This window comes from Cupriavidus sp. D39 (assembly GCF_026627925.1).
Taxonomy (GTDB): domain Bacteria; phylum Pseudomonadota; class Gammaproteobacteria; order Burkholderiales; family Burkholderiaceae; genus Cupriavidus; species Cupriavidus ulmosensis.
In genome coordinates this window covers 114903-172573 of the sequence record NZ_JAPNLE010000006.1, presented here as the reverse complement: position 1 = coordinate 172573, position 57671 = coordinate 114903, and the positions used below count along the sequence as shown (strand labels likewise).

At 58.9% G+C, this 57671-nt stretch carries 43 protein-coding genes and 11 pseudogenes (1 of these 54 only partly in view); 13 read left to right on the top strand and 41 right to left on the bottom strand.

The genetic code is table 11. The features are described 5' to 3' along the window. Positions 1–1725: 1725 nt before the first annotated feature. The 6 genes and pseudogenes from OMK73_RS04925 to OMK73_RS04900 all read right to left on the bottom strand — a co-directional run. A pseudogene (locus OMK73_RS04925) lies at positions 1726–3222 on the bottom strand (DUF4158 domain-containing protein); the annotation flags it as partial. A 596-nt stretch (positions 3223–3818) separates the two neighbouring features. After that, positions 3819–5106 (bottom strand): annotated as a pseudogene (locus tag OMK73_RS04920) (IS701 family transposase). 92 nt (positions 5107–5198) lie between these two features. Continuing rightward, entirely contained in the window at positions 5199–5555 is a 357-nt protein-coding gene (locus tag OMK73_RS04915; RefSeq protein ID WP_267601022.1) for an STAS/SEC14 domain-containing protein, read from the bottom strand. Between the two features lie 395 nt (positions 5556–5950). After that, a pseudogene (locus tag OMK73_RS04910) lies at positions 5951–6229 on the bottom strand (ISKra4 family transposase); the annotation flags it as partial. A 141-nt stretch (positions 6230–6370) separates the two neighbouring features. Next, the gene (locus tag OMK73_RS04905) at positions 6371–7750 is read right to left on the bottom strand and encodes a hypothetical protein (protein WP_267601021.1); all 1380 of its coding nucleotides are present in this window, start codon (positions 7748–7750) and stop codon (positions 6371–6373) included. A gap of 126 nt (positions 7751–7876) precedes the next feature. After that, on the bottom strand, positions 7877–8449 hold the full coding sequence (locus tag OMK73_RS04900; RefSeq protein ID WP_267601020.1) for a hypothetical protein: 573 nt from the start codon (positions 8447–8449) through the stop codon (positions 7877–7879). 500 nt (positions 8450–8949) lie between these two features. Here OMK73_RS04900 and OMK73_RS04895 point away from each other — a divergent pair. From OMK73_RS04895 to OMK73_RS04880, 4 genes and pseudogenes are all read left to right on the top strand, one after another. Then, positions 8950–9237, top strand: a pseudogene (locus tag OMK73_RS04895) (IS4 family transposase DNA-binding protein); the annotation flags it as partial. A gap of 443 nt (positions 9238–9680) precedes the next feature. Then, positions 9681–10394 (top strand): annotated as a pseudogene (locus OMK73_RS04890) (IS4 family transposase); the annotation flags it as partial. Positions 10395–11007: 613 nt separating this feature from the next. Further along, on the top strand, positions 11008–12201 hold the full coding sequence (gene ltrA / locus OMK73_RS04885; RefSeq protein ID WP_267601019.1) for a group II intron reverse transcriptase/maturase: 1194 nt from the start codon (positions 11008–11010) through the stop codon (positions 12199–12201). A 180-nt stretch (positions 12202–12381) separates the two neighbouring features. Further along, a pseudogene (locus OMK73_RS04880) lies at positions 12382–12759 on the top strand (IS4 family transposase); the annotation flags it as partial. An 84-nt stretch (positions 12760–12843) separates the two neighbouring features. On the opposite strand, the pseudogene OMK73_RS38795 reads toward OMK73_RS04880, so the two are convergent. Together OMK73_RS38795 and OMK73_RS04875 are read right to left on the bottom strand one after the other, a co-directional pair. After that, positions 12844–12924, bottom strand: a pseudogene (locus OMK73_RS38795) (H-NS family nucleoid-associated regulatory protein); the annotation flags it as partial. A gap of 538 nt (positions 12925–13462) precedes the next feature. Beyond that, positions 13463–14053, bottom strand: a complete 591-nt coding sequence (locus tag OMK73_RS04875) for a DUF2971 domain-containing protein (protein WP_267601018.1) — start codon at positions 14051–14053, stop codon at positions 13463–13465. A gap of 390 nt (positions 14054–14443) precedes the next feature. Here OMK73_RS04875 and OMK73_RS04870 point away from each other — a divergent pair, with 390 nt between their 5' ends. Further along, positions 14444–14770, top strand: coding sequence for a hypothetical protein (locus tag OMK73_RS04870; protein WP_267601017.1), 327 nt, complete (start codon positions 14444–14446; stop codon positions 14768–14770). Positions 14771–15365: 595 nt separating this feature from the next. Here OMK73_RS04870 and OMK73_RS04865 read toward each other — a convergent pair. The 5 genes from OMK73_RS04865 to OMK73_RS04845 form a co-directional block, all read right to left on the bottom strand. Then, positions 15366–15863: a hypothetical protein gene (locus OMK73_RS04865; protein ID WP_267601016.1), complete on the bottom strand. Its 498-nt coding sequence runs from the start codon at positions 15861–15863 to the stop codon at positions 15366–15368. After that, positions 15829–16587, bottom strand: coding sequence for a hypothetical protein (locus tag OMK73_RS04860; protein ID WP_267601015.1), 759 nt, complete (start codon positions 16585–16587; stop codon positions 15829–15831). Before OMK73_RS04860 ends, OMK73_RS04865 begins: the two co-directional genes overlap by 35 nt. After that, the gene (locus OMK73_RS04855) at positions 16580–17122 is read right to left on the bottom strand and encodes a hypothetical protein (RefSeq protein WP_267601014.1); all 543 of its coding nucleotides are present in this window, start codon (positions 17120–17122) and stop codon (positions 16580–16582) included. The genes OMK73_RS04860 and OMK73_RS04855 overlap by 8 nt, the downstream gene beginning before the upstream one ends. A 60-nt stretch (positions 17123–17182) precedes the next feature. Next, on the bottom strand, positions 17183–18469 hold the full coding sequence (locus OMK73_RS04850) for a transposase (RefSeq protein ID WP_267600424.1): 1287 nt from the start codon (positions 18467–18469) through the stop codon (positions 17183–17185). Between the two features lie 373 nt (positions 18470–18842). Beyond that, complete coding sequence (locus OMK73_RS04845; protein WP_267601013.1) at positions 18843–19148, bottom strand: hypothetical protein; 306 nt, start codon at positions 19146–19148, stop codon at positions 18843–18845. Between the two features lie 285 nt (positions 19149–19433). On the opposite strand from OMK73_RS04845, the gene OMK73_RS04840 reads away from it, so the two are divergent. Continuing rightward, complete coding sequence (locus tag OMK73_RS04840; protein ID WP_267601012.1) at positions 19434–19616, top strand: hypothetical protein; 183 nt, start codon at positions 19434–19436, stop codon at positions 19614–19616. A 342-nt stretch (positions 19617–19958) separates the two neighbouring features. Here the strand turns inward: OMK73_RS04840 and OMK73_RS04835 are convergent, their stop codons facing one another. The 7 genes and pseudogenes from OMK73_RS04835 to OMK73_RS04800 all read right to left on the bottom strand — a co-directional run bounded on the left by OMK73_RS04835 (position 19959) and on the right by OMK73_RS04800 (position 27275). Further along, on the bottom strand, positions 19959–20210 hold the full coding sequence (locus tag OMK73_RS04835) for a hypothetical protein (protein WP_267601011.1): 252 nt from the start codon (positions 20208–20210) through the stop codon (positions 19959–19961). Further along, positions 20207–20431 carry a helix-turn-helix domain-containing protein gene (locus OMK73_RS04830; protein WP_267601010.1) on the bottom strand — a complete coding sequence of 75 codons (225 nt, stop codon included), beginning with the start codon at positions 20429–20431 and terminating at the stop codon, positions 20207–20209. The genes OMK73_RS04835 and OMK73_RS04830 overlap by 4 nt, the downstream gene beginning before the upstream one ends. Positions 20432–20538: 107 nt before the next feature. Beyond that, positions 20539–22925, bottom strand: a pseudogene (hsdR, locus tag OMK73_RS38790) (EcoAI/FtnUII family type I restriction enzme subunit R). Continuing rightward, positions 22925–24631, bottom strand: coding sequence for an antiviral reverse transcriptase Drt4 (gene drt4 / locus OMK73_RS04815; RefSeq protein WP_267601007.1), 1707 nt, complete (start codon positions 24629–24631; stop codon positions 22925–22927). Before drt4 ends, hsdR begins: the two are co-directional and overlap by 1 nt. 9 nt (positions 24632–24640) lie before the next feature. Further along, positions 24641–25825 carry a restriction endonuclease subunit S gene (locus OMK73_RS04810; protein ID WP_267601006.1) on the bottom strand — a complete coding sequence of 395 codons (1185 nt, stop codon included), beginning with the start codon at positions 25823–25825 and terminating at the stop codon, positions 24641–24643. Beyond that, entirely contained in the window at positions 25822–25944 is a 123-nt protein-coding gene (locus OMK73_RS04805; protein WP_267601005.1) for a hypothetical protein, read from the bottom strand. The genes OMK73_RS04810 and OMK73_RS04805 overlap by 4 nt, the downstream gene beginning before the upstream one ends. Further along, positions 25941–27275: an N-6 DNA methylase gene (locus OMK73_RS04800; RefSeq protein WP_267601004.1), complete on the bottom strand. Its 1335-nt coding sequence runs from the start codon at positions 27273–27275 to the stop codon at positions 25941–25943. Before OMK73_RS04800 ends, OMK73_RS04805 begins: the two co-directional genes overlap by 4 nt. A gap of 1874 nt (positions 27276–29149) precedes the next feature. On the opposite strand from OMK73_RS04800, the gene OMK73_RS38095 reads away from it, so the two are divergent. The 5 genes from OMK73_RS38095 (at position 29150) to OMK73_RS04775 (ending at position 35518) form a co-directional block, all read left to right on the top strand. Then, entirely contained in the window at positions 29150–30247 is a 1098-nt protein-coding gene (locus OMK73_RS38095) for a replication protein RepA (RefSeq protein ID WP_324291657.1), read from the top strand. A 408-nt stretch (positions 30248–30655) separates the two neighbouring features. Next, on the top strand, positions 30656–30844 hold the full coding sequence (locus OMK73_RS04790) for a DUF7706 family protein (protein WP_267601003.1): 189 nt from the start codon (positions 30656–30658) through the stop codon (positions 30842–30844). Positions 30845–31479: 635 nt separating this feature from the next. Then, positions 31480–32601 (top strand): MobV family relaxase, encoded by a 1122-nt coding sequence (gene mobV, locus OMK73_RS04785; RefSeq protein ID WP_267601002.1) that lies wholly within the window; start codon positions 31480–31482, stop codon positions 32599–32601. Between the two features lie 145 nt (positions 32602–32746). Beyond that, positions 32747–33235 carry a hypothetical protein gene (locus OMK73_RS04780; RefSeq protein WP_267601001.1) on the top strand — a complete coding sequence of 163 codons (489 nt, stop codon included), beginning with the start codon at positions 32747–32749 and terminating at the stop codon, positions 33233–33235. Between the two features lie 6 nt (positions 33236–33241). After that, on the top strand, positions 33242–35518 hold the full coding sequence (locus OMK73_RS04775; protein ID WP_267601000.1) for a DotA/TraY family protein: 2277 nt from the start codon (positions 33242–33244) through the stop codon (positions 35516–35518). A 62-nt stretch (positions 35519–35580) separates the two neighbouring features. On the opposite strand, the gene OMK73_RS04770 is transcribed toward OMK73_RS04775, so the two are convergent. Further along, the gene (locus OMK73_RS04770; protein WP_267600999.1) at positions 35581–35856 is read right to left on the bottom strand and encodes a hypothetical protein; all 276 of its coding nucleotides are present in this window, start codon (positions 35854–35856) and stop codon (positions 35581–35583) included. 147 nt (positions 35857–36003) lie between these two features. On the opposite strand from OMK73_RS04770, the pseudogene OMK73_RS04765 reads away from it, so the two are divergent. Further along, positions 36004–36141, top strand: a pseudogene (locus OMK73_RS04765) (radical SAM protein); the annotation flags it as partial. 221 nt (positions 36142–36362) lie between these two features. On the opposite strand, the gene OMK73_RS04760 reads toward OMK73_RS04765, so the two are convergent. The 12 genes from OMK73_RS04760 to OMK73_RS04705 all read right to left on the bottom strand — a co-directional run bounded on the left by OMK73_RS04760 (position 36363) and on the right by OMK73_RS04705 (position 48811). Then, positions 36363–38024, bottom strand: a complete 1662-nt coding sequence (locus tag OMK73_RS04760; protein WP_420715474.1) for a UvrD-helicase domain-containing protein — start codon at positions 38022–38024, stop codon at positions 36363–36365. After that, positions 38024–39934, bottom strand: coding sequence for an ATP-dependent nuclease (locus OMK73_RS04755; protein ID WP_267600997.1), 1911 nt, complete (start codon positions 39932–39934; stop codon positions 38024–38026). The genes OMK73_RS04760 and OMK73_RS04755 overlap by 1 nt, the downstream gene beginning before the upstream one ends. Positions 39935–40039: 105 nt before the next feature. Next, positions 40040–40249 (bottom strand): hypothetical protein, encoded by a 210-nt coding sequence (locus tag OMK73_RS04750; RefSeq protein WP_267600996.1) that lies wholly within the window; start codon positions 40247–40249, stop codon positions 40040–40042. Positions 40250–40323: 74 nt separating this feature from the next. Further along, entirely contained in the window at positions 40324–40941 is a 618-nt protein-coding gene (locus tag OMK73_RS04745) for an ImmA/IrrE family metallo-endopeptidase (RefSeq protein WP_267600995.1), read from the bottom strand. Continuing rightward, positions 40914–41144 (bottom strand): helix-turn-helix transcriptional regulator, encoded by a 231-nt coding sequence (locus tag OMK73_RS04740; RefSeq protein WP_267600994.1) that lies wholly within the window; start codon positions 41142–41144, stop codon positions 40914–40916. Before OMK73_RS04740 ends, OMK73_RS04745 begins: the two co-directional genes overlap by 28 nt. Positions 41145–41154: 10 nt before the next feature. Continuing rightward, complete coding sequence (locus OMK73_RS04735) at positions 41155–41781, bottom strand: hypothetical protein (RefSeq protein WP_267600993.1); 627 nt, start codon at positions 41779–41781, stop codon at positions 41155–41157. Positions 41782–42348: 567 nt separating this feature from the next. Beyond that, positions 42349–43107: a hypothetical protein gene (locus OMK73_RS04730; protein ID WP_267600992.1), complete on the bottom strand. Its 759-nt coding sequence runs from the start codon at positions 43105–43107 to the stop codon at positions 42349–42351. Further along, positions 43104–44705 carry an RNA-directed DNA polymerase gene (locus OMK73_RS04725; protein ID WP_267600991.1) on the bottom strand — a complete coding sequence of 534 codons (1602 nt, stop codon included), beginning with the start codon at positions 44703–44705 and terminating at the stop codon, positions 43104–43106. Before OMK73_RS04725 ends, OMK73_RS04730 begins: the two co-directional genes overlap by 4 nt. Positions 44706–45419: 714 nt before the next feature. Beyond that, positions 45420–45752: a hypothetical protein gene (locus OMK73_RS04720; protein ID WP_267600990.1), complete on the bottom strand. Its 333-nt coding sequence runs from the start codon at positions 45750–45752 to the stop codon at positions 45420–45422. A gap of 340 nt (positions 45753–46092) precedes the next feature. Further along, positions 46093–47118, bottom strand: coding sequence for a site-specific integrase (locus tag OMK73_RS04715; protein ID WP_267600989.1), 1026 nt, complete (start codon positions 47116–47118; stop codon positions 46093–46095). A 243-nt stretch (positions 47119–47361) separates the two neighbouring features. Continuing rightward, positions 47362–47610: an H-NS family nucleoid-associated regulatory protein gene (locus tag OMK73_RS04710; protein WP_267600988.1), complete on the bottom strand. Its 249-nt coding sequence runs from the start codon at positions 47608–47610 to the stop codon at positions 47362–47364. Between the two features lie 247 nt (positions 47611–47857). Further along, positions 47858–48811: a DNA-binding protein gene (locus OMK73_RS04705; RefSeq protein ID WP_267600987.1), complete on the bottom strand. Its 954-nt coding sequence runs from the start codon at positions 48809–48811 to the stop codon at positions 47858–47860. A 94-nt stretch (positions 48812–48905) separates the two neighbouring features. Here OMK73_RS04705 and OMK73_RS04700 point away from each other — a divergent pair. Then, a pseudogene (locus OMK73_RS04700) lies at positions 48906–49495 on the top strand (DUF4158 domain-containing protein); the annotation flags it as partial. 72 nt (positions 49496–49567) lie between these two features. Here OMK73_RS04700 and OMK73_RS04695 read toward each other — a convergent pair. The 8 genes and pseudogenes from OMK73_RS04695 to OMK73_RS04660 form a co-directional block, all read right to left on the bottom strand. Next, complete coding sequence (locus OMK73_RS04695) at positions 49568–50962, bottom strand: OprD family outer membrane porin (protein WP_267600986.1); 1395 nt, start codon at positions 50960–50962, stop codon at positions 49568–49570. 96 nt (positions 50963–51058) lie between these two features. Beyond that, positions 51059–52423, bottom strand: coding sequence for an FAD-binding oxidoreductase (locus tag OMK73_RS04690; RefSeq protein WP_267600985.1), 1365 nt, complete (start codon positions 52421–52423; stop codon positions 51059–51061). Positions 52424–52469: 46 nt separating this feature from the next. Next, on the bottom strand, positions 52470–53300 hold the full coding sequence (locus OMK73_RS04685; RefSeq protein ID WP_267600984.1) for an ABC transporter permease: 831 nt from the start codon (positions 53298–53300) through the stop codon (positions 52470–52472). Then, positions 53297–54151 carry an ABC transporter ATP-binding protein gene (locus tag OMK73_RS04680; protein ID WP_267600983.1) on the bottom strand — a complete coding sequence of 285 codons (855 nt, stop codon included), beginning with the start codon at positions 54149–54151 and terminating at the stop codon, positions 53297–53299. Before OMK73_RS04680 ends, OMK73_RS04685 begins: the two co-directional genes overlap by 4 nt. After that, entirely contained in the window at positions 54148–55149 is a 1002-nt protein-coding gene (locus OMK73_RS04675; RefSeq protein ID WP_267600982.1) for an ABC transporter substrate-binding protein, read from the bottom strand. Before OMK73_RS04675 ends, OMK73_RS04680 begins: the two co-directional genes overlap by 4 nt. A gap of 57 nt (positions 55150–55206) precedes the next feature. Beyond that, positions 55207–56054, bottom strand: a pseudogene (locus OMK73_RS04670) (creatininase family protein). A 51-nt stretch (positions 56055–56105) separates the two neighbouring features. Then, complete coding sequence (locus OMK73_RS04665; protein WP_267601343.1) at positions 56106–56588, bottom strand: RidA family protein; 483 nt, start codon at positions 56586–56588, stop codon at positions 56106–56108. Continuing rightward, positions 56566–57671 carry the 3' portion of an amidohydrolase family protein gene (locus tag OMK73_RS04660; RefSeq protein WP_267600981.1) on the bottom strand. The gene runs 136 nt beyond the window's last position, so the window shows 1106 of its 1242 coding nt (coding positions 137–1242); the start codon falls outside the window, past its right edge; its stop codon occupies positions 56566–56568. Before OMK73_RS04660 ends, OMK73_RS04665 begins: the two co-directional genes overlap by 23 nt.

Genomic DNA, 57671 nt, shown 5'->3' with positions numbered 1-57671 from the left:
CAACCCACTTGCCCGGTGCGTTCGATTCGATGATGAGCAAATTGAACTCCACTGAGGGATCCGACTCGCTATGAGCCGTGACTAAGTCACCTTTCGCTGGTCCTTCGCCGCGTTGAACGGTCCGGCCGGCTGCCACCGCCAGGATGCCAGCCAATTCCAGGTATCCTCTCGCAAACTTATTCGCGCGCATGTCGCCCCCGTTTCACATCCTACGGTTCATCCATTCATAATGTAAGCAGAATAGAAGTGCAACGCAAAGATTATGGGCAACCCAGCGCTTTGGCTTGTGGAATCCAGTCCATATCGTCCGCGATCGCTCCTTGATACCGGTTGCGGCGGGCCGCCTAACCCCATGCCATAGTGCCCACCAAGCCATGGGTCACCTCGTCAATATTTCCCCAGGGCCGGCAGCATTCCCGTTCGGGCCGCAACTGCGCGCGCGGGCATGCGGCGTCAAAAAACTAGAGCCCTAAGAAAATTGCCCGCGAGTTGCGGGCAATGGGTCAGAATCGGGCACGCCGGTCACAGCGCAATGACAGTTTTCCCGACGCGCGCAACGGCGAGCATTTCCTTGATGACTGTCGGCCCGACGAGGGACAAGAAAAGCCCCGCCGGCACCAGGAAGAGCGGCGAGGCGAATGAAAGGTTGAGAAGAACCTCCTTACAGTGGGGCTTCTAGGATGCACGTGGCTCGGCGGTGCGAATGTCTGCTAACGCACCTAGCGAAGACCCGTTTCGGCAAGTTCCTCTTCTGGCTATACCGAAAGCACGGTCTCTCCCCCAAGGGGGCCGTCTATGATTGGTCCTGCTGGACCCATGCACCGCGAGTCGCTCCCGTCCACGGTGCTTTTTTGTGGGACGGCAACCCATCGAAGCCCTCGTGGCACCAGCCGCAATAATGCCAAATCCCCCTTATCGGTATTGCGCGCCGGGGCGTCCTCCATCGCGATTTCATACACTCCCCATCTGGAGGATCTCGCCCTCAGGGGGCTAGAGGGCAATGCCTTGCACGAGGGAGCCATGGCCAATCACCCATCGGCGATCCTGCGAACTCGCCAAATTTCCATTGCGGCTTTCTTCCGCGCCTGCTTGATGCCATTCGCGCACGAAAACGCTCCCCGTAAACTCGACCGCTACGAGCCGAAGCGTCCAGGCGTGCCGGATCGCCCCCACCCGCCCTAGTCCGGTCCATTGACGCTCTTTTACCTGCAAGGGATTCCCCAGGCGCGCAGTTTCTACACACGTGGATCCATCTGCACTGGCAATCACTACGAGCGAGCGAGCTCTAGATGGGGGATTTGGCCTGCTGTCGAATGCACCTGGCCTGGGTATTGCACGCCGTCGGTCATCGACTGAGTATGGCTGCGAGCAGGTTGCCCAGCTATCCGACGTTAAAGGAGGAATCATCATGTCCAATGACGATATCTCACCGGCCCGGCGGCGGCTGGGTCGGGGAGCGGGCTCCTCGCCGATGGTCTCGAGAGCATCTGCCGCGGGGCAAGGCGAGGCGCCGAGTGCCGCAGTGGGCGGGGGCCCTGCGAGCACGCTGCGGCTGCGCGATCCCAGGCACGAGTATACCGGCGCGCCCTTCTCCGAACAGACCCAGCAGTGGCCCGGACTTGCGGACAAAATGACGCCACGGCCCGACCATGGCGAAGTTAGCTATCGGGGTTCTGGCCGACTCGCGGGACGCCGGGGAGCAGACGTCGCCATCAGCTATCTGCCCGCCGGGGCTGGCAGCGACAGCCGCGTATAGTGGCGCCGAGCTTCAGCCTGCCAACGCTCGGCTGGCAGGAACAAGCGCTCGCGACCTCGGAAGCTCAATGAATGCTCGATCCAGACTGAGCCGTTGCGAACGGCGCGGCGCAAGGCAAACAGGGTGGCGACTTCAAGTGCCCGGAAGGCGCGCTCGCGATCGGCACCGCTGATCGCATCGAGCCAGGCTGGCCCTAGGCAAGGGGCGGTCACGTCATCGGGTAAGCTTCGAACGGCCTTCGCATACAGGTGGCGCAGCTTGCCCAGAGCGTCAATTACCGGGTGTTCGCCGGTGGCTTGCCAGGGCAGCTTGGCGACGGCGACCAGTAACGCGCGTACGGGCCTGATGGCGTCGATCAGCCGCAGCCTGATCGCAGACGACCGGCTCGGTGTGCGCTGAGTGCGCTTGTCGGCCACCAATTGGGCCAGATGCGGGCGCAGCTCGGCATCCGGAATACTCCCATCGCTACTCAAGCTGGCCAGCTCATCGAGCAGTTGCCGGTATTGTGCGGCCCAGTCGATGGGAGCCTTCACACCCTCCGCGCTCTGCCGCCATAGATCTGCCACCCGGCGCTGAAACATGAGGATCAGTTGGTCAGTGGCAGTGAGCAGGCAATATCGCAGGAAGCAGCCCAGCTCGACGGTGCGTGCCGGCTCCTTAATTCGTGCGCTGAGCGATGGGGACCGCGCCGCCAAGCGACGTGCAAAACGGCGCACCAAAACATCGTTGAGACCGAAACGATGGCGGTCGACGCCAATCTCGACTAGCCACTCGATACGTTCGAGCACTTCGGTGAACTGTCGCGTCGAGTGCTTCGCCGGGACCGCCCACAGCCAGTTCTGGACGTGCTGACCATCCGGTCGTGCTTGTTCCATTGCGGCTAGCCATCTTCGCCATGTCGCGGGAGGTACCGCCGAATGGATCGAGGCGCAGGCACCGGACTCAAGCTCGGTCAATGCCGCTGCGACAAGGCTTCGGATGGCGCGCTCATGCACGATGATCAGTCGATGCTGATACAGCCACTGGTGCGCATATGACAGCAGTCGGTCCCGATCGGCGCAATGCAGCACTTCATCACGCAGCGCCCGCACAAGGGCTCGACGTTGATGTACCGTTATCCAACGAAACCCGAGCGTCTGGCAGGCCAGCAGTTGATGGTCGGAGAGCGTTCGCCCACGCGCGTAGAGCGCCCGCAAGGACGCTAGATCCGGCGTATTGATGCCGAGTTCCGTGCCGAGGTGGCGAAGCAGGACTGGTGGCAGGATACTGAACGCATCCAATAGGCAGCCGCTCATGCGCAAAAAGCCAATGTGCAGCGCCAGGCCCAGCTTCATCGTTGGGCCGCGCCGTCGCCCGATCAGTTCGTGCTCGGCGTGGCTGTATGTGAAGAACGTCTGCAATTCGAAACTGCTGAGTTCACGCGGCACCTCGCGCGCGCCCAAAAAGGTGCTCTGCCAGCCTTGCATCTCGTGCGCCTCCCGTGCCTAGGGCCAAACAAGATACGCCAAGCAGAAGCGAACAGCAAACCTCAAAAAATCAATAACTTATGCTTGAGCCCCCGCGTCGCTGCTGGGCTTGCGAACCGTCGCATATTGCACCGAAATCAAAGCTACCCCATGATACCTGCGACCTGCGCCTACGGCCGCGCGATCCCCGGCCTGGCGACTCGCCCGGTCCAGCTCGTGAGACCTTCTTAGATAGCGGGGCCAGGCGCCGGCCGGTGATCCGCCGCGTCGGCGCCCTGGATCGCTGTCCCGTCTCAAACCTAATGGGAAGCCAGTCACTGACGAATCAAGGGGTGACGCAGCACTCTTCCAAACTAACTGGGCTGAATTGTCACAGTAAGTGGGTAAATGGTGCGGCCTGCCTCACAGTTAGTGGGCACACGGAGGCGGCACACTGCCAATGCGGGCTGGCCCTACTCGGCGACGGCCTAGTGCTACTGTGTTAGAAAATTATTCATTTTTGCCGACCGCAACCTGGGCAGTATTGGAGGCGAGCAATCAGCGCGGAAGCGAGTTCCAGGCGTAACGTCGGAATCAAATCAGAGACATGACGCTGCTTACGCAGGGGCGCCCCGGGGCCGGAACCCTTCGGGTAGGGCAGGGATTTCGCCGAGTATGGGGTGCGCAAGCGTTTTTTTGGAGTGGTCATGCGTTCGGCGAGAAGAGAAAGCCATAGGCAGCGATGCACAGCGTCGCGTGGTGGTGAAAGCCGCGCCAACTGCGGCCTTCAAAATGCCCAAGGCCAAATTCCTGCTTAAGTTCCTGATAATCGCGCTCGATGCGCCAACGCAGCTTGCCGATACGCACGATCTCCTTGATGGGGGTATCCGCAGATAAGGTGCTCAGGAAATATTTGGTCGGTTCTGGCTCCCCTTTGGGCCACTCGATGAGCAGCCACTGCTCCGGGGGCAGCGTACTCTGCCAGTAATCGCGCGAAGCGCAACGGACTCGGATTGCCGCAAAGCGAGAGGAGAGCGCGCGATTGGTGCCTTCGCGCCAGGTGACCGAGCGAAACCGCCGCGAAGGCGGTTGCAGGGCTAACTCCTTGGCCGACAATGGCTGATGCGCTTCATCCCGGCGCAGCAACTTGGGTGGCCTGCCACGCCCTGACTTTGGCTTAGGTGGCAGGGGTTCGATGCCCTTGGGCCATAGGCTGACCGCACCGGTCACACCCACTACGTAAGTGAAGCCCATGGTCGTCAGCGCCTCCCTGAACGCTGTGTCGATGCCATATCCCGCATCGGCTACGACCATCTTCGGCACGCTATCCAGCACGCGCATCGGCTCTAGCAGTTGCAGGGCGATGGCCGGCTTGGTGGCGAACTCGAGCGCTTCAGGAACCTTGCCATGACTGCGCCGCTCTGGATCGTCCGCCCAACTGTGCGGCAAATACAGTTGGTAGCGCACCGGCAGACTGAATCGCTCATTGGCCAGCGATAGGCTGACGGCGACCTGGCAGTTGTCTTGCTTGCCCAATTGCCCGCAATACTGCCTCGCCACGCCAACGGAGTGCTGGCCCTTCTTCGGAAATCCGGTGTCGTCGATGATCAGCACCTCAGGTGTACCCGCGCGCGGGCACACCTGCTCCAGCGCGTAGGCGCGCACCGCATCCAGCACAGCTTCGTCCGACCACGGCGCATCTGCGACAAAATGATGCAGGCGCTGATGTTCCGAACGAACCCGGCTCGGCGCCAGATGCGCCGCCATCGGCTCGACGCTCTTGCGCTTGACCGGCAACAGCAGCCCCGTGCAATAGCCTCGGAACGGCTCGACACGATCTGCGTGCCCAAGCGTCTCGGCAATCCGTGACACGTAGTTCTCAAACCGCTCTGTAGAAATTCCCATCGCGCTCTTCACAAATTAGTTGAAGACACGCTAATAATGCACTATTTTTTAACACAGTTTACTAGGACGATACGAGATTCGCCGGGCGGCGCTCAGGCGTTGATCCAGGCGCGCGCCTGATCCAGCTCGTTGACGTGGAACGCCTTGACTTCGGCCTTCGCAAAGAACCGCGCCAGATGCATCGAGGCGTGGATCCATCCGGCGTCGGCCACCACGGCGGCGCGCGTGATTTTGCGGGCCAAGGAAACGCCGAGCGTCAGGTCGGTCCACAGTGCCTTTGGCTCGATGCCGGTGAAATGCTCGATGCGTTCGAGCACGCGGGTCTTGCCGTTCAGTTCGAGATCCCCTCGCATGCGCTCGATGGCTTCGCGCAGCCCGCGGTCAGTGATTTTGCCTTCGACGGAAATCTCGACGACCGGGGAATCGGGGTCAGTGTGATACAGGATCATGGCAGGACCACTTGGCTGGGGAGACGTTACACGCTCAGGCACGGACAAACCTAGCGTTCGATGCGTACGATCACCTCCTGATCGTACGCCTTTTCACACGGCTCGGATCGCACGGGTCTCTGGTTCGCCAGAACTGGACCCAGGAACTGTGAGACAAAACCCACTAACTGTGAGACGTGACAGCGACACTCAAAAAAGCGCCTCCTGCGTTACAAAAATCAATGGCAACATTTTATTGAACGTCATGCATCACTTTTCTCTGTTCTTGATAATGCAGAGGATTTTTAGCGTAGCAGAGGCGGCGCACTGGGTGGATCGCAGGCACGGGGCAACCGCCGCCGCCGGTTCGCTAAAAAGCGGTTGAGCTAAACCGCTCTATGGGCGGTGGCCCTCGGATACAGCCTGGGACTGTCAATCGACAGTCGCCCAAACGCGCTACGGAAGACCAAGTGATGGTGGCCCTTGCAAGCCAACTGCGCACCGCACGTGGGACAAACGCTGGTCCGGGCAACTGCCTCGGCAACCTGTGCCGCGACCATCGTGCGCTGCAGCCGACCCAGCAATAATTTCGCCTCCTCCAGATGCTGGCCAACGTGCCCACATCCAGGCCGTCTCTTGAACTGGGCAATTTCGGTGATGGTGGCTCGCACCCGATTTGGCGCGCTCTCCCACACCTGCCGGTACTCGCGGCGCTCGACCCCAGTGGCGAGGCGCACGTCAACACGCCCTCATGGACCGGTCGAACCGCTATCGGCAGAAACTGTTTCATCGTGACCCATTTCATCGGCGGGCCTCCATCGTGTTCACGGCGTGCGTCAAGCCGTGGGCAGATCGGCGAGCTCAAGCAGCTCCGTCCGATCCTGATTCTGAAGCCAGATCAGGAAGCCACGATCGACGACATTCATCCGCAAATTAGTCTGGTCGTAGTCCAACACGATCGGTTTGATCTCCTTCTTCACCTGCAGCGACGCCACAAAGCCAAGTGCCTGCGTCAGATTGCCGGGATTCAGATCATTGCCTTGCGGATGCTTCTGCTGAAGTTGCGCACGAATTTCGCGATACCGCAGCCCCTCTTCGAGATGCTTGGTGTCGCAAGTCAGGACCGGGTACAACAGCCATTTATACATGGCGAGCGTTGTGTCTTGGAACCCCGCCGCAAACTGCGTGATGAAGGAGTGATAACGTCCCGTTTGCTGGTTGACGACATCCTTGATCAGTTGCTCCACATCCACGCCGTCGCCGATCGAGAGCATGGTCTCCCTTGTCTCATGCACGCCCGCAAGACGGCAGGCCTGATAGCAAGCTTCCTGCACGATGTAGACGCTATCCAAGCAACCCTTGAGCAGCGCCTCTTTGAACGCCTCGGTAAAGCTGATGTTAAGCAAGGCCTCGCCGGCGGTGATCACCTCATGGAGCTCTGCTCTTGTCCACTTGTCGGCGTTGATACCAAAAATACGCCCCGTCAGGTCGCCGTTGTAGACCGTCAGACGCCCCTCTTCCAGCCATACCCCGACCACGATGAAACAAAGCTTCGACTGTTCGTGAAACGCCTTGAGTGCGACCGAAAAGTCCCGCTGGGCTTCGACTGGCAGATAGTGGAAGTCCTCCAGTACGATAAACCGATTAAAGCCATTGAGCGCCTTGATGATGTCGTTGACATCACTGGTGTCGAGCTCGATCGGCGCGGTTGTGATCGAGTTCGACGTCTCGGTAGTCTTCTCTGCGCCGGATTCGATGCCGGTGCCCCAGATCGCTGCCTTGAAGGTCGCCATGATCTTGCTCTTGCCCGTTTCCGTCTTCGTTGACGACTGGGTGAGTTCGAAGCCGGCGGCCTTCAGGATGGCCGCGTGCAGGTCATCCAGTGACCACCGGTTGGAGCAGTGCACGACGATGTAGTCACTGTCCTTCAGGCAGTGCTTTCGCACTGAGGTCTTGCCCTGCTTGGAGCTGCCGAAGATGACAAGGTGCTTATCGCGCGTCAGATTCTCGATCAAGGCGTCGTCGACGGACTTGCGCGTGACATAGTTCAAGGGCAGATCACGGCTGATGCCGTAGACGTCGGCCGCTTTGTGGATGGCTTCGAGGGGCATGGCTGTTCCCGGGTTCTTCTTCGATGGCGCATTATGCGCCATTTTTGCCCGGCCCCACGCGGCGCCCTTGGCGCCGGCATGGGACCGCAACGCCCGGTGCGCCACCTCGTCACTGGGGTCCTTTCCGGGGGCGGCCTGCCGAGGGTCCGACCGAGCGCCGAACGCCCCAGGACCGCGCTCGCGGCATCGCGCGCTGCCGGGTGGCAAGAGCTGCTGTCGCGGCCACCGCCCTTATAGGGTCAGCTTGAACGTAGTGAGCTGCTGCATGCCGTCGAGCACATCGGCCCAGCGCGCGCGCACGAGCGCGACCGATCGGTCGCGCGTTGCCTGCTGCTCGTCTGCCAGAGGAATGCAGTTACCGGCCCCGACAGGAGTATGGCGCGCCCAGTCTTGGTCGGCCCACCAAGCTTCCGGCTGTTTCACTTCCCGCGCAATGGCCTGCAGCGAGGCCACGATACGTCGCTGCACCGCCACCATCGTCGGAAACTGTGCGCTCAGCGGAGACAACGGGTTGAGAGAGGCGCATTCACTCGCGAGCCACTGAATCGCGGTGACCGCTGCGAACGGCACTTCGATCGACAGTCCATAGCCGACGACGATGTAAATCGCCTGTACCCGCGCTTGGAAGCTCTCGATCCCTTTGAACGCTGCCTTCGCGTCATAAGACGGCTGCGCGTCCAAGGATGTTTGATGCACTGCCTGCTTGTTGCGCGCGACAACGTCCTGCTGGAACTTAGCGACGGCCCCGGGGGAAAGTCGGGCAAGGCTTTGTCGACGAGCGTGGCGCAATTCACGCACAGCCACGCCCCGTTCGCAGCCGCGCGTCGCTGTTCCGGCGTCATATCGGCGTCGTAGCGCGGTCCACCCTTCGCAGCAGAGGCGTCATGCGCCCCATATTCGCAAATATGGGAGGCCTCGCATATTTGCGAATCCCGGCCACCCATCGACATGGCACTGTAGGTCGAGGTCGTTGGGAGAGGACATCTATTACGTACTGCTGAATGTAAATGGTTACGGTTACTTCGCCCCGCGTACCCGAGGATCTTTCAAGATGCTGATTTCAAACGGTTTTCAAGGCCGGACTGCCAGATTTCGCGTCAAAAGTACGATGACCCCTCGTTGGCCGACTGCCAGATCGTCTGGACCGCCTTGCCGCTTAGTCCGTCCCTGGTTTAACGCATCTCCTTATACAAAAGTCCAGCGTCCTGACCGGGCGCAGTGCGACCAGAATTTGATGGGACTTGGGCGGGAGGGGTTGTAAACTCGTGCGGATTCGCGTTTACTCCTGGCTTTTTTGAGCGCGAATGAACAACGAGTCGGGGGCATGGGTGGACGAAGAATTTGAGGCGCTGGATCTTGGCGATCCAAGGCGGGACCGACGGGCGAAGGGGCTGCTGAAGCGACTGGCTGCGAGGCCGACTGCGAGCATTCCTGGCGCATGCGAAGACTGGGCAGAGACCATCGCTGCCTATCGATTTCTCGGCAACGAGGAAGTCGAGTGGACAGACATGATGCAGCCGCATTGGGAGCGCACGGCAGGGCGGGCGCGGCAATTCCCGGTGGTGCTGTGCATTGCAGACACAACCGAGCTGTAACGCGGTGCACCGCGTTACAACTCTAACGCAGAGTGTATTTTAATGCGGAGTAGTTCACCGAAGACAATGTAACTGGACTTCTCTCAAAGCAGATCGAGTATCGCGTTTGTTCGGCATTGCTCCGCATAATATTGACGTCTTTCTGGCCCCGACTGGAGACTTCTGCTCAAGGAGGTCGACACACTTGTGCGTTGTCCGTCCTGCAAGTCACCAAGGATCTCAGAAAGGTTTCGCTTTGGCTCGGCAACGCACACATGCAGACGAGCGAGGTCTACTCACGTGCGGACCCATCGGTAAAATTGGAAGCGCTCGAGGCAATCGTCTCGCCAAATCTGCGTTCCCGACGCTTCAAGGCTACGGATGAACTCATCGCCCCTCTAGGATCGAGTTCCCTTATGCGGAGAAAAAGTAGTCAAATTCATTCGCCAACGGGGCCTCCACGAACGGGGCTCCGCATTAAAATACACTCTGCGTTAGAGTTGAATTTTAACGGCCAGGAGATCGATGGGCTCGGGCCCTTGAGCTACGAAGCGCAGAGGGGGATGTATCTGCATCCGACCTACGCTGTGACGCCGGATCGGGAACCACTCGGTGTGATCGACGCCTGGATGTGGGCCCGGGAGCCGCTGGATGCAAACGGGCAGCGGGTTGGTATTACAGAGAGCGTACGGTGGACTGAAAGCTACGAACGCGTTGCAGAACAGGCCGCGATGTTGCCTGAGACTCGCCTGGTCTACGTGGCGGATCGGGAAGGCGATATCGCTGCGATGATGGAGCGTGCTAATGAGCTCGGCAATCCTGCAGACTGGCTGATACGTTCCCAACACAACCGCAGCCTTGGTGAGGCAGGCAAGCTGTGGGACACGGTAGACGCCAGCGAAGCTCTGGGAGAGATCGGCTTCATCCTGCCGGGGCGCGCAGGCCAAAAGGCGCGCGAGGTCAAGCAGGAGTTACGTGCGCAACGCGTGAAGCTGCCGGGTAAGACGGGGCCAGCCGTCACCTGCATAGTGGCCCAGGAGATCGGCGCCCCGGCAGGCGTTACCCCTGTCGTGTGGCGACTGCTGACCAACCGGGAGGCTCAAGATACAGATGCCGTCGTCGAGCTGATAGATTGGTATCGAGCCCGGTGGGAGATTGAGATGTTCTTGTGCGTCCAGCAAAGGCTGGCGTATTCAGCGGGAGTCAGTCCCGCCGGGGTAAGAGTCAATGCCCCGTAGCTAGGATGGCAGCGTGCCTGGGAAACTGGGACGCTGAAGCCCATCGACAACGTCGTCCGTGGGGCGGCGGCGAGTCACCAGGCCGTAATGAAAATGAACGCGGATGTGGCCTCGAAACTCTGTCCCCGAAGGCCGAGCCTCCAAGAATAGGGCGAAGGCAGCAGAGCCTACCGCAGGCTGACTGAAGCGGTGGGATCCTTCGGCGGGGTGGAAGCGACGGCATGGTGGCAAGGATATGCTGAGCAACTGGAGAAGCCCTCCTTGCCCCGTCGAGAAATCGACGGAAGCTGGGTAGGTCGTATAACCGGCAACACCGGGAAGTCGGCCGAAGGCGAGAGGGTGGCGGACGGGTGTGTAGTAGTGACGAAGCGGGGTAATGCCCGTGGAGCGAAGGCACCCTACTGTGTGTAACTCTTCCAACATAAGGGAGGCAAGGGTGAGATGAGAAAGGACACCCGGCAGTTTGCAGGACCTGAGAAGGAAGATATACGTCAAGGCGAAGTCTGAACCGTCCTGGCGTTTCTGGGGTTTATACGTGCATGTCTGCAAGATGGAAACGCTGCAAGCGGCTTACCAGATGGCCAAGGAGAATCGCGGCGCCCCGGGCGGGGACGGCGAGACCTTCGAAGCCATCGAGGCGGCAGGGCGCCCAGGATTCCTCGAGCAGATTCAAGATGAACTGATACGACGTACCTACGCACCGAGGCCGGCGCGCAAGAAGGAGATTCCCAAGGATGGGGGGACGAAAGTCCGCGTCCTGTCGATTCCTTCGATCCGTGACCGCGTGGTGCAAGGGGCGCTGAAACTCATATTGGAGCCGATCTTTGAGGCGGACTTCCAACCGGGGTCATATGGCTACCGCCCCAAGCGGACAGCGCATGAAGCGATAGACCGGGTGGCTGGAGCGATCGTCAGTGGCAAGACGCGCGTGATTGACCTTGACCTGAAAGCCTACTTCGACAGTGTCCGGCATGATCGGCTACTGGGGAAGGTGGCAAGCAGAATCCAGGACGAGGATGTAATGCGCTTGCTCAAGATGATCCTGAAATCTTCCGGGAAGATGGGCGTCCCTCAGGGAGGCGTGATCTCGCCACTGCTCAGCAATCTCTACCTCAATGAGGTTGATCAGATGTTGGAGCGGGCGAAGACCCTGACTCGCCGGGGCAAGTACACCCAAATCGAATATGCGCGGTTTGCAGACGATCTGGTAGTGCTCGTGGACGCTCATGCGCGGCATGACTGGTTACATAAAGCGGTGGTCGTGCGATTGCGGGAGGAGTTCGCCAAACTCCAAGTAGAGATCAATGAGGACAAGAGCCGAATGGTTGACCTCACACGAGGCGAGAGCTTCGGATTTCTGGGGTTCGACTTCCGACGGACCCGTAGCAGTAAAGGGTTGTGGTGGGCGCAGTTCACGCCGAAGTTGAAGAAACGTACGGCGTTGATGCAAACGCTTAAGGAAGTGTTCCGACGGTATCGTTCTCAGCCTGTGGCACGGGTGATACAACGCATTAACCCGGTGCTGCGCGGTTGGGTGAATTACTTTGCTGTCGGTCACTCAAGTCGCTGCTTCCAAGTGGTCAAACGATGGGTTGCATTGAAGATCAGAAGTCATCTGATGCGCGCTCGGGGACGACGGGGCTTCGGCTGGGCGAGATGGAGTACGCGATGGCTCTACGACACTCTGGGGTTGTTCGACAACTACAGGGTGCGCTGGAGCATGCCGAAAGGATCCCCAGCATGATAGGTCTCATAAGCCGTGGTGCGAAGCGCACAGGAAAGCGGAGTGCGGGAAAACCGCACGCTCCGTTTGACGTGGCGGGGGCTGGAAACGTGACTATGGTAGCCGGACTGCGGTCCACTGCGAAAGCGGTGGAGTTACCACCGGAGCCTACAGGTGCGCGCGCCAGTCCTCGACCCTACCAATGTCCTGAAGAACGGGTGCAAGGTGGAAGCTTTACAGTTATCCCACATGGACCGCGTGGAACGGGCCCTGGTGTTTTACATGGTGGTGGCGTGGCGCATTGCCCGACTGATGCGTTTGGGCAGAACCTGCCCTGACCTGGACGCGTCGCTATTCTTTGATGCCGATGAGATACGAGGCGCGTATCTACTCGCGAAGAAGGCGCGCCCAAAGACGCCCGTCACGCTCAATCAAATGATCCGCTTGATCGCGTCACTGGGTGGTTTCCTGGGCCGCAAGTGTGATGGCGAGCCCGGCGCCAAAACGATCTGGATCGGCATGCAGCGAACCATGGATGCTGCGTTCATGATCCTGGCGCTACGGGCTGAGGACTCATGACTTCTGTATAAGGAGATGGGCTCAAGCGGCGCGGCTATCTGCCAATAACCGCGGCAAAACGACGGTCGTTGGGCCGCCCTGCCCTCACGCTTCCGGAATCAAGAACTTGTCGCGATTCTTACCGAGCCAAGCCGGTGCACGGCCACGGCCAGTCCAGTTGCACCCGTCTTGACTGGACTCATTGAGGCAATTCGGCAACTTCTAAATATCGCGCTACGAGCGCTTGGGCTTAGGGAGATCCCGCTGCTATTCGGTCCTGACTAGCGAGCTAATAGGCCGGCTCTTGTCGCCTGAGATAAGTCCGGGGGAACGCGCCGAGGCAGCGCAGGAAATGAAAGCTGAGATAGGGAGGCGCCTAGCGGCTTTCCGCGCGCAGTTTCCGGACGCCGCAACACGCACCGTCCACGGTTCACCTAGCGTGAAACATAAGTGAGGAACCGCCGATGGTGAAAGTCCGCACATTTCGTGTTTGACAGAGCAACAACGCCGAGACTTGAATCATGCGCCATACAGTTGCGATGTATGCTCGGACGACGTTTCGGTAGATCCCAGGGTAGGCGTAAGCATGAGGCAACGCCTGGTCCGACTCTGACGAGAATGTCTGGGGGACGGCAAGTTTCCGCCCGTCGTGCGCTCGTTTCAGACGGCAAAATCGGCCGGCGTACGCTTCGAGTACTTTATCTAATCGCGTATTTTCTCGCGACTACCGAATCAATATGCGATCTTGTTTGGCATCATAAAATTGCTCTTTAAATGTGACATGCGGAGCATAATCCTTAGTCTTTGATTCGATTTCGCCACGGGCAGTGCCATCAAATTTCGAACCAAATATTACTTCCGTGATTGCATCCGGTGGAACAGAGAACAAATGAATCGACGGATTCTCCTTCGGAATGCCCTCATCAGCCATCCCCAGATACTTTAGCATTCTCCACTCCTTCTCATATTCCCATTTCCTCGATTTTGTAAAAAATACTTCCTTGGGAATTTCCATTTTGCCGGGCTCAATATCGACCACCGGACGGGCATCACTGTAAATTACACTCATCAACTCACCACAAACCTTGGGATCGCCTTTTTTTGGTTTAAAGAACGAACTATTACTGTCAAAGCCAACGACGTACCCTGCATAGCTACCACCATAATGGGCCCACATCAACTCATTGCAGCAAGATTCCGTCAGCGATAGTACCCCAACGTTCTTGTTCGTAACCTTCAAGTAAACATTTAAATATTCTTCAATTTTTTTGTCTACATCAAACGAGCCTTCCAGAATATTTGCCGCAGAGGCCATACGAGCCCATGCCTCCTCAAGTGAAATATGAGGATTCTCCAGGACAAATCGAAGATAGGCGTCTCCGATATTTCTTTTGGTTATAGCTTGAACATATTCCCCCCGTTTTTCAATCTAAGTTCCGGCACAAGTTCGCGAGGATCATTCAGATCTTTTGGGGGCGTAAAACGCAACTTGAAGCCGTCAAAAAAACGATTATGGGACATGTATTTATAAATTATCATCATTATCCTTATAGATTTACTGGAGGCCTTCCATTTTTCCCGCTCACAACAATATTAGCCACACCCGCTGCAATTTAGGTTTGACAGGGCACCTCCCATTCTTGTATTTTAGACCGTAGACTCGATCCGAAACGCGTTCTCGCCCCATTATTTCTGCACCACTAATATGCAAAAACTCGGCCTCCAGAAAACGGAAGTGATTTGTACTCGTGGCAGCACGCGGCGCGAAATCCGACGCTCATCGCAATATATTCCGGCCAATCTTTCCCCGCTAGGCATTCCTCAGTATCGAAAAATAGAGAGCTTCATAATAAAGCAGCACCTTGAGTTCACGAGTTCAGTGGGCGAGTCGTTTCGGATCCGACTAAAAGGCCTCACCGTGGGAATAACCACTGGAGATCGATTTTTCCACAAGACTACTGAACAAGAAAGGCTCGGTGGTGTTTTGGACGCTTCGAAATACCCGAACGGGTCAGGTTATTTACTTGATTGACCACCTCAGGCACGAGGCTGCAAGGCGTTATCCCGTTGTGTGGTGCGTTCTGACGGGAAGCTTGGCTTGCTATATTGCAGCTAGCTTATTTTCTGGCCCAGCCTTCTGTGTGGCCGTTGGCTTGATTCTGTTGGGATCAATGCCCGTAATCTGTCGCCGAAAAACAGCGGCGTACACGCTGGAAACCCAGTGGAGAAGGCAAGTTCACACGGTTTGTGCGACCCGCAATAGTACACGCTAGCCAGCGATGCAGGTTCTGCGCTGAACTACCTACTACGTCGGCGCAACCGCCGGTGCATGCAGGCACATCCAGGATAACCGCTTTTGTAGGTGCCGATCGATCCATGCCGGATGACAGAAACACGGATCCACAACGCGACCGATGGCGTTGGAAAATCCGGTCTGACCAATGCTTAAGCCATAGACACCAGATTCTGCCCCCCAAGACCGGCTTCCGAGCAGGACCACCAACCCGATTACCTCGGTAATGTGATCCGGATAAGAGGAAGAAGATCATTCAAATAGTCTTCTGATACCTTCAGTGAACCTGAGCTCGATAAATGTACGGGGATTACTTTCCCTCCCACGTCAATCTTCACCTGCACCTTTTCAAGCGTAAATTTCTTCCCCGGGAGAAATCTTCCAGCGCCTTGCGCACATCCTCTTTTCCCTTTAGAAGAATTTTTGCATTAACTCCTTCTTCCAACGCAAGACCCGAGAGCTGGAGTGAATCCACTATTATTTTTCTGCTGATTTGATCCTGGAGTGCGTCCACCCAGTCCATTAGATTTATGGATAGCGGAGAAATGGACAAGGAGAAATTACATAGCTCCAGTAGTTTATTAACAAATTCTTTTGTACTCCGCTGACAATCTCGGAGCTCGATATTTGGGTAGTCTGAGAAAAGAGTAAAATCAAAGCTACGATACGTAATTCTCTCGAAAGACTCCTCTCTACCGAATGGATCCGTAGTTATTTCTTGGTAACTGAGCTTTTCGATAAATCGCCCCTCAAGTGAGTTATCCCTCACGCGCTCTATAACGAAACCATCGAAGCTCTCAGGGGTAAAGAGCTGAGCCCTTATTTTGATCATCCTCTAGGTCAAGCTCGTCCTCGTCCGATTCCTTTTTGATCGGTTCGACCTTCACACTGGTGACGTTGTCAAGCTTGAAGCCATTCAGCTTGCTAATCAACGACGTGAAGAACTCGGTCTTGGCCGCCGCAGTAGTGAATTCGCCAATCTCTATTAAGTCTGTGGGGATGTCAGTTTTCTTTTTCCCATCGAGCTTGTCCTTAAGCTTTCCAACAATCTCCTTTGCCTTGGCATTCGCAGGTAGCCTGACTATCGTTTTATTACCCTCGACATGGAACTCAATCCCCGCCTCTTTTGGGGTTCGTTGCACAAGCCGGGTTTTGGAATAATCAATCTCCGAGTATTTTACATTCACATTATACTGGTCAGTACCCTTGGCGTGCGACGACACCTTCTCATCAGTCGGCGATTCAGCAATATACTCCTTGGCGACCTCTTTAATATCATCGAGAGTCAACACTGCATTAAGGGTAATGGATGTTAGCTTTTCGGCGCGCCCAGCGTGCTCGCGCTGATCGAGTATTATATTCAGATCATGATAGTCATGAGTTAGCAATGAGAGGCTATTAATCAACTCCTCTCGGGCATCTTTATATGAATAGAATATCCCTCTATCTTTAGCCAATTCAAGGACGACAGCAGAGCTAATTCGTTGTTTTGACGACATAAGGACATCGTAGATCTCATTGTCCGTTGCGCAATATAGTAAGATGCTCTTAGACACGGTCCATCCCCAATTCCAATTCCGAGAATTTCGTGCGTACGTCGTTAATCTGGGAGAAATCGATTGAGTTCAGACGATCTCTGATATCTGGGCCGCCACTATACTCATCGACATATTGGTCCTTGGCTTTACCGAAAAGCGCGGCTGCATTTGGATGCGTATCAAGGATCTTAATACGCACATCCGTGTCATCAACCAGAATTTGGTAGTGCATAAGATAATCAATGAGATAGAGAAACTCTTCGACTGACTCGCCACGTCGACGATAGAATATGACAAAGCCCTTGCGATTTTGCTTCTTTGGATTGGTATAGGAGAGAATAACCCACGGTGCGGTGAGCATTTCAAGAGTTGCAGCTTTGGCATGCTCGAGCTGAACGTTCTTTCTACGCACCAAATGTGGATAGAAATACTTGCAATGCTCCCGATCTGGGAGTTCCCCAGCACCGCCCCGCATGTAAGCTATTTCATGATGAACATTCTCAACATTAGACATGCGAATGGCTGCCTCACCGGCTGCGAAGGTGGTCGTCAACGAGGCGATTTGGCAATGGAAACAGCGATGAGACGCCGTCAGAAGCGCGCGCGGGCAATCCTACGAGGTCGGTCGCGTGTCGTTGCGTGGCGTTGGCCACTGGAATTTCTGGGACTTGCGATTCAGGCCATCGCGAAACGCAAGTCCGGTAAATTCCATGCGCAGCCACTGCGTGACCAGACCGGCCGTGACGGGCTGATTCATGCGCCATGGTGCGACCGCGTTCATCGGGAAGGTCTCGACAAGCACCAGACTCAGCAGTTGGTTCAAAGTCCAGGCCATCGAGCGAATTTGCATCCACAACTCCAGCACGGTGCGCGATTGCTGCCAGAGATTGCTCACGCCGAACCAGCGCTTGAGATTGTGAAACAGCGGTTCTATGCCCCAGCGGCGCGCGTACAACTGCACGATCTCCTGGGCGCTCAAGTCCGTTTCGCTCGCGAGCAGCAGACGGGGCTTGGTCCAGGCCTGTTTCTTCGCATCGAAGAACTGGCACCAGACGGCACGCACCAACGCGCCCTTGAGGAAGCGCGCGCGAGCCTCGGCAGAGCGCAGGCGAACCTGCTGGTCTTTGCCATAGAGCGGCATGCGCAGTTCGATCGCGGGCAGTGCTTCGATGGCCTCGGCGTTCAGGCGCTCGCCATAGATGCGCTTGCGACCACGTCTGGGTGTGGTTGGCGGTGGCGGCACGAGAAACAGCGCGGTGTCGATGCGCGCCTGTCCAATCACGTGCATTTGTCTGCGCAGCAAAGGCAATACCAGGCGGGCGCGCATGAACCACGAATCGAACAGTACGCGCACCGGCTTGTTGGCCACGCCCGCCAGAGAGCGGACCAGCACCAGCGCGATTTTCAGCTTGTTGCGGTTGCCGGTGTTTGGCACCAGCCGCGAGAGAATTGGCAGCACCAGGTTGACCCCGCCGTTGCCCAGCGCGCTCACGCCCAGCGTAACCCAGCACTGGGCCCGTATGAATTGCGGCCGATTGATCTTGCGGCTGTGGTCGTGGCGATACGCGCAACCGGGCGCCTGCTCCGAGGAGCGCGGCACCAGCGTATCGTCGATGACCAGTGTCAGCACATCGCATGGCAGCACTGTGAGCACCAGCAAGAACAATTGGCGGGCCAAACGCACGGTGCGCAAGCTGCCGCGCCCGAGAAGCTTGTAGTAGGTCGTCCAGTGCCTGCGTCGCGCGATGGCGCTGATAGCGCGCGTCACCCAGCCTTCTGGCGAAACCATACAGCCGCACAGCAGCTCGACAAAGCTCCCGCGAGAGCGAATTGGCACGGCCAGAAGCAGAAGGTTGATCCATTCGGACAGACACAGTCGTACACGGTTGGACAAAGACATGGGCAATCGCAAGAGGACCGAAAACGATCCTCATTGGCCGCCGCGCTGCTTGCGCTAAAACCCGCGCAAGCAGCGCGGCGGCCACACGATCATTGCCCCATGTCAAGCATTTTTCGATTTCTTGAATCCATTTCCAACCCGCTCGTTGAGCGGGCCTGAATGTCTAAAGTTGAGGATGAACATTATTAAGCCAGAAAATGTCTTTGGGCCCAAGGACGAATATTTTCGACTTTCTTGGAATATCTAACTTATCGTTCTTAATCTGAACGAGCAGACCATTGAAATCTTTGTCATACTCACCGTCGTGATTGTAAACAAACAGTAGACCACAGATTTCTGGTGATACGTGACCGTGAATATACTTGCTGCTAAATTATTCACTTTTTTCTGCGCAACTCAGTGCTCGCGCAAGGCTTTCAATCGCGGAGCGAATACTGCTTGCAGTTATCGAACCCTTAGCGTAGCTTTTGAGGTCACAATTCACGTACGTCCGGGCCTGGGTGTACGGCTCCTCGTAATAAAAGACAACATCCGAGGGATGCGTAATAGCCTTATGACTGCTTTGATCTTCGCAAGGCCAGTTTATATTTGTCGGCCCCATCTTTTGCCAGAGAAATTCCGCAAAGAGCTCCTTTGAAAGCTTCTCTGCCATCTTGGCAATATTTGTTGTTTCTGCCATGTGCGTCCTTTTTTTAATTAGAAACGTGCACGTTTCCCTATTTTCCCGGCAAAATCAAACTGAGCATGTCATAAGAGAGACCTGCCCGGAGATTCATGTGAGCATTTGATCGCTTATTTTGCACGTTGGCAACCCCTCTTTCGGTGCCGACCGCGTGTGCCCAGCGAGCAGCCGCCTACGTCATAACGCTGTTTACCTTCGAGTCATTACAATCCCCTCCCTAATAGCCGTACGCCGCGTGCTTTTCTGCCACAAGGCGGGTAAGCTGATCAGGAAGGAGCATGCATGGCAACGAAACTCACCCGATACATCATGAGCGAGCAGTTCCAGGAGAACGCGCGCCGCTGCATTGCCAAGGCCGTGGCTCGGACACGTGCTGCGGGGCTGATTCCGGCCGGCGACCCACGCATCAAACCACCGTCCAGTAAGGCTTCCAGCCCTGCTACACCTGCTACACCTCTTTTCTAAAAAGTATTGGATAGTGGTAGTAGGGGGCTACCACATGCAGTGGTATGCGTAGTGGAGAAAAGTCTTGGAGATATGGTGTAACAGCTGTAGCGGTGTAGCACCGCCCGCAAAGCCGCGCCCAGCAAGGGATTGCGGATTTCCGCCTGGTGTAGCACCTCGCGCACGGCCTGTAGCAGCTTGGGCTCCGCCCTGCCCCCATTCTTTGTGCTCACCGCACCTGCCCCGCACGAGCCAGGCCCAGACAACGCCGTGGCGAAGTACAAACCATCGAGAACGGACAGACGCCCCCCCAAAAAATTGCAGGGTTCCGGCCCCTATATCCGCTCAAGCCGGCCCGCGTGCTCAGGCGTCCTGACCGGACATAGCCTTGCTGATGCCCAGGTCCCGCAGGCGCTCTGCAAGGTCGCGCACGGGCATACGCTGCTGCGCGGTCAGCGCGTCTTGCAGCACTTTTTGCTTGTCTAGGGCCATCCCCAGGATCGCCATGGCGTCCCGCGCGGAGACCGGTTTGCGCACCATCTCGCCTCGGGAGGTGACGACGCAATCGCCGTTCTCCAGCCGGTCCATAGTGGCGGCAAGCGCCAGATGGATCATCCTGGAGAGGGTGGCATCAAGCTCCCCTGCATTTCCATGCGGACTTGAGCGACCAGCGTCTCCCACCAGTCCGTCTTCTGCCAGTCGTAGATCGTGCGAACGGGGATTCCCGTGGCTTGAGCGACACGGCGAACGCTGCCAAGCAGAGCGTATTGAATGGCAACCCTGCGCCGGTCTTCGGAGGTGTAGAAACTACCCTGCCGCTCGATAATGTCCAGCATTGGAAGCTCTCTTGAACCAAGCCTCAAGCCATTGTAGCCCCTCCGATTACTGGATGAAATGGGGTACAGATAGGCTAGGTAGCCCGTCGCGGGAGCGGGGGGCACCTCTACCCTTGATACAAGTACTGCTGGAAGCCAACGAATGCCTTACGCACAAGGTCCGGCGAGCCAAGATCGGCGAACGCGTCGGCAATCGCGTTGTTGTACTTGAGCTTGAGCAGTGGGGCAAGCTTCTCTTCATCCAGTTCTTCTACGCCGACACTCACATAGTGTGAGAGCACGAAACTCAGGAACGCTTGCTGCTTGCTATTGAACTCCGTTCCGATGACAGCCTTGGCACGTTCGGCGCGCTCCTCGCGGGTGAGCGGCGCTTCAGCGTAAGCGACATGAGCCAGCACGTCGAAGAGGTCACTCTTCTCGGCTTCGATGATCTTCTGCATCTCGGCCAGTTGATCCTTGCCAAAGCCCTTTTCGGCTAAACCTTCGAGCAGTTTGCGGCGGGTATCCGGCGCGCTCCAGATGGCACGCAGTTCGTCCTCATCCTTGAAGAACTCTGGCAGTTTGCCGAATAGCGCTTCCATGAACTGCGCGGCAGACATGGGGGTACCATCCGGGTGCCAGAAGCTCGTCGCGCTCATGTACTGAATCTGGCGTCCCTTGCCGTCGGCCAGCTTGATTTTGACCTTCTTCTTACAGGTACAGGGGCAGTTGCCGCATTTCAGGCAGGGTTCCTTGGAGCAGGTGCAAGGCTGATTTCCGCAAACTGGGCATGGCTGCGGGGGCAGCTTGACGCAGGTACAAGGGTAATTGCCACACTTGGCACAAGCTTCCGGAACGACAGGCTCCCCGTCCCACTCAGGGTCGCTGAAATGGTGGTGCGCCTTCACGAAGTCGTAGATCGTGAAGTAGTCCTTGCCGTCGTAGAGTCGCGTGCCGCGTCCGATGATCTGCTTGAACTCGATCATTGAATTGACCGGCCGCATTAGCACGATGTTGCGCACATTGCGGGCGTCGACCCCGGTAGAGAGCTTCTGCGAGGTGGTCAGGATGGTTGGGATACTCTTCTCATTGTCCTGAAAGTCGCGCAGCCATTGCTCACCGAGCCCGCCATCCTCGGCGGTCACACGCTGGCAATAGTTCGGGGCGCTGCTCTTCTTGATCTGGTTAATCAGGTCGCGCACCGCCAACGCATGGACCTGGGTGGCGCAGAAGACGATGGTCTTGTCCTTCTGGTCGATGTCGGCCATGAAGATATCGACCCGCTTCTTCTCGCGCTCCTTGATCTCGATGATCTTGTTGAAGTCCGCTTCCTCGTAGCGCTTGCCAGCCTCGATCTCGCCTTCCACGAGCATGTCGTCTGGCGTGTAGACATATTCGTCCAGCGTGGTGGCTATCTGTTTAAGACGAAATGGCGTCAAAAAGCCATCATTGATGCCCTCCTTGAGCGAGTAGATGAACACCGGCTCACCGAAATAGTCATAGGTGTCGGCGTTGTCCTTCCGCTTGGGGGTGGCCGTCAAGCCAGTTGCACGGCCGGCGCAAAGTATTCGAGGATGCCGCGCCAGTTGCTCTCGTCGTTTGCGCCGCCCCGGTGGCACTCGTCGATGATGATGATGTCGAAGAAATCCGGCGGGTACTCGCCAAAGTAGGGCGAAGGGTGCCCATTCTTAGGCGGCCCGCTCATGAAGGTCTGGAAGATCGTGAAGAAGACGCTGCCGTTCTTCGGCACCTTGCCCTTCTTCTTAATGTCGTCCGGCGCGATGCGCACCAGCGCATCCTCGGGGAAGGCTGAAAAGGCGTTGTAGGCTTGATCTGCGAGGATGTTGCGGTCGGCTAGGAAGAGAACGCGCGGGCGGCGAGTTGGCTCGACTTCGCTCTTCCAGTCGGTCAAGTTCCAGCGACTCTGAAACAGTTTCCACGCCAACTGGAAGGCGATGAAGGTCTTGCCTGTGCCGGTGGCCAACGTCAGCAGAATGCGCTCGCGCCCCTCCGCTAGCGCCGCCAGCACCCGCTCAATGGCGATGTCCTGATAGTAACGGCCTTGGAAGTAACCACCTTTGTCTTCAAACGGCACGGCAGCAAAGCGGTCGCGCCAGGCGTTCTCGGAGGCGAAAGTGGCCTGCCACAAGGCTTCCGGAGTCGGAAAGGCAGGATGTTCGCCTTCCGCACCGGTATGCATGTCAATTCCGTAAATGCCTTGGCCGTTGCTGGCATAGGTGAAGCGAATTGAGAGCTTGCTCGCGTAATCTTTCGCTTGGCCTACGCCTTCCGTCAGTGGCTTGTCCCAAGCCTTGGCCTCCACCACCGCTAGCTTAGTGTTGCGGTACTCCAGCACATAGTCCGCCGTCAAGGCCTTGCCGCGCTTCCCCGCGCCTTCCAGCCGGCCGAGTGTGATTGGGTATTCCCGCCGGACGCGGCTACTTTCCACCACGCCCCAGCCAGCATTGGCTAGCGCGGGATCAATGTGCTCGGCTCGGGTTTCGGCTTCATTCATTATGAATTGACCGTATATTGAGGTTGCGAAGGAATCGCTGGAATACCAGCCTTGTCTTTCGTCGCTGGATCCTTCTCAGGTTCGTTCGCGACAAGAAATTTGAAACCTTTACTCTTCAAGTTAGCAAGAAATGCCTGGCCATTTCCTTTAAGATCTTTTTCCGACCACATCTCATAGATCAAGAGCCAATTCTTGTCCTTCTCTCGAAGATCTGCCGATTTGAGTTCATCAGATCGCTTCTTGATTGCTTTCTTAAATTTGCCATAATTGTGTTGCGTCGCATAATCCAAGAGCAATACATTTGTGACGCAGTCGTCCAACGCCACAACTTCTATCAAGTCCGCGTCATCCAAGGCGAGTTTTACGCCGTGCTTCCGCGCATAATGCAGCGCGTGGGCAATCGTATCCGGGTAGAGTTTCCGTAGTCCTAGCCGAACAAGCGAGGTCGAAAATTCAGCAATCCTTTGCTTTATTCCATCATGCCAATATCTGTCAAACACAAATTTATCGAGTAGAGGCACGAGATAAGGATACGCGATAGCAAGATTCACGGCCTCTTGCACATACGATCGTTTTGCTCTCGAATTCAGTTTACGCGGGCTCTCGCTGCCGGCCAGTGTCTTGATCGCGTAGTTTAGAGGGGTAGATTTGCCTGCTACTTGCGAGCATTCCAAGGCAAGATCAAGAAAGGATCGGACTGTCGGAAACCGTACCTCTTCGTCGTTTGGAAAGGCGAAGCGATTGAGCACCTGAATCCAGTTCTCCGTACTAGGCCTTGGCAGATCGAGGATGCGCGTCTTCTTGTCGTTGAGCGACATTTCGTAGGCGCGCAAGCACATACCCAAATCTCTGACGAATTTTTCGGCTTGTTCAAAGGTATCGGCGAAGAACGTATAGTCATCAACGTGCCGCGTAAGCTTTTTGTAGCCCTTCGCCTGCAACTCGGCATCGATACGGGTCAGAACGACTTCTGAAACGATGTTTGAGGCGTGCGGCCCGATTAGCAATCCGTTGGTCTGTCGATCACGCGTGTTCTGCGTGCATTTATCTAGCAGGTTGCCTGCCAGTGCAGTGAGGCTTCCCGATTTCTTGGCCTTGGTTTTCTCATGAAGTGCCCACGGAATGGAGTGCGTGTAAATGCTAGGAAAGCACGAGGCGATATCAGCCTTGACTACGAACTGAGCGCCCGCCCGCCACTGAATCTCTTCCTCTTCCAACTGATAGCGCTCGCTTCCCTTGTAGTTCATTTCAAAGATGCAGCCATCCCCGACATGCCGGACATAGATTTGGCTGATCTGGGGCTTTGGCTTGTTACTGTGGGTGGCAATCTCCTGCCAGTGTTTTGAGATCGCGAGCGCCTGAACTGCGTAGGCCTCTGGATGGGGAATGCCAAGGTGCCTTGGGATGTTGATGTCGCGCAGCGACTCGTAGCGGATGTAGTCGTGCGCGCATTTGTCTATGTTGCTCCTGAGCTTAGCCGGGTCGGGCTCTTCAGGAAGACCAGCCATTGATTCAGTCACGATGGCCGCCAACCCTACAGTCGCGAAGCAGGGAGGAACCTTTTCTGCGAAAAGTCCGTGATCCAGCAACCCCGTGAGCACGGCGGCTTCGCTCAGCCCTTCTTTTGTGAGATAGAACCACTCGAATTCCATATCCAGTAGATCCACCAACTGTGAATCTGCCGCCGAGATGGACATGTCGTTCATGTGGCGTTCCTAGAGCTGGCCGCTGAAGGCCTGATGTAGCATGGATTCTTTCAGCTCATCTGATGCTTCGATCTTGCGCTGATAGAGAGATTCAAGACTCTCCGTCGCAGCTGCCAGCTCATCCAACTTCTCAGCAAGCTGCTGTTGCTCATTCACGGATGACGGGAATGAAACCTCGATGGCCTTGAGAAGACTCGCCTTGATTCCCTTTACGGTAGCGCCAGTGCCTTTGTCGTGAATCTGCTTCTGAACAGGTGGCGAGAGCAAGAGATACTTCAAGAATGTACTATCAAGCGTTGACGCATCTGGCTGCATGATAATGATTCGCTGCGCAAATACAACCTTCTCGTCGGTATCAAGTTGTGCAACATTGGCCAAAGGAGCTTCCGTCGTGAAGAGCACATCACCACGATTAGGGATGCCCCGAGTCATCCAATCGTCGTAGGATTCCGGAGCAACGAACTCCATGGGCGCTTCTTGAAGGAAGCCCATCTTCACGTTTTTTGCGGTGATCAGCCGAACTCCACTCTCGGTTTTTTGGGGCGTCTTACCTCGATAGTCGATAAACCGAATGTGCTGGCCGATTGTTGCCTCTCTCCAACCCTCACCACGTTGACTGAAGACAGCATCCAGATGACCCTCGAAGAGCGCGCGGGCGTTTATGAGGTTCTGCGCGGCGTTGGCGCGGGCGATGGCGATGCCATCAAAGGTTTCGTCGAGAATAGCAACGATGCGTTGTTGTTCGTGAAGCGGCGGCAGTTGCAGCTCAAGATCTCGAATCTTCGCCAAGCTCAAATTTTTCTGACGAACCCCTCGCCTTTGATCGAGAATTTGATCGCGATTTGAATCTATTGCATATCGAATGAATGCCAAATCTGTTTTATCATTTGGCCTTACACCGGCAATCGCCTGATTGAACGCGCCCGCTCGATCCAAGATGGACATTTTCAAGGCTGCCGTGTCGTACATCCCGATCAAAAGCGATCCGGCTGGAAATAGCTTCGCGTTAGATCCTTCAAGTCCGGCGACAGAAAGACTCCTTTCCGAAGCTCTCGTGAATAAGTCATTCAACTCACCCGACGAATACCACGGAATCTCGCCATTCCAGAATGCCTTGTTTGAAACAAGCGGAGTGCCACCGCTTTGTATGTCAGCAATATCCCCGAGCCGAATGGTATGCCACGCCGCCTTCATAGCAGCACCCTAATGCTAGCCAGCACTTCTGCGCTTTCGGCATCCAGCGCGGCGATGTCATCCATAATGTCCAGCGGGCTACGGTGGGCCACTTTTTTGCCGCTATTGGGATTCTTCACCGAGAGATCGTAGCTGCTTGTATCAAGCAGTGCGGCATCCACCCCCAACTCTTCGGAGAATCAGCAAAGGTCTTCTGCAGTTCGACGAACTCGGCAAGATCGGCATCGTTGAGCGGGTTGGTCTTGCCCATGCTACGGCCAGGGTCGAGCTGGTAGTACCACGTCTTACGGGTGGGCGCGCCTTTCTCGAAGAACAGCACGACGGTCTTGACGCCTGCACCCTGAAAAGTTCCACTGGGGCAGTCGAGAATAGTGTGCAGATTGCAGCTTTCCAGTAACAGCTTGCGGAGGCTTACCGAGGCGTTGTCGGAGTTCGACAGGAAGGTGTTCTTGATGACAACGCCGGCACGGCCCCCAGCCTTGAGCATCTTGATGAAATGCTGGAGGAACAGAGAGGCAGTCTCACCGGTGCGGATGGGGAAGTTCTGCTGGACCTCGGCGCGCTCCTTGCCGCCGAAGGGCGGGTTGGCAAGGACCACGTCCATGCGGTCCTTGTCTTGAACGTCGGCGAGGTTCTCGGCCAGCGTGTTGGTGTGGATGATGTTGGGCGCCTCAATGCCGTGCAGGATCATGTTCATGATGGCAATCACATAGGCGAGGCTCTTCTTCTCCTTGCCGTAAAAGGTACGCTCCTGCAGAGTTTTGAGGTTGGCGGTACTGAGATTGGGCTTGGTAGTGAGGTAGTCGTGCGCTTCACAGAGGAAGCCGGCCGAACCACAGGCACCGTCGTAGATGCGCTCACCGATCTTGGGCTGCACCACTTGCACGATGGCGCGGATCAGCGGGCGCGGGGTGTAGTACTCGCCGCCATTGCGCCCGGCGTTGCCCATGCGCTTGATCTTCTCTTCATACAGCATCGACAACTCGTGCTTTTCGGTCTGCGAGCGGAAGCGCAGTTCGTCGATGTGGTCGATGATATCGCGCAGGGTGTAGCCGCTGCGGATCTTGTTCTTAATCTCGCTGAAGATCTCGCCGATCTTGTATTCGATGGTGTTGGGGCCGCTGGCTCGCTGCTTGAAGCCATGCAGGTAGGGGAAGAGCTTGCGGTCTACGAAGTAGACGAGATCGTCCCCGGTGAGCGCATTGTTGTGATCCAGCTTACCCTCTGCATCCTTAGGCGCGGCCCAGGCTTCCCAACGGTAGGGGGCGTCGAGGATATAGCTGTACGCCTTGCCTTCGAGCATCGCCTCGGCGGCCTTGTCCTGGTCCAGAGCGTCCAGATATTTGAGAAAGAGCAGCCAAGAGGTTTGCTCGGTGTAGTCGAGTTCGGTGGTACAGCCACTCTCCTTCCAGAGAGCGTCATCGATATTTCTGAAGGCTTGTTCAAACATTAGTGCTTCGCGATTCTGTTCGGATGGGCCAGAAAATCTGGCAAGTGCGTTACTTTACCTGGCACTGGTTCTGCATGAAGACGTCGAGCTAAGCGGAGATGGAAAAGCTGCCGGACCTGCGCATCGAGGTTGAAGCGTCCATCGATGGCGCGCAATAGGTCGCTCTGCGTCTGCTGTGGTGGTGGCTGCGAGCGCTTCGGCAAGCAGGCGCAGCTTGACTACGCAGCTGGACGGGTCGAAGGCGAAGATACGTTCGGCAGTTGCGCCTAGACCGGCAAGCAGTGGTGAGTGCTCGGCTAGAAAGCTGAAATTGCTCGGCTCGCGCATTGATTGCCCTGGATGGTTCTTATCGTTGGTTTCATCAAGGAGCCCCCGCGCAACGAGACCTCGGTCGGCAAGCTCGGAACGCTAGTATAGCGGCGAAGGTGACCCAGGATAAGGCGATGCGGCATTGATGGCGCCATACCCCACCCAGGTTGGGTAGCGGCCGGAGAGATCGGGCTGGGGTCAGCCAAAATCCATTTTGGAAAATGCGCGCCACCATCGGAAGCCCTCAAAGGCCTTCTCGGCGCGAAGGAATTTGCCCCCTCCCCCCTTGAATTAGGGAGGCAGCGTCCGTCTGGCTCGGACAAATCGAGCACCCCGAGGGACTGAGGTGGTCAGTCCAGGACGAGTTCGATTGAGCACACGGGAATGGCCGTTTGTGCTGCAACCTAACCCCCGCCTAACCCCGGAAAAGACGAAGGGCCACAGATTGCTCTGCAGCCCTTGTAAATGCTGGTGGGTCGTGCGTGACTCGAACACGCGACCAACGGATTAAAAGTCGGAAACCATCCAGGGCGGGTGCAGAAAGACTACACAAGATTACATGGCAAGACAAGCCTCTGACGTCGCAGGGTGCTACACCAAATTGCCCAGCATCTCATCTGAATTCCGGCAGAATTCCGGCAGCTTGCTGCACCTCTGCGGTGGATCGAACCTAGGAAGCAAGGGGTGCCATCCGCAATGATCTGTACGAAGCACCAGTCGGACTCACTCATCCTCCTCATCAATGCTCGTGAGGAAACCGCCTCGTCCGCCCGTGCCAGATGCCGAAGCTCAAAAAGTGGAGCACAAGCCTCATATTCGCGAGCAAAACATCCCCTCGCCCCGTCGAAATCGGAGCGATAAAAGCGGCTGTAGGCTGGATCGAACTCAGCAACCGCCAGGCGGCGTGGATGTCGGCCCACTAGCTCCGCAACCTTTGCTTCCATTCTCACGAGGCCTCTGAGGCTTGGTGCAGTCTCTCCCCTCAGATACTCGCTGAGCAGTTGGCCAAGCGGGTTGCCAACCAATCCCAGACGCTCTTCGATGGAAACGCGGTTCATACCCCGCTGCGCACCATACTCGATGGCCTCTTCCGCCAATGCTTGCGCCGCCAACCTGCGCTGAGTCGTCAAGTCCGTTTTCACTTCCCATCCCGTTGCGCAGAAATCTGCCTTAGACACTGCTGTCGTGAGCCGCAAAGATACCCCTGCCTTCAGAACCTTACAGGGTGTCACATGGACTTTCGAGTTTTATTTGCGAGGATGGACTCTGCAGCATGGATCGATACGCGCGAACTCGCGCTGCTGCTGTGCACCTCCGAAAAGAACATCGTCGTGATGAAGAGTCGCGGTCAGCTGCCACCTACGGTGTTCCCGAGCCGCCGAGTCAACCGTTGGCTGGTGGGCACCGTGCGGACCTGGCTTCGACAAGCGGGGGAACCGGCAGCCCAAGACGATCAAGAATTCGTTCGCCCGGCTGAGAGAGTGACGGGGGGACCCGCGCTGCCGGCCAATGTCCGACGTATCGGTCGACCAAGAAAACCTGTCGAAGCTGTTTGAGGCCGAGGCATGACTGAAACGGATGGCGGTTGGGCAGTCAACATGCACTTGCCAGACCCCCTTGATTCGCGAACCGACACCCATGCATTTGGCGGCGTCGGTATTCCAATGGTGACGGGGTTGGGGTCGTGCCCAGGTGGAAGGACCACTGAGAATCAATCAGATTCTGGTCCGAACGGTGCGCAAGCCCCCTTCGGCCGCCCACAAGTGCTTCCCCCTCGAGGCGTTGAACGCTTACGCGTAACCGCAGCTGACCGGCTGCTCGCCGCGGGCGAGAGTATCGCGAGCGAGCCGCCGTCGCCTGAGGAAATTCTGTTTACTCATACAGTCTTTTGCCAAGTGGCGCTCCCGCGCAGTGAAGTCTTCGACCAGAACGGAGTTTCCGCCACCGAGTTTATGCGTCGTTGGGGCGAGGCCTGGGTATCGATTTCCGCCGGCTATCTGGATGAAGGACGGGGGCCGGTGCGTCAAACAGTCCCATATGGGGTGTTGCCGCGCCTGGCCATCTCGTACATCAATAGCTACGCGATTCGCGAGAAGAAGCGAGAGGTCCCGATAGGAAATAGTGCTGCGGAATTTATGCAGAAGCTCGGCCACGGTAATCAAGGTGGTGCTCGGTATGCTGCTCTTCGAAGAGCCATGCACTCACTTGCTGCCTGTCGGCTGCAGTTGGGATATCTAGGAAAGACATTCAACGGACAACCCGTTGAGGAGTTCTACGCATGGCCAAAGGGATCAGTGGATCAGCGCACGCTGTGGCCCGGGGTAGTCCTTCTCTCGGAAAGCTATTTCGAGTCCCTAAGGGGCTTCTCTGTGCCTTTGGACCAACGCGCGCTACTAGCCCTAAGGGGGACAGCGCTAGGCTTGGACATATACACCTGGCTCGCGCATCGCCTTCGGAAGGTACATGTTGGTAGGCCGGACAGGATCTCCTGGTCGGCGCTCACCGGACAGTTTGGCCAAGAGTACGGAAACGCGGACAACTTCCGCAAGGAGATGAAACGCGTACTTCGCCAAGTACTTGCGGTCTATCCAAGCGCACGGGTAGAGGTACACAGATGGGGGCTTGAAATCTTCTCCTCGCCACCCCCGTCGCACCGAAGGTGACGAGGTCGGGATGGTCATCTTGACCCTAACCATTTGGGCACCCTTTGCCGCGCCAGTCTGCGCAGGCTGGAGACGCCCGAAGAACGGGTTCCTGCGGTGGAAAAGCCTGTGCACACCGCAAGTTATCCACGGAGGATCACCCATGGAAGTACGGCAAATCGCCCCGTTTCCGCACGGCAAATCACACCGATCCGATGGGCGTATGACGGCAAATCACCCCGCTCTATACAGATACGGTAGTTATTTCATATACCCCTCTGATAGTCACAGTCCGCCAACTGTGGATATTGGCCTGACTGTCATTGGGTCTCTCCCGGTGCGGAGCGCGGTACTTCCGTTGCCGTGGCTCTGGTGGAGCTCGCCGGCCGGCGACCTGGTGGCGATTCCGTTTGATTATCTGGAGAAGGCATGACTACCGTATCAGTTGAGCTCGAGCTGGAAGACGTGCACGCGATGGCGTTGGCACAGTTCGTCAAGCGCGTGACCTGGTCGGATTTCCGGGCCTGCGCTGTGGACGACGAGGAGGCGTATTTGATCCGCGCCGCGGTTGACCGGGTGGCAAAGGCGCTGGCGGAGGTGGGCTATGCACCAAGGTAGCCAGGCGGCGGTGTGGCGGTGGCCCGGGAGACGATCCTTGGCAACCGATTGGCAGGCGTCCGGCGATCTGGTCGCACTTCGGGGTGAATTGGTCGCGCATCCACTGCGGGGTTATCTGGTCGCGCTTCGGGGTGAATTGGTCGCGCATCCACTCCGGGGTTATCTGGTCGCACATCCCAAAAACCTGGCGACGGAGATGCGCAGATCCGGGTCGCCCCTTCGGGTCGGCGCTCTCCCTTGCGCCTCTCGGCGCGGGGACCCGTACGCCTCGACCCGGGCGCGCGGCGCGCGCGAGCCCTTGTCGACCCTCATGCGCCTGGCATGCAGGAAATTGGGGTTCGGCTACTCAGGCTCGGGCAAACGCCGCAGGCGTGCGTCAGGCCCGAAGGGCTACGCCGCGGGGAGCCGGTGGTCAATTGCGGAACCCGCCCTAGCGGGCTGTCCACGCCGCCAGGGGTGGACAGCGCAATTGTCCACGGGCGGGCGCGGGAGTTCCGCAAACTCCAGCGTACCGATGGCTTGCGGGGGTGCAGGGATCTCCCTGCCGAACGGAGGTGCTTGTAGACGCGCAGCGTCGTACAAGCACCGTAGTGAGTACGTCTCTTCTTGAAGAGACGGGACAGGAACCCTCCACGATGAGATACCAAATCCTACGGGCTAGGAAACTATCCAGCTACGGAAACCTCAATGCGAGCGGGCAACACACATGGCGGGAACGTGCTACGCCGAACGCCGATCCTTCTAGGACCCCTAAGAACCGAGACCTGCGACCGGTGTCCAGCGCATCCGCTCTCGTCGCTGCAGTCCGTAGCCGCCTGGCACTGGCCGACCAAAAAGCGCAGAAGCCCGTTATCTGCATTGAGTATCTGATCACTGCGAGCCCGGAAGCGTTTGCCAGGCACTCAAAGGGGAAGGGACTTGCCGACGATTCGGCCTACTTCGGCGATGCGCTGGCCTATCTCGAGCAAGTGCACGGGCCGCAAAACATCGTTGCAGCCAACTTGCAGCTCGATGAGCGAAGCCCTCATCTGGTTGTGTATGCGGTCCCCTTAGTTGAGACGCCTGCGCGAGTCCGAAAGCGATCAGTCATTGTCGGGACGGAGCCGAATGGGGAAAAGCGGAGAGAAATCCGTGAATATGCGGAGGCCGCTGCAGTGAGGCTATCGGCCGCACACTTCCTGGATGGGCGGCCGAAGCTCGCCAAGCTGCAAACAGACTTTCATCTGGCAGTGGCCAAGAAGCATGGCCTGGAACGCGGAGTAGTCGGTTCAAAGGCTAAGCATGCTCGAGTTAAGCGGTTCTATGCGGTGGTCGATGGAGAGACGCCGAGAATACCGAAGCAGTCTCTCCCACAGACCGGAATCTTGGAGGGAAAGTCAGCCTATGGCGCTCGGGTGCAGAAACAAACCGAAAAAGTGTTCGCATCAGTTATTGAGCCTCTCTTCGTCCGATCCCAGGCCCTTGATACCGCGAGGATGCGCGCTTCACTTTCTGAGCAGCGTCATAAGGAGGCGGAGCGTAAGAGGCGAGAAGCAGAGAGGCTTGCTGAACTGGCTCGCGTGGCTGAAATGGATTCGAGACGATTCGCGGAAGCGCTAGCGAAGGAAAAGGAAGGGCTTCTCATGGATCTCTCTCCGGACGAAGCTCAGAAGGTGCTGGATGCCTATCGAGAGTTCAAGAGAAGGCGCAACGCTGACCAGGCTGACGCGAAAGAAGGCAGTGGCGAACCTCGTCGCCCGTCGCCGAGATCGTTTTAGTCGACCCGAAGGCAATGCAGCTTCGCGTCGACTTCGCGTCGAATCCACTGCAGAAGCATCTGCATTCATGCCTACTGTGCATCTACGCGTCGTTTTGGCGTCGTTTACGCGTCGCAAACTATTAACCAACTGAAAGGAGCGGGAAGTGAAAAAGAAGACGGTCTTGCGCAGGGTGGGGAGCTTTATCAATCCCTTGGCTCCGCTGGCATCGATGAAGCGTGCTGTCGAGAGCGGCTGGAAGACGATTGCGGATATGGACGCAGAGCTTAGAGAGCGCCGGAGAAATCCGAAGATCCGCACTTTCAAGGAAGCGATGGCGGCTCGTTCGCGAGACGCTATGCCACTGGCCGAAATTCAGCTTGCGTGCCTGACGAACCGTCGGGTGGCGATTGTCGTCGCCCTTCTTTCCTTTGTGTACTCATCATCTAGCTTGGTATCGGGCAATCCGTTCGGGGCACTGGTCGGCTTTCCTTTTACGGCGTTGTCCCTATTGAGTGCACTGAAGTATGCACATCAATCTTGGCAAATAGATGTCGGGCAGGCCTCGCCTGATGATGCCTTGCCCAGCGTCCAGCAATTTCTCCACACACCGGGTGCGGCCAGGCGGATCCTCAATCCACAACTATTTGACTGAGGTTGTATGGACAGTAACATTCATACAGAAGCGTGCCGCCGCACGCATACGCTGACTTTGCGTCGCTCCCTGCACGGCGTTTTCGGCAGTGTGCTGCCGCTGTGTGCTGCCGCGGCATGGGCACAGAACACAAGCATCGGAGAAATCCAGAACGCGGCGAACCGCCCTGGCGACAAGTCCATGGCGATGCTGGAAATGGTTTTCGGCAACGTCATCCACAATCCGCTTGCAGCCTCCGGTGGGGCGGGTTCTGGCATGTTGTCAACTATCTTTATGGTCATCAGCTCTTGCATTCTCGCGATTGCGACGATTTGGGCGATCTACCATTTCGTTTCTTCTTTGATCTCTACTGGTCAAGAGGGCGAATTCCTTGGACAGAAGAAGTCCTCTCCCTGGTATGTCATCCGCACGAGCGTCGGCTTCTGCTCCCTGGTACCGGTGTTCGGTGGTTACTGCGGAGCGCAGGTTGTCATGCTGTGGGCCACAATGATGGGCGTCGGAGTCGCCAACCTGACACTCGACGCGACCATTGCGGTGATCAAGAGCGGCGGCTCCATGGTAAGTACGCCAGCATCACCGACCGCAAACACACTCGCGCGTACGCTATTTGAAGCGAACCTTTGCGGTGAAGCGGTCAACAGAGCGATCGACAACATGCCAGCCGAAGTCGGCGTTAGCGCTGACGCGGCGGAACGCTTCACTGCGTCAATGGTCGGCAAGCAAATCCTCGTCAGGAGTGGGCGGGGCCAGTCATGTGGCGGGGCATCCCTCGCCTTGCCTGATCCGCCCTCGATGGTGGCCGGCCCCGAAGCAGGCTTGGCAGCGTACTCGCTCGATACGTCTACACTTTACGATCCGATGCTCGCCGCCCATCAGAGTGGACTGAGCTCGACGCAGGTGACGGTCAGCGCATTGGCGAAGGAGTACGTGGCGGCCGTGAATGCCGGCACAACACCTCCGAATGTGTCAACCGCCCTGAACAGTGCTGCGCAGGCGTACGAGAACGGTATAAAGAACGCCGTGGCCGGATCCCGCGGATCAATTGAGGGTCTGTCCAGCAAGATCGAACAGAACCTCAAGCGCGATGGCTGGATCATGACAGGGGCGTGGTATCAGACCTTTGCTCAAACAAATGCTCAAGTGTCAGCGCTGACGAACGCTACCGCATCCGCAGTCGCCGGTACCGATCCGGAGAATCTCGCGTACCCGCAGCTTTATCGCAAGGTGCTTGCGGCTTATCAGCAACAAGTGCGCCTGGATGCTGCGACTCACAGCTCGGGAGGGAACGCGGTAGCAACATTGCAGACCGGATCATCGGACGCAAAGGGCTTGCTCTCGACGATTTTCAGTGGGCAGGAATGGGTAAAGGCGGCCGTCGATCTGAACTCCAACAACGGAAACGGCGGTTCGAAGAATCCCATGATCGGGATGAAGAATCTCGGTGACTCGATCCTGACGGGTGGATGGGCCGCGCTTGGCACATACACCACCATCAAAGCGGTTGAGGGTGCAAGCGAATCGAACGCCGGGAAGATTGCGAGCGCTGCAGCCGACGTGGCAACACTCGGTATCGCGGGTGCGATCAAGGCAACGCTGAAAGGCGTGCTGGATGGCTTGGCACCCTTCATCGTGATCGCGGTTCTCTCGTTGTTTTTCTTTGGCGCGATGCTGTCGATCTATATTCCGTTGGTGCCTTTCATTGTTTGGTTTGGCGGGGTAACGTCGTGGTTCGCTGTTGTGGGCGAAGCGTTGATCGCCTCGCCTCTCTGGGGCCTCACGCACTTAGACGGCGATGGGGAGGGCTTGGGCCAGAGATCCACGCACGGCTACATCTTTCTATTGAATGTTCTTCTGCGGCCCGCGCTGATGATGGTTGGCTTTGCCCTCGGCAGCGCAGGCGTCATGGTCCTCGGGACGTTGCTGAACACGATGTTTGGCGTCGCAATGGCGAACGCTCAGTTTGATTCGACAACCGGCCTGGTAAGCATCATCGGATTCATCGCGGTCTACCTGTCACTCTGCCTGAGTACTATCCACGGTTGCTTTAACCTGATTCACATCGTTCCGGACCAAGTGTTTTCCTGGATCGGCGGGCAGATGTCGAGCAGCCTAGGGCGTGATACAGATGATCGTACTAAGCAGGTCTTCTTGGGCGGCGTCGGGCACGGCCGTGATGCGGCGCGAGGCTCTGTTGGGCGCGAGCGCGCCCAGCGAGCCGCTAATCCTGAGCCACGGCCGTCAACGGGCTCAAAGGGGCACGAGCCGAAGGGCTACGTGGAGTAGGTTCCTCCCAGCAAAAAGGAGCCCGCAATTTGCGGGCTCCCTTTACTATGTGCCGTCGGTTTTCACGCGCGACGAGATGAGTGCATTTCTTCGTTGTAGGCAGCTTGGCCGATGCGTACCCGATTCTCTTTTACAAGCAGATAATTCTGAGGATCCAATTTGCCGAGCTCAGTCAAGGCGACATCCCGTACAGCACGGGCTCCAATCAGATTAGCTTTCGCTTCCAGAAGCAGGCCTTCGAGTTGGCGAGCGTACGCGGCCCACTCATTTGCTGCTAGAGCATTCTCGTTTGCAATGCGCGTGTTTTGCCGCGCTTGCCCCAAGAAAAGCATATCCATTGACATATCGTTCGCCTCGAGTCTGTTGCAGTATGAACGGATTCTGTATCGATTAATATACGGATGCATGGACGACTACGCAAACACAAATCGAGCCGGTGCTGTCTTGCCTTGGAGTGGTCGACCACTTGCTGCTGTGAGCAAGTGTCGTTTACCATCGCCACACTGGGTGCCGACATCGCACGCACACTGGAGCCACTCGCTGCTACGCCATCACGCAGATTGCGCACGATCCGGGAACTCACTAATGCAGGCATACCAGTGCGCGTCAGCGTGGCGCCCGTGTACGGAGCCACCGATAAGCGGCCGTTGGGGGGACGACCGCAGACGGCTATTCCTGTTAAGGATTGTTCGACGCCTGCCCACACGCGCCGCTCCCTCTCACAGTCCTGCAGACAAGGGCAGACATCAAACAATCCTTAACAATTGCGGCCGGCCGCCGCCACACGGTGACCACGCAATTGCAGCCCTAAAGCGGACAGTAAGCTAGAGATCCTTGCGGTCCCTCATGTGCTGACAAAGGGCATGACGTAGCCGAAGTACTCTGACTGCGGCTTCCGGGCAACGTCCCACCGCTTGGCGTAGCTGGCCGGTCGTTCCCGCTGGTCCGCATGGGTCAGAACAAGTCGCCGCTTGGCTCGTGACACTCCGACGAAGAACGCACACCGGTTGGCATCCTGATCTCCGAAGAAAATCTCCTCTTCGACGGCCAGCATGATGACCGAATCGAACTCCAACCCTTTGCTCTTGTGGATGGTAAGGATTCGAACTGCCTGATCGTCCGACAGGCGCTGTAGCGCTTTGGGCAGATCTGGCTCAACCTTCAAGAGTTCCTCGATGCGTTGCTTGGTGCTCAGGATCACCTCCCGCAGGCGTTCCGCTGATTCGTAGTCTGGTGACAGGGCTACCAGCATCTCCTTCCCCATGTGGTTCAAGAACTCTCGGACATATCCCCACCAATCCGCGTATGGGTCGCCAATGATGGAAGCAATGGCAGCCTTCTCTCGCTGCTGTTTCAGTACCTTCGGTACGTCTCGTCGGGCATCGGACTGGAACTCGTCATCGGCAAACGGCACGAGTTGATTGATTAACCGTGCCCATGCCTTGGGCTCACGCTCGCCGTAAAGGCATGCCAGATAGTCCACGACGAGTCGCGCCGCCGGCTCTGCGGTCAGGTCCTGAAGCTGATGCTCATTGCGGTAAGGAATTCCACGAGCTTCCAGCGCGGCCATGAGGCGGTCGGCATAGAGGTCCAACTGCTTGGAGACAAGGACGGCGACTTCCGGCAGCGGTACTGACTCTTTGCGCACCCACGTGGCGATCAGGTCGGCTAGATAGTCCGCCTCCTTCTGCGAGTCTTCAAAGCGCCAGCCAAAGACCTCGCCCTCATTGCCCGCCAGTTGCTCCTCGGGCATCACAGAGGACGCATCAAGCACGCGGATGATCTCGTTCTGCAGGCGCAGCAGCTTCGGCTTCGAGCGGAAGTTCCGATACATATTCAAGGGGACGGCCTTGAAGTCCGTCGCGAATGTGGCAAATATGCCATCCAGCGCTCCGGCCCAGCCCATGATCTTCTGCTTCGTGTCTCCCACCGCTGTGAGTCGAATGACAGTCCCTTGGAAGGCGATCTTGATCAACTCATACTGGTCGCCCGTGCAGTCCTGGAACTCATCCAAGAAGACATCGCTGTAGGTCTGGCGGATTGCGTGCCTGGCCATCGCGCAGGTGTTGAGGATCTTGACGGCGAGCGGTACCAGGTCGGCAAACTCGATCTGCTTGCGCTCGACCCGCTTGTCGCCGAGCTTGTAGCCGGGATCGAGGGCGTCCTTGCCGGTGAGTACGGGCCTGAACCGATCAATGATGCGTTTGGCGAAGGCGTGAAACGTGTAGCTGTCGAAACGGGATGCGAGATCCAGGCCACAGCGGCGCACTACCCGTTCCTTGAGGTTCTTACTGGCATCGACCTTGAAAGAGATGGCCAGAATCCGCTTCGGATACCGGCAAGAACCGGTGCGCAGCAAGAAGTCAGCTCGCTGAGCCAACATCTCCGTCTTTCCGGCGCCAGGGCCGGCCGTCAATGCGAGGCAGCGAACTTCCTCCTTGGCGGCCCGCAGTGCGTTCGGCTCCAGAGTCAAGCCGTCGGCCGGAGCCCATTCGTGGGCTGAAATCACTCTGGCAGCTCCGCAAGCTTGGCGATCACTGCATCCGCAAGTCGCCCCAGGGAGGCCGGCAGTGTTGCCAACAACTGTGCGTCGGTCAGCTTCGCCAGAGCATCGATATGCGCTGCTGGCTTGCTTCCCAGCTTGAACCTCTGGTGATACGTGCCGAACAGCTGAAGTTCACCCGCGTCGTACTGCGCCGAATTGTGATGAGACGGTCCAAGTACTGCGCTCAGGATAGCTGGGGCCGGGGGAGGGGCAGCGCCGGGCGCATCGTACTGGGCAGCGTACGCCGCCAGCATGGCGAAGTCCAGATCCATTGGCGCTGAGAAGAAGACGTCCCGCTGCTCCATGAGAGTTAGGTAGTGCGGATAGTTCCGTACCAAATGCTTGTCGTCGTTCCAGGATGGAACTCCCTGATCCGCTGGCAGGACTTTCGCGGGAGCGAAGATCTGCAATTGGTCGTTGACGTACTTGATGCGGCCCCAGCCACCTCCGTGTCTGGCGACGTCCAGGTCGAGCAGAGTGATGTACGGGATCTCCAACGCCGACAGCAAGCGCCAGAAGTGGTTGACATGTCTTCCGCCGAGCGGAGCGATCGTGACCGCAGACTCATCGACTGGCGCCTCCTTCGCTTTAAGAACTCGCGGCAGCACAACTTCCTCGCTGTCGCCTTCACCCAGCACGACCAGGCGGGAGAAGTAGATCTCCGGGAAGGCCTGTACGGCCTCACGGACAAACTTGTGTGCTTCGTCGGCTTTGGCTGGCATCTGGATGCATGTAACTCGGGACACCCGCTCCGCTGACAGACGAAGGTACCGGATCTGTTCGGGCTCGACGCGTCGGAGCATCGACGGCGCATGCGTGGCGATCAGCGCCTGAGCATCAGGATTGCGCGCCATCTTGGTCAGCGCATTCACAATCCGTCCCAGATAGTGGGCCGAAAGGCTGTTCTCGGGCTCCTCCACACTCACAATCGTGAACACCGGTGGCCGTAGCTTCACCGGATCAAAGGACTTCTCCTTGCCGGCGAGGACAGCCTGCCCGATGGCCTGAGAGCACAGGACCAGGGATAGATAGAGGATTGACTTCTGTCCGTCACTTAGGCGAGAGAAATCAACGAACTTCTCATCGTGGCCTGGCGAAAACGAGACGGAGAGATGCCGGCACAATGCCTCAATGTTCGACGCCACGAATGTGACTTTTGGATCGGAGAAGAAACTGCCCTTGTGAAGTCCGCCCCATACCTCGTGCAGGGACTGGCTGAACGAGTTCACCGAGGCGTTGGCGGCCAGGCTCTCACTGATCTGGTCGGTCAGGCCCTTGATCTCCTCGCGTTCCGCGTCCCAGTTCACGGCCTTCAAGAGACGACCGAGGAGCGCGTTTGCACCATAGGTGATGTGATCTGCTGGATCGCGCCGTGCAGGAAGATAGTGGACCTGGATATGGCTTCGCTCAGTCCGCGGGACCACCGCAGTGCTCAGGGGCGTTCCATCAGCGTCCACGTCAAGTACGTAGACCAGCGACTCCTCGATATCGCCATCGGCCCCCAAGGTGGCGCTGAGCCGGAACCGAACCCGCGGAATGCCGTCTGGTTCATCGAGGCGCATGTGGCCGAAATGGGGGGCGACGGTCGCGCCAGCGTCTGCCTCCAGAAGTTCTGGAAAACTAAAGTCAAGCTCGATCCACAGTTGCCGCTCGTCGGGCTCGTCCTCCTCATCAGCGGGAACGTGGAAGTCGGATCTCTGCACACGACGCAGGGCTGGGTCGACCGAGAAGACGCGACAAAGCGCGATCAGCGCGGCCGTCTTTCCGGATCCATTAGGACCAATTAGATAGGTGACATCGTTAAGGTCGATCTCTGTGGACGCATCTCCAAATGACTGGAAGTTGTGGAGGCGAATGGTCTGAAGCTTCATACAGGTTCTCGTTGGTCCAGACAAGAGAATTCCCAGGCAGGATCTCCTACCACTCCTACGCCGCTGGGGTTCACATTAAACTGAGATAGATCGCGGCCGACTCGCCTACACCAGACGCAATTTCGGCGGAACTCTTGGCGCAGAACCCACATCAGCAGCCCCTGAAACCACGGACAGGTTGGTCAGTTGGAAGGTCAGCGCATTGATCTCATCCACGCTGAGACTAAGGCTCTCTGCGATTTCACGGCGCCCCTGCTTTCGGCTATACAGAATGTCGAGCACCTTGGTAAGGAGCTGAGAGGTTTCTCTCTCCATCGGCTCAGGCTCGTTCGTACGATAGCCACTCTTGGCAATCTCTATGCACAGGCTTCGATAGTTCCACTCACTGACTAGCCCAAGGGAGTTGAATCGGTAGGCCAGCGCGGCCAGCGACACCCCCAATAGTGCTTCAGCCTCATCAGGTACTTAGTGGTGTAGGTGGGAGGCTGGTTGGCCGCCACGCTTTCCTTCGGCATGAGAAAAGCGGAGGCAAATGCATCGGCCTGGCGCTCCATCTCCGGTCCATGGGACTGACCATGCTGCATGGTGTAGATGTCCCGCACCAGATGTCCGAGCTCGTGAGCAGCATCGAAGCGGCTGCGCTCGGCAGACTTGATGGTGTTGAGAAAGACGAAGGGCTTGCCTTCGTACCAGGTGCAGAAGGCGTCCACCTCACGGGTTTCTTCGGTCAGAGAAAACACACGGATCCCTTTGGACTCAAGCAGATGGACCATGTTGGGAATGGGTGCATTGCCCAGCCCCCATGCCCTTCGCAGGGTAGCTGCAGCCTCCTCAGGGCTCAGGTCGCACAAGTCCGGCAGGTCCGCTTGCGGCAGGCTGAAGCGGTCTTCGATCCACTGGTTGACCTTGAAGGCAATCGCGCCCGCTGCGAACGCGCATGCCTTCATGCCGTCCGTCATTTTCGAGAGCTTGCGAAAACTCACCGCATGCTCTTTGATCTCCGGCATGTCTTCGTCAATGAAAAAAACTGCTGAGGGAATTTCAGCAGCTTTGCAATACGGGCCAGAAGTTCCAGGTCGGGAGCAGATGCCCCAGTCTCGTAGTTCTGCAGGCTACGGCTGGTGACACCCAACTCCTTGGCTAACTGCGCCTTGGTCAAGCGCCTTCTTACCCTGGCAAATGTGATCTGCTTGGGGTTAATTTCGGACATGGTTAACTACTCAAAACGTACCTGTCTTGGGCTCGACTTCCACCGTGGCAGGCGCGTTGGGCTCGTCCTTGCGAATAGTGAAGTCAGCCGGGTTGTTGGGGATGCTGCCCAGAATCAAGCGAACACCCCACTCAGTGATTTTCTTGTTGTTGAAAGCGGTCGGCAAAGACAGCTCGAAACGGACCTCGTTGAACACCTTGTCGTAGTGGTACAGCAGAGCCCAAACCTGGGTCTCCTTCTGCTTTTCTTTTGCGAGCATGAACGAGTCACGGTTGAAGATCTCCAACTGGCTGTTCTGCTGAACGAAGCTCTCCGCCACGGACCCCTTCTCGGCCTGGTTCGTGGGATCCTCGAAACCATTCTTCCCCGTTTCGCTGTTACCGGTCATCACCACAATGGAGATGGAACGATCGGGCGAACTGATGAAGGGGCAGTTCTGTTGCTCGTGGATATGCCACTGGAGCGCCGCGAGCAAGGTGCGCAGATCTTCAACGGTTTTCAGCCACTGCTGCACGCCTGCTGCCGTCGGAGCCGATGCGCGCGTGACCTCGTTGCGCCCTCCCAGACCGCCCCTGATGGCATCCTTGAGGAGAATAGCTTTCAAGTCCGGGTGCAGTGCCTGCAGCCGTGCTTCCACCAGCGCCGGATCATCGACGATCGTGGCACGGCGAAAAAGGGGTTGGGGGCTGTCAGCTCAAAATTGCGCACGGTGACTCCTTTCACGTTTCCGGAAATTTTACCTCAAAATGAGGTTGATAAAGCGGAAAATAATTTGACACGTGAGTACCGCGTCACCTGATGCATCGGAGTTGGCCCCTATAAGCTGCAGGCGCTAGCCGAGGGGCCACTGGAACATCCCAATTCCGGAGGATTTGCCCTTTGTCAAAGGACTGCTTTCGGCGGCGGCAGTCGTTTAGCCGTGAGTCCGCGAGTGACAGGTGCTGTTAAGGGTTGTCTGATGCCTGCCCTCGTCTGCAGGACTGTGAGAGGGAGCGGCGCGTGTGGGCAGGCGTCGAACAATCCTTAACAACAACCGCCATCCGAACCTTCGTGCCGCCTGGCAAGTCGTCTACCAAGACGGCCACTCCGGGTCTGGCCGGCGAGCAGCCGGTCTCGGATGGGGAGTTGACGTCCCGGTAACAGTCAGCCAGGAGCGGTAACTCGTCCTGACAATCCAGCCGCTAGACTCGGACCGCCCCGATGTTCAAAATGCTCGGTCGTTCACCAACTCTGTCGCCTGGACGAACTCCACTACCTCCCCGAGAACATCGACACGGGGCTTTCCGCCAGAAATCCGAAGTAGTAGCGCATCGACCTCGGCACGATGAAACGTACCGCGTCGGGGGTTGAAAACGGCAACGTGACTCCAACGTTGTCGTCCGGCTCCTGCGTCAAGTACGAGGTAGGTTATGAGCTGCCTCAAATCCTTTCCGGAAACCTTACGCGTCGTCGTCTTGATTTCCACCAATGTCCCGTCGATGCCGAGATCACCCTCAGCGGCGTTCAGGAAGCCGCAACCCTGAAACCGCGGGCTGAACTCGATGTGGTCTGCCGGCAGGCAGGCACGATAAAGGGACGCATAGTTTTTCGTAAGTGCTAAGCCTTGACGCAATTCGGAGGGCGACAGCGGCGCGATCACGTCGGGCTTTACGCCTTCGTACTTTTGCACTACCTCGAAGGCCATGCCGCTTGCCTCTTGCACTATTTCGGGCTGGTCAAGCAGGCTTTCCGCCTCTCGGCCGCTGTCGTGCAGCAATCTGGCGCCCCAGAAGGCAAACTCGGCAACGATGTCGGCCCGTGTGCCGGGCTCGATCGGAATGGCTTCGAGCAGGCTTCCAGATTTATCGACAAGATCCTTCCGATAAGCCTCGTTGAACAGGCCAACAAAACGCGGCGTCAACAAGGGGACTAGTTCCTGCCAGAACGAACTGAAAGACTTCGCGAAGACGCGCTCGGAGATCATAGCGGAACGCTCTTGTTGGTCTGGAATCGACTGGAAAACCAGTCGCGGATCAGCATCTCAGCTTCGGACCAACTGGCTTTGACGTGATCTCGCCAGTGCTTGCCCTCGTCCCCGAGGAAATAAGACGCGATGATGAAGGCGCGGCGCTCGAAAACCGACATCGCGCCATATTTTGTTTTCGCATCGGAGAGCCAATAGTGGCAGGACCACTTGGCCATCGCCAGGATGACCAAGCGTCGAATCATCGGGTTGGCGCTCTCCTCGAAGATCCTGATCAGAATCTCCTCTTTTTGTTGTGTTTGGTCGCCGGCCATGGCTCGGATGAAGTAGGAGAGGTTTACCTCCACCGACAACAACGGCGACCGGCTGTTCCACAGATTGCAGAGAGCTTCGTCGATGCGGACTCGCGCATCTGAGGCTGAGCTCGTGTAGATCTCGCGTACGACACGCATGACTGTCACGAACACGGGTGCGAGCGTCATAACGTTGTCGCCATCGAGCAACATGCCCACCGCCTGCAGCCGCTGCACTGGATCGAGAGCGAGGATAGCCTGAACAGCCTGCTTAGCCACAGAGGAGTCGATCGTGGTCTTGGCGATTTCACGGCCCAGGATTCCGATGATGTCGATTTCTTGGATGGCCCCCTTGAGCTCCTCGTAGTCCTCCTCGGCGGTGGGTGAATAGGGATCGAAACGCAGCGAGATGCTCAGTAGCTTTTGCTCCTCGGTGGCCAGCGCGTTTGCGGCCTCAGCTGGGTCCAGTAACTGCGCTGTCTCTCGGAACTCCTGCGCGGAGAGGATGCGTGTCTTCTTCTTCTGAAGCACCAACCCCTCGTTTGCGAGCTTTTCAGATAAGAAAACAAGTGTACGATAGGCCTCGGCCTTGTCGGCGCAGAAGATGGCATAGTCATCGGCGTAGCGGCAAAAGCGCACGCCGCGGCGGACCAAGAGCTTGTCGACTCCATCGAGCGAAAGTTCGGCCAGAATTCGTGAAGCTGGGCCACCTACGGGTAGACCGTAAGACACATTCTGCGAGAACTGCTTGAGCAGGTCCATGAGTCGCTTCGGCTGATCCCCCACGCCAGGCAGCCGCTGAAGTGCGTTCTCTATACGGTGATGGTAAATTCGGGAATAGAAGTCGGAAATGTCCGTCTGCACAACCACAGGGTAATCGTTACTGAGCAGCAGACACTGATTCCTAAAGTCGATCCATGTGCTGTCTTTGAAGATCTTGGCATCGGCATCCTGCCACTGAAAACGGTAAGAGAACACCGTTTTGTCGGCTTCTGGTACGCGAACGGACTCGATCTTGCCGGCAATCGACAGCACCAGTGACAAGTAATAGCAGTTCCAGAATGGATCGATTAGCGTAGCCCAACGAAACCCGGCGTAGCCGACCTGAGTCAAACTGCGCATCGTTTCGGGCGGATAGACCGAAAGCCAGTGGTCACGCTTGGCGTGCATGGCCTGTATCAATGCGACCGAGTCCGATGCCCTGTCACGAAACAACAGGTTTTCGAACGGGAACGAGAAAATGTCCGTGTCGCCGTGTTCGGCCACGTTGCGAAGTGCTGCGGCGATGGCCTGATCGATGTGCATTGCGCGTCTGCTAGAGAATGCGTTGATTATGTGATGTCACAGCCCGTGACGAAGCGGCCGTTGCCAGTCGCGCTGGCAGGGCGAGGTTGTAGCCACAAGACAAACTCAGCGTCAGTTGACTGGCAGGACGTTAGCGGCGCCTGATCGTCTGCTTTCACATCACCCGACAATCGCCTCGGAACGGCTTGTCGACGATGATACCGATACTCCAGCTCTGGGCAAAGCCACTCTGTCCCCGTTGTGCCGGGCGTAGCTTTCTTGAATGATCCGTTCGGAAATTGCATGCCCCGAGTCAACTGGGCATGTATGCTGGAGCAAACGGAAATGTGTATGGCGACCCCAAAGCACTCTAAGCTGACCCAGTATTTGATGAGCGATCGGTTCCAAGCAGACATGCGCCGCGGCATCGCGAAGGCGATCGCTGAGACACGCGCCGCAGGGCTGGAACCTGCGGGTGACCGGCGTATCAAGGGGCCGAGCGGGCCCCCAATAGTTACGGTTATCGCCGCGCCCATGCCTTCAGATAGATCCAAGCCCGCTGATGATGGCTCAAAGGGATGTGCCTGCGAGGCGGGGGTTCGGAAACGGGACTAGCGATGGAATTGGTCACCTCTGCCGCATAGCCATCTGGCAGAAGGACGCGCAGGCTCAATCGCGCGAGCATGCGCTCGTGCCCTTCGTAGGGGCAAGCCGAGGCTTGCCCCTCTGCGTGGCTCATTTGCAGAGCGTGGAAAGCGGGGTATTCAGCTGCAGGCTCATTTGCGGATGTGACTCAAAGAGCACCTGGGAGCGTTGGGCCTTGCCGCCGTTCTCTGCCCGGAGCATCCGCAACGACTTGTATCCCCAAACCGGGTTGCCCCCCACGCAACTGCATGTCCAGTACATCTTGTCTTCTTGAGCGCGTTCCGCAGCCTCCGCTGCGGAACGCTGGCTCGTCTTGTAAGCCTCTGACATGGCAATACCAGCATCGATAATTTCCGCGACGGTCTCGCTCGATACCGGTGCGGAGACCGCCATGGCAACGGCGACGGCTAGGAGTTTCTTCATTCGATGCCCCCTGCATAGACGGCGGCGCGGCGCATGTCATACAGCCCAAACAGATAGGCACGGATTTCGCCAGCCGGCTGGACCGCGATGATCTCTTCCAGTCGCGCCAAGGACATGCGGTAGGGGTCCTCCAAATCGAGGACACAGGACAGGTCGCTGTCCTGTGACAGACTGCGCAGAGGGTGAGACAGTAGAATTGGGTTAGCCATAACAGACCTCCACAGAAGGTGGGTTGTGGTTAGGCGAGTCTTGTGGTGGCTGCCACTAGGCTCGCCGCTTTGCGCCAGCGCCGAGCCACGCCGACGAAGTCGATTGCACAGACTGCAAATGCTTCCGGTATCTAGCCGAGACGGTCTAAGAGGTTTTCTGGCTTCAGATGCGTGTAGCGCTTGAGCATCTGCATGCTCCGATGACCGCTGATGCTCGCCACCTCCATGGGATGGAGACCTTTCTCAAAAAGACGCGAGACTGCCTCGTGGCGAAGGTCGTGCCATCGCAAATCATCGATCTGGAGCTTCGCCAAGGCACGAGACCAAACGAGCAATACGGCGTTTGGCGTGGTCTTGAGAACGTGGTCGCTATCGGTCCAAGTCTCTGCCCCCAGCCCACAGGACGCGCGCAGCGTCGTCAAAACGCTATGAGCACGCCTTGACAGAGGCAGGACTGGTGGGACTCCTTTGTTCGCTGCGCGTCGAGCCTCCGCCGGAAAGCGGATCATCCGCCTAGGAAGATCAATCCATTCCCAACGGAGGGAGAAGAGGCTACCTTTCCGCAACGCAGTTTCGATGGCCAGGTCGAACGCTGGTGCTGCGTATCGATTCGTGCTGAACTCGAGCTGGGCGCGAATCGCGTCGTACTCTCCGTCGCCGAGCCTGCGGTCGCGCGCAGCGCTCCCTCCTGGCTTTCGGATGTTCTTCAACGGGTTCGCCAAGCCCTCCATCCCCCACTCCTTCCGTGCAGTCTCAAACAGATGGCTCAGGAGTTGGAGTTCTAAACGGATCGTGTTCTCCGCCTTACCCTCGCCTCTGCGCGCGTCCCTGTAGCGAGCGAAATCAACGCCTCGCAGCGAAGTGATACCGCGATAGGCAAGCTCCGTCGCGAGCCATCGTTGAATTCGGCCGTTTTCTTGGGTCGGATGCCGCTTGGAGGGTACGATTTCTTGGCGGTAGCGTTCGAGCGCTTCCCTAAGCGTCGTGCGCTCAGCTTCTGAGCGGTCGATGTATATGCCGGCGTCCATTTCCGACTCGATCTTGCGAGCCCATTGTTGGGCCAGAAGCCGAGTGTCAAAGGTCCTGTAGGTCGGTTTGAACCCTCTCCGACGAACCTCTGCGCGCCAGTACGCGCCACGCTGGGCGATGTAAGCCATCCGGGTGCTCCAAACAAGCAATGTTGATACAGGCCTGGATGGTGCGATTCCGGCAGATTTCCGGCAAAGGCGAATTTTTGCTGGCTGCAGAACGCAAAAAAGGCGTAGCGGTTGCCCGCTACGCCTTCTGCAATGCTGGTGGGTCGTGCGTGACTCGAACACGCGACCAACGGATTAAAAGTCCGGAACTACTGCTCGGGTGGCGACCAGTGCACTTTATCGTTAATCCAGCAGGTCGACACGTCAGCCAACGCGGAAGTGTTCCACCGTCTGCCCGGCGTGGATCGCCCGCTGCAGCCAGTCCGGCATGGCGCCGCGGCCGTCCCAGCCCTGCCCGTGCGCATTGCGGTAGCGCACCGCTCCTGGCGTTGGGGTCGGCGGCGGCTCGGCAAAGCAGCCGGCGGCCTGCAAGTCAGCCAGGCTCAGCCCATGCTGGGCCATCTGGATGCGGATCCAGGTAATCGCTTGCGCGCGCTCGATTTCGATTGACATGGTGTAGGTGAAGAAATTTGGGGCAGCGCCGGATCCCGCGTTGTGCCTTCTGGTGGGAGCGTTGGATTTCAGGGTTGCTCCAGGTGATGGCTGCGGTGGGAATCATTGCCGGCGGGAGGATGTGGCCGCTATCTTTTGCTTAAATTTTAATCAAATCCGGAGAGGCCGTCGGCTGTCTGCCCCCGCGCGGCTTGTCCACAGGCTTATCCCGTGGCGCGGTGGACAAACCCTGCCCCCGCCCACGCCTTCAGGCTGGCCCGGGCTTGAACTTGGTGCGCGTCACAGGCACCCGGCGCTTGGCACCTACCAGGCGGCGCGTCGCGGTGGCTTGCGCATCGGCCCGCTCGGCGCGCCGTACCGCCGTTTCCAGTTGCGCCCGCAGCTCGTCTCGAGCCGCCTGCCCTCGCCCGAGCGCCTGCTCTGTCTCCGCCAGTCGCAGGCTGAGCGTATCGCGCTCAGCCTGCAACCGCGCCCGCGCCTCGGCGCCGGCGACGGCGGCGTCCTGCGCCCTCGCCTGCGCCGCCGCCAGCTCAGCGCGCAATTCCGCGAGCGCCTGCTCGGCCTTCTGGCGCAATGTGCGCTCCTGGTCGATCTCGCGCAGCGCGCGGCGCTCGGTGGCGCTGGCCCGCTCCTGCGCGACAGCCACCTGCTCGCGGGTGTGTTCCAGCTCCGTCGAGAACTGGGTACGCAGCTCCAGCAACTGCCGCTCGAGCGCCTCGACCTGGCGCTTGCCCTCGTCATGACGCGCCTGCGCGGCCGCGTGAGCCTGGCGCTCGGCCTCCAGCTCCCCCTGTAGCGCCGCGCGCGCGCACTGGACGGCGTCGCGCTCGGCCTGCACGGCGACGGTCTCCTGCTTGGCCACTACCACCGCGGCGCGCGCCTGGTCGCGCTGCGCCTCCGCCTCGCTCGCCTGCAACCGCGCTTCGGCCCGCAGCGCGGCCAGTTCGCCGCTAGCGGACTCGTTGGCGGCCTGCCAGATCGACTGCACGGCATTGGCGGCGATCGCCTTGAGCGCGTCCGGCAGTTCGGGGTGCGCGATGGTCACGTGCATCTTGTCGCGCAGGTCCTGCCAGAACTGCGCCAGCACCTCGGTCGGCGTGCCCATGCTGCCCTTGCGCACCAGGCCGTAGAGCTTGTTGGGGTGATCGTCCTTTTCCTGCAGATTGATACGGTTATTAGTCAGCCCCGAACTCCGTTGCAACTCACTCGCCTGACCCTATTGCAGCCATGCGAGGCTTGTCGTACAGTTTTGCCCCGAATGACACCAACGAAAAGTGTAGATTTCGGCATTTTAGTATCGCTACGTTGGCAGGGGAAGAGTTGCCTGCCCGCTTGACAGAATTTGACCTGTGGCAGTTTTTTCAGCTCACCAGAGCTAACATCGTGGCAAATACGGGAGCGGTTTCGGGCCGACAGATTCGCCGCGGTCGGCCTACAGCTCGTTTGCCTCCGGGACTTTGGTCGGCCGTTGGACCGGTTTGCTGCCGTTCCGCGCAATCTCCTTCGGTACCTGTGCGAAGCTTTCTTCGCGCTGCTGCTGTCGATTGCCAGCCTGAAGACGCTGTACCAGCGACGCCGGACGTTGTACGAGCATCAGCAATGGGTCAAGGAGCACCTTGGCATCAAGGCGCTCGATGTCACCAGCCAGGCCGCTTTGCTGGAGATGCTCCGCGTGCAAGCTGCCGCAGCGCCACACCTGGATGAACTTGTCGCCACCGCCCAGCGATGGCTCTACGATCGCTGCCTCCTCATTCCCGGCCAGCGCCAGATCACCGACTTGGCACGGCATGCATTTTCCGCCTACGAGGCGCAAATGCTTGTAGCGGTCATCCATGTAGCACGCCAGCGCCGACTTGCTCGCCAAAGCCGAGCAGTACCTTCAGCTTAAACAAAAAGGGCGGGCTGCGCAGAGAGGCGCATCCGCATCGCCGCCCTCCCTCCACACCGCCTTATCCCCTCAAGTGCCCCAGGCGTATTGCAGCGTCAATCGGTTCTGGATGAAGCGCGCGCTCCTGGCCGGCGACGATTGCAGAGCCAGGAAGTCAGCGATGCTCCAGCCCTTCAGCTTGCCCCCGAGGTTGTAGATCACATAGCCCAGATATTCCGACTGGTTCTGGCTCACCGACGTGGCGCTCGACTTCAAATCCATGAAGGAATAGCGCGCGCCCAGCACCAGCCCGGCAATCGGCGATCCGCTCACGTCGAAGGCGTATGCATTGCCGGCGCCAAGGTCCTGCGTGCTGCTCAGGAACGGCTGCGCGAAAAGCGGGCCGGATGACACGTTGTGCGCGTAGGGCGTGACCAGCGCGCCGTTCAGGTAGGAATCGTGGTTCGGCACGATGCGGTCGTAGCCCAGCGTGGCCGTCAGCGACTGGCGCTTGACGCCGAGCTGCAGCCCGTAGACTTGGCTGTTGACATGCCCCAGCAGCTCGCGGCCGTCGCCGGTCTCGTGGAACACCTGCACCGCGGCGAAGGGCTGGAGGCTGCCCGCGTTACCGCTGACCTTGCCTTCCACGTAGCCGAGCTTCGCGTAATCCTGGTACGTCATGTACCAACCCTGCAAATTGACCGAGAGCGGATCGAGCGACAGCATCTTGGCGCCGCCCACACCCCAGAATCCGTTGGTCTCCGTATTGCCGATCGACGAGAACGAGTCCACATTGACGTTGTACGTGGTGCCCTTGCGGAATGAGTTGTCAATATATGACTTGAAACGAATCATCTTGAACGCGGTCAGGAAGTTGTCGTTGTCGCCGTAACGCGCCGACACGCCCTGGAACAGCTGCGGCGCCATGCGCCAGTCGTAGGTAGAGGCGAACGGCACATCCAGTTGCTGGTTGCCGGCCACCACCTTGATCCCGTTGCGATCGTACTGCAGGTAGGCCTCGCCCATGCCCAGCAGGTTGGGGCCGAGATAGCCGTCGACCTGCGCCGGGTTGTCCGAATGGTTGATTCCACGCTGAATGAAGCCGCTGACACCGGCGGAGAATCCGTAGTAACTGGACGTGCGATAGGCCAGGTTGCCACCGTAGCTGATGGTGTCCTGGTTCTTGCCCGGGGTGAAGAAGGCGTTGTGGGATGAGAAGTAGATGGTGCGGAAGTTGCCCGAGAAGCGGCCTTTGGTGAAGACCTCTGAGAACGAGGTAGCCTCATTGCCAACGACGGTCGGCAGCGCCACGGGCGCCGTGGTCGGCGGACTGTCCGCGCCTTCCGAGCCGCCAGGGATTGCAGCGGTCATGGTCGATTGCGTTTCCGCATCCGCGGCCTGTGCCGCTGCGGCCTGCCCCAGGACTACCGCCATCGCGGCACAGGCGAGGGTGCTTCTGATCAAGGTGAATTGACTGCCGTGCATCTGATATCTCTCGTGGTGTTGGACAATAGGGGGCAGCGCCGCGGAGCGCGGCGCCAGGGCGACTGCGTACAACGGGGGAACTACTACGGATACGGATTAGGAAGGCAACTGCGGCATCACCGTGCGCACCTTGCCGGGATTTAGCAGGCCATCCGGATCAAACGCGCGCTTGGAGGCGACGATGGCGGGGTCCAGCGAGCCACCGTGTTTGCCGTCCTCCAGCGTGTAGACGTGGGGATCGTTGATCTTGATGCCGTGCGCGCGGTGCAGGGCGATCAGCTCGGCCAGCCGCGCCTCGGTGGTGAAGCGGATCAGCGGCAGGCCCACGCAGGTTACGCGGCCCTGTATGTCGCGGATGAATTCCAGGTGGTCCAGCACCTCGCTGCCGGCCTCGCGCGCGATGAGGTCCAGCTGCTCGCGCTCCTGGCCGTAGGCGTAGGCGGTCTGCAGATAGGTGATGGCGCTGCCGTCGCGCAGCGCGTGCAGGGTGGTGTGATTCCAGCAGTATTCGAGCAGCGTGTGCTGGCTTGCGCGGGCCGCCTCCGCGTCCTGCTGCCAGGCGATGCGCCCGCCGTGGGCGGCCAAGAAGCTGACCAGCGGTTCGCGCGCTTGCGGCGCCAGCGCGGCGATCACGGCGTGCTCGCCGGCATTGAGGCTGGGCGCCAGCTTGACAAAGTGGGGCACTACCTGGTCGGAGAACATCGCCACGTTCTTCTTGGAGATGCCCGGCGCTTGGGCCAGTGCCTGCGCACAGGCAAACGCGCTGACGTGGTCAGGGAAGGCAAGCAGGTATTCGTCCCAGCGCTGTGCCGGCGCCAGCGCAATTTCCAGCTCCAGCACGATGCCGTTGGTGCCGTAGGTGTGGGCGTGCAGCATGGCTTCGGGCGCGCGCAGCTCCAGGATGCGAGGCGTGGGCTCCACCGTCATGACCTTGATGCCGAGGATGGTGCCGGGCGCGCCCAGCGGGCCGTAGTTGATCGAGCCGATGCCGCCGAAGCCGCCACAGAACAGACCGCCCAGCGTGGCGATGCGGAAGGTGGAAGGAATGCATCGCAGCTCCCAGCCGTGCGGATTGAGCTGCTCATCCAGAGGCGCCAGCTTGATGCCGGCCTGCGCCCGGGCCACGCCGTCCTTGACCCACAGCAGCTGGTTGCAGGCGGTCATGTCGATCACCACGCCGCCTTCCAGCGGCACCGCCTGGCCATAGTTGCCGGTGCCTCCGCCGCGCATGGTCAACGGCACGCCGGCGCGGGCACAGGCGGCCACCACGGCCTTGAGTTCTTCTTCGTTGCGCGGGGACACGGAGGCGTCGGCGCGCTTGCTGTCCAGTTGTCGCTTGAGCACGGGGCTGAACCAGTGGAAGTCACGCGACTGCCGCTTGACCTGCAGCGGTGCGGTGCTCCAGGCGAGCGTAGGTAGGGCAGCCTGCAGGTCGTCGATTCGTTCGGAATATTGGGTCATGAGCGTTTGGAGTCGTTGGTTACGGGGAGCCGGCATCAGGTCGTCATCAGGCCGGACGGTCGCCCTCGCTCTCGTGCCAGCGGCCGATCGCTAGCCTGGAAGCAAGCGACATCAGCGCGAACAGCGCGATGCCCACGGCCGAGATCAGCGTCAGCGCTGCGAACAGGCGCGGGATGTTCAGCTGGTAGCCGGATTGCAGGATCTGGTAGGCCAGCCCGGTATTACTGCCGCCGGTGCCGGCCACGAACTCGGCCACCACCGCGCCGATCAGCGCCAGCCCGCAGGCAATGCGCAGCGCGCCGAAGAAGTATGGCAGCGCGGTGGGCACCCGCAGCCGCAGCAGCACCTGTAGCCGCGAGGTGCGTTGCAGCTTAAAGTAGGCCAGCAGCCCGGGCGACACGCTGCGCAGGCCGAGCGTGGTGTTAGAGATGATGGGAAACACCGCCACCAGCGTGGAGCACACCACCAGCGCTAGCGTGGTGTTCTGCACCCAGATGATGATCAACGGGGCGATGGCGACGATGGGCGTGACTTGCAGTAGCACCGCGTAGGGGATGAACACGGTCTCAATCAGTCGACTCTGCACGAACATGAAGGCCAGTAGCACGCCGATCACGATCGACATGCCGAACGAAAGCAACGTGATCTTCAGCGTGAACAGCGTGGCGTTGCTGAGCAGCGCCCAGTCGCGCACGAGCGTGGAGAAGATCAGCGCCGGCGACGGCACCAGGTACGACGGTATCTCGTAGACCACCACGGCGGCCTGCCAGGCGAGCACCAGCACGACGGCCGCCAGCAGCGGCACGAGGATACGGCGGGCACGCGGCGAGTCCATCAGAGGTAGCGCGCGCCGTGGCTGAGTGTTAGTGGTACTCATGCGTCCTCCTCCTGATCCGCGCTGGCCTCTGCCAGCTTCTCGTGCAGACGCATCGCGTGCTGACTGAAGCGTGCCGACAGGCGGAATTCCGTGGTGCGCGGAAACGGTTCGTCGATCACGATGTCGTCCACGATGCGGCCGGGCCGCGCTGCCATCACCACGACGCGTTGCGACAAGAAGACCGCCTCGTGGATCGAATGGGTGACGAACATCACGGTCAGGTTGTGCCGCTGCCACAACGCCAGGAGGTCGCTGTCCAGCTTGTAGCGGGTGATTTCGTCCAGAGCGCCGAACGGCTCGTCCATCAGCAGCAGGTCCGGTTTGACCACCAGCCCGCGCGCGATCGATACGCGCATCTGCATGCCACCCGACAACTCGCGTGGCAGCGCATCTTCGAAGCGTGCCAGGCCCACCAGCGAAAGCACCTCACGCACGCGGCGGTCCGCCTCCGTGCGCGGCACGCCGGCCAGTTCCAGCGGCAGCCGCACGTTGCGGAACACGGTATGCCAGGGCATCAATGTGGCCTCCTGGAATACGAAGGACAGGGTGCGGCCGGACTCGGGCAACTGGTCGATCCGCTTGCGCCAGATCAGCAGACGGCCGTTACTGGGCGGGATCAGGCCGGCCACCATCTTCAGCAGCGTGCTCTTGCCGCAGCCGGACGGCCCCAACAGCGTCACGAATTCGCCGGGCGCCAGGCGTAGATCCACCGGGCGCAGCGCCTGCGTGCCGTTGGCGTAAATTTTTTCCACCGAGAGCGCTTCCACCGCGTAGGGAGCGTGCGCGCCCTGCGGCGCGGCATTGGCCGGATTGTGCAAAGCCGCCGGCGGGCTCACGAACACCACGTTCATGGCAGCACCTGGATATGGTCGATGATGCTGGTGTTGTAGAGATTGTCCACCGACAGCAACTTGCCGTCGATCAGGCCATTGGCCACGGCCATGGTCCAGCTGGCCTTGACGCGCTCGGCGGTGATCACGCCGATCCCCCGCGTCTTAGCATCACCGCCGGTGACCAGCCCGCTGGACTTGAGCTTGCCCACCGCATAGTCGAGCTGGGCCGTGCTCATGTTGGGGTTTTCCTTCTGGATCGCCGCGTTGCCCGGGGCAGGATTGGCGAGGTAGCTCTTCCAGCCCTGCATGGTGGCCTTCAGGAAGGCGGCCACCACGTCCTTGTGCTGCGCGACGAAATCGCTGCGGCAGGCGATTGCGTTGCCATACGGGGGATAGCCCGCATCACTCAGGGGGAACACTTTGAACTTGGCACCGGCCTGCTCCAGAGCGAACGGCTCGGAGGTCAGGTAGCCCTGCTGCACCACCTTGCGGTCCGCCATGAAGGGCTGGATGTTGAAGGTGTAGGGCCGCACCTGCTCGTCGCTGAATCCGAACTTGGCCTTGGCCCATGGCAGCCAACTGGCGTTGGCATTGCTGGAGGCCAGCAGCGTACGTGTCTTCATGGCAGCGAAGTCTGCCACGTCGTCGTGCGCTATCAGCACCGTGGGATCGCGCTGGAACGAGGTGGCCACCAGCTCGACTGGCACGCCCTTGGCGCGCGCATTCATGGTGGCGATGTCGTCGCTGATGATGCATTGCGCGCGATTGGCGGCCAGGAGCTGCACGGCGTTGACCTGCGGCCCGCCCATGCGTAGCGAGACGTCGAGGCCGGCCTTCTGGTACAGGCCGTCGGCCTGCGCCTGGTAGAAGCCACCGTGTTCGGCCTGCGCATACCAGTTGGTGACGAAGACGAAAGGCGTGGCGGCCTGCGCGGCGCCGGTGGCGAGGATAGTGCAGCTGGTGGCAAGGGCTGTGCGGGTTGGCTTCAGGATGCGGTGCAGCTTGGATGTGTCCATGACATAGCTCCGGGGCTTGGGCGGGTTGGGGGCAAAAGCAGTTGGGAGGCGGCGTGCTTATGTGCGCGACTGGATGTCGCCGCAGTACTGGCCGCGTCCCCAGGTGGCAGCCTCGCGCACCAGCCACTGCATGCGATGCACTTCGCCGATGGCGTTGGCCCACTGCGTTCCCAGCGCTTCCAGCAGGGCCTCGCCCTGCTCGAGCGTGGCGCCGTTCGGGTCACCGATCACGCCGCTGGCGCCGAAGTCGCGCGCGCACCAGGCCGCGGCGGGGCGGCCGGTCGCGAGCGTCGGGCAGGGAAGGGCTCAGGGATGTTGGCTTCGGCGCGTTCCATGTGCACGGTGTCCGGAGCCAGCGCCATCATGATGGCGCTCTCGCCGTGGCCGGCGTGCATGGACAGCTGGCGTTCATGCGCGGGGAGGTACGACGCCTCGTGCGGCACGCTCCAGGCCGAGCGCACGATGATGACGAAGTCGCCATGGCGCAGCCGCAGCTCGCGCGCCGCCATCTCCAGCGGCTGCGGCTGGCCACCGTGGGCATTGACCATGATGAACTTGCGGAAGCCTGCGCGGTAGATCGACTCGCCTATCTCGATGGCGGTGTGCAGCAGCAGCTCGCCGGTCAGCGTGATCGTGCCGGGGAAATGCAGGTGCTCGTCAGATTTACCGTAGGTGATCGGCGGTAGCGCGTAGGCCGGCACGTCGTCCGGCAGCAGCGACATGGCCTTGCCGACCACGCCGGCAGCTACCACGCTGTCCACCGCGCAGGGCAGGTGCGGGCCGTGCTGCTCGATGGCGCCGGCGGGCAGCACGATCACGGTGTTAGCGCGGTCGGGCAGCGCGTCGATCTCGGTCCAGCTAAGGTAAGGCAGGAAACGTTGGGGCGGGGTGTAACCGTGGAGCATGGTGTGGGTCTCTGGTTGGTGGCGTTGGGACAGCGGAACAGGGACGCGCGCTCAGCGCTGGGGAACGTAGGCGGTGGCTTCCACCTCAATCATGATGTCGGCGGTGGGCAGCATGGCGCTAACCTGCACCACCGTGGAGGCGGGCGGTACGTCGGGGTAGAACAGCTTGCGGACGCGGCTGTAGTACGGAAAGTGGTCGAGGTTGGTGAAGTACTGCACCAGCTTGAACACGTCGCTCAACTGGCCGCCCGCACCCTCCACTGTGCGGCGGATGCTGTCGAGCACGTACCAGCTCTGCGCCAGGATCGGGCCCTGCTTGATGTCGGTGGAGAACTCACCGGTGCGGCCGAGGGTGTCGGCCACGTCGGCGGGAATGTCGTCGAAGCCCTTGACGATCAGGCCGCTGGTGGGGTTCACCGCGATCACGCCGGACAGGAAGATGAAATCGCCGGCGCGGCGATAGGCAGCATAGCGTGCCAGCGGCTGCGCCAGTTCGGGTTGGGGGGCATGTCTAGCTCCACGTGAGAAGGGAATGGGCGCCGCCGCGCAGCACGCGGCGGGCGGTGCTGGCAGGCCACGTGTGGGGATCGGCGTCGGGGAAGACTGTCAGCGTCGCCGGCAGGCCCACCAGCGAGCGGCGGGCCGCAGGCTTGGGGGCAAGCCAGTCGTCGCGGCAGATGGCGGCTGCCCAAGTGTCGAAGGTATCGTCCAGCTGAGCCGCCATCACGGCCAGCCGTAGCGCTTCCACTGGATCGAAGTTGCCGAGCGGGCAGAAGGCGTCCTGCACGTTGTCGCTGCCAATCAGTACCGGGATGCCGCGCGCGTGCGCTTCCTTGACCAGCGTCAGGCCGCGCTGGCGCGGCGTGCGCGCGAGGCTGGCGTCCTGCAGTAGCAGGTTGGTGGCGGGCAGCGTCACCAGCGTGATCGGCGCCCGCGAAACGCGGTCCAGCAGCGCCAATGCTTCGGCTTCGTCGCGCGATGCCAGCGTGCATACGTGGCCGCAGACGATGCGGCCGATGTAGCGATGCTGCATGGCCCAAGCCGCCACATGTTCCAGCCCGTGCGCTTGCGGATCGAGTTCTTCGTCCACGTGCAGGTCGAGGTCCAGCGAGGCCGACAGCGCGGCATGCAGCAGGTTGTCCAGCGCGGCGTGACTGTAGTTGCTGGTGTGGACGAAGCCGCCAAGCACGGCGTACGGTTCGTCTTTCAGCTGCGCAGCGATGGTGGCCGCATCCGCCGCGCTGGCGAAGAACGGCAGCGGCACCAGCGCCACGCGCTGCAGGCGCACGCGGTGGCGCCATTCGTATGCCAGCTCTGTCAGGATGTGCCAGGAGCGCGGCGCGGCCAGGCTCCACCAGTCCACGTGCGTGCGCAGATGCGTCACGCCCGCGTGCCAGGCCATGCGCAGTGCGCGTTCGGCACGCGCGCGCAGGTCGTCGTCGGTCCAGTGGGCGCGGTCGCGCTGCATGGCGGCAATGGCTGCGAGCAGGCCGGGTTCCAGCTTGCCCAGGCGTTGACGGGTGAAAGCCTTGTCGAGATGCGCGTGGGCTTCGAGCAAGCCGAGCAGCGCGAGAGCACCGGCAAGGTCGATGGAGTCCGTCTCAGTCGGCCCCGGCA

Bases quoted from the DNA above. Each gene is read 5' to 3' on its own strand.
- OMK73_RS04850 (WP_267600424.1), bottom strand. From the start codon at position 18,469: ATGTCTTTGTCCAACCGTGTACGACTGTGTCTGTCCGAATGGATCAAC.
- OMK73_RS04720 (WP_267600990.1), bottom strand. From the start codon at position 45,752: ATGAAGAAACTCCTAGCCGTCGCCGTTGCCATGGCGGTCTCCGCACCG.
- OMK73_RS04775 (WP_267601000.1), top strand. From the start codon at position 33,242: ATGGACAGTAACATTCATACAGAAGCGTGCCGCCGCACGCATACGCTG.
- mobV (WP_267601002.1), top strand. From the start codon at position 31,480: ATGAGATACCAAATCCTACGGGCTAGGAAACTATCCAGCTACGGAAAC.
- OMK73_RS04725 (WP_267600991.1), bottom strand. From the start codon at position 44,705: ATGCACATCGATCAGGCCATCGCCGCAGCACTTCGCAACGTGGCCGAA.
- drt4 (WP_267601007.1), bottom strand. From the start codon at position 24,631: ATGAACGACATGTCCATCTCGGCGGCAGATTCACAGTTGGTGGATCTA.
- OMK73_RS04770 (WP_267600999.1), bottom strand. From the start codon at position 35,856: ATGGATATGCTTTTCTTGGGGCAAGCGCGGCAAAACACGCGCATTGCA.
- OMK73_RS04835 (WP_267601011.1), bottom strand. From the start codon at position 20,210: ATGATCCATCTGGCGCTTGCCGCCACTATGGACCGGCTGGAGAACGGC.
- OMK73_RS04810 (WP_267601006.1), bottom strand. From the start codon at position 25,825: ATGAAGGCGGCGTGGCATACCATTCGGCTCGGGGATATTGCTGACATA.
- OMK73_RS04915 (WP_267601022.1), bottom strand. From the start codon at position 5,555: ATGATCCTGTATCACACTGACCCCGATTCCCCGGTCGTCGAGATTTCC.
- OMK73_RS04695 (WP_267600986.1), bottom strand. From the start codon at position 50,962: ATGCACGGCAGTCAATTCACCTTGATCAGAAGCACCCTCGCCTGTGCC.
- OMK73_RS04715 (WP_267600989.1), bottom strand. From the start codon at position 47,118: ATGGCTTACATCGCCCAGCGTGGCGCGTACTGGCGCGCAGAGGTTCGT.
- OMK73_RS04730 (WP_267600992.1), bottom strand. From the start codon at position 43,107: ATGATCTCCGAGCGCGTCTTCGCGAAGTCTTTCAGTTCGTTCTGGCAG.
- OMK73_RS04790 (WP_267601003.1), top strand. From the start codon at position 30,656: ATGACTACCGTATCAGTTGAGCTCGAGCTGGAAGACGTGCACGCGATG.
- OMK73_RS04685 (WP_267600984.1), bottom strand. From the start codon at position 53,300: ATGAGTACCACTAACACTCAGCCACGGCGCGCGCTACCTCTGATGGAC.
- OMK73_RS04840 (WP_267601012.1), top strand. From the start codon at position 19,434: ATGGCAACGAAACTCACCCGATACATCATGAGCGAGCAGTTCCAGGAG.
- OMK73_RS04870 (WP_267601017.1), top strand. From the start codon at position 14,444: ATGCAAAAACTCGGCCTCCAGAAAACGGAAGTGATTTGTACTCGTGGC.
- OMK73_RS38095 (WP_324291657.1), top strand. From the start codon at position 29,150: ATGACTGAAACGGATGGCGGTTGGGCAGTCAACATGCACTTGCCAGAC.
- OMK73_RS04845 (WP_267601013.1), bottom strand. From the start codon at position 19,148: ATGGCAGAAACAACAAATATTGCCAAGATGGCAGAGAAGCTTTCAAAG.
- OMK73_RS04680 (WP_267600983.1), bottom strand. From the start codon at position 54,151: ATGAACGTGGTGTTCGTGAGCCCGCCGGCGGCTTTGCACAATCCGGCC.
- OMK73_RS04675 (WP_267600982.1), bottom strand. From the start codon at position 55,149: ATGGACACATCCAAGCTGCACCGCATCCTGAAGCCAACCCGCACAGCC.
- OMK73_RS04865 (WP_267601016.1), bottom strand. From the start codon at position 15,863: ATGATCAAAATAAGGGCTCAGCTCTTTACCCCTGAGAGCTTCGATGGT.
- OMK73_RS04740 (WP_267600994.1), bottom strand. From the start codon at position 41,144: ATGTCCGAAATTAACCCCAAGCAGATCACATTTGCCAGGGTAAGAAGG.
- OMK73_RS04875 (WP_267601018.1), bottom strand. From the start codon at position 14,053: ATGGCCTCTGCGGCAAATATTCTGGAAGGCTCGTTTGATGTAGACAAA.
- ltrA (WP_267601019.1), top strand. From the start codon at position 11,008: ATGGAAACGCTGCAAGCGGCTTACCAGATGGCCAAGGAGAATCGCGGC.
- OMK73_RS04750 (WP_267600996.1), bottom strand. From the start codon at position 40,249: ATGGAGAGAGAAACCTCTCAGCTCCTTACCAAGGTGCTCGACATTCTG.
- OMK73_RS04755 (WP_267600997.1), bottom strand. From the start codon at position 39,934: ATGAAGCTTCAGACCATTCGCCTCCACAACTTCCAGTCATTTGGAGAT.
- OMK73_RS04800 (WP_267601004.1), bottom strand. From the start codon at position 27,275: ATGTTTGAACAAGCCTTCAGAAATATCGATGACGCTCTCTGGAAGGAG.
- OMK73_RS04745 (WP_267600995.1), bottom strand. From the start codon at position 40,941: ATGCCGGAGATCAAAGAGCATGCGGTGAGTTTTCGCAAGCTCTCGAAA.
- OMK73_RS04830 (WP_267601010.1), bottom strand. From the start codon at position 20,431: ATGCTGGACATTATCGAGCGGCAGGGTAGTTTCTACACCTCCGAAGAC.
- OMK73_RS04710 (WP_267600988.1), bottom strand. From the start codon at position 47,610: ATGTCAATCGAAATCGAGCGCGCGCAAGCGATTACCTGGATCCGCATC.
- OMK73_RS04690 (WP_267600985.1), bottom strand. From the start codon at position 52,423: ATGACCCAATATTCCGAACGAATCGACGACCTGCAGGCTGCCCTACCT.